Consider the following 56,236-nt stretch of genomic DNA (forward strand, 5'->3'; position numbering starts at 1 on the left):
GGGAAGGCGGGATGAAGAAGAAGCATGTGGCTGTTCTCCTGGGGGGATTTTCCTCGGAGCGGCCCGTGTCTCTGTCGTCGGGGAAGGCATGTGCGGATGCGCTCGAGAATGAAGGCTATCAGGTCACCCGCGTCGATGTTTCGCGCGATGTCGGGTCTGTGCTTGCCGAGCTCAAGCCCGATGTCGCCTTCAACGCGCTGCATGGCCCGTTCGGCGAGGATGGCACCATCCAGGGAATTCTCGAATATCTCGGAATTCCCTACACCCATTCGGGCGTGCTCGCTTCGGCGCTGGCCATGAACAAGGAGCAGGCCAAGAAGGTCGCCAAGGCGTCCGGCATTCCCGTCGCGGAATCGAAGGTGGTCAACCGCTTCTCCGTCCAGAACAAGCATCCGATGAAGCCCCCTTACGTGGTGAAGCCGGTCAATGAAGGCTCGAGCTTCGGCGTCGTCATCGTGCACGAGGGGCAGTCGCATCCGCCGCAAGTCATCGGCTCGTCCGAATGGAAGTATGGCGAGATCGTCATGGTCGAGCGCTACATCCACGGGCGCGAGTTGACCTGCGCGGTGATGGGTGACGTGGCGCTTGGGGTCTGTGAAATCATCCCGACCGGTCATTCCTTCTACGACTACGATTCAAAGTACGTCCCGGGTGGATCAAAACACGAAACCCCTGCAAAAATTTCACCGAATATTTACCAAAAAATACAGACACTGGCCCTCAAGGCTCATCTTGCTATCGGTTGCCGGGGCGTTTCCCGGTCGGACTTCCGTTACGACGACCGTCACTCCGAAAACGGCGAGGTTGTCTGGCTCGAGATCAACACCCAGCCGGGCATGACGCCGACGTCTCTGGTGCCTGAAATCGCCGCGCAAGCGGGGCATTCGTTCGGCGAATTGTTGAGTTGGATGGTGGAGGACGCTTCGTGTCTGCGTTGAGGTGGGGCCAGGGCAAGGGCCGCGGGACTGGGCCCGCGCTGTTCGGCGTGCCGCTATCGTTCGACCATTTCGTGTTGCCGCGCCAGCTTCGGCGGCCGGTGCGTTTGCTTGCCCGTCTCTGCGATGGCGAGTATGAGGCGCCGCGCTTCTCGGCTGCGATCCTCTCGGCTGCCTTGTTGGCTTCCGCCGGAGCCTACGGGGCCTATCTCGGCGGCTACGCCGACAGCATCGTGCAGGGCGTGACGGCCCGAACCGGTTTTGCCGTCGACCAGATCAAGGTCGTCGGCAATCGCCAGACTTCCGAGATCGATATACTGGACCGCCTCGGCCTCGATGGCTGGACGTCGCTGATCGGCTTTGATGCCGAGGCTGCGCGCGAGCGCATCGCGACGTTGCCCTGGGTCGAGGTTGCGGCCGTGCGCAAGATCTATCCTCACACGCTGGAGGTCCGTGTCGAGGAGCGTGAGCCCTTCGCGCTCTGGCAGCAGGGCAATTCGCTTTCGGTCATCGAGCGGTCGGGCGAGGTGATCGCGCCGTTCTCGGGCGGCAAGCAGGCTTTGCTGCCGCTGATCATCGGCACGGGCGCGCCGGCCAAGGCGCCGGATTTCCTGGAGAGGATCAAGCGCTATCCCGAGCTGGCGGCGCGGGTCAAAGGCTATATTCGTGTCGGCGAGCGGCGCTGGGATCTCAAGCTGGAGAACGGCATCACCGTGAAGCTGCCGGAAGACGGCGAGGATCAGGCGATCGCCGAGCTCGTCAAGCTTGATCATGACAACGGGCTGTTGACGCGCGACATCGCTGCCGTCGACATGCGGTTGTCCGATCGCCTGGTCGTCGAGCTCTCGCCGGAAGCTGCGGCGCAGCGCGAAGCCGCGCTCAGCGACAAGCCGAAGTCCCTGACGAAACGCAAGCCGGAGACGAAGATATGAGCTGGCTTGGCGGCGGCGGTGATGCCTCTTCGCGCCGGTCGGGCACGCTGACGGTGCTCGATGTCGGCTCGAGCAAGGTATGCTGCGTGGTGGCGAAGCTGAAGCCGCGCGAGGACGGCAAGCTGTTGCGCGGACGCTCGCATCGCATCCAGGTGATCGGCATCGGCCATCAGAAGTCGCAGGGAGTTAAGTCGGGCGTCGTGGTCGATCTCGACCGCGCCGAGCATGCCATCCGTCTCGCTGTCGACGCCGCCGAGCGCATGGCGGGGCTCACCGTCGATTCCCTTATCGTCAACATGACGGCCGGCCGGCTGAAGAGCGAGGCCTTTTCGGCAACCATCAATCTCGGCGGCCATCAGGTCGAGGAAGCCGACATCAAGCGCGTGCTCGCTGCCGGCGCGAAGCAGGCGCTGCGGGCCGAGCGAGAGGTGGTTCATTCGCTTCCCGTCGGCTTCTCGCTCGATGCCGAGCGCGGCGTGCGGGATCCCCGCGGTATGGTCGGGGAGACGCTGGGCGTCGATATGCATGTGCTGACCGGCGATGCTGCGCCGATGCGCAATCTCGAGCTTTGCATCAACCGCTCGCATCTGTCGGTCGAGCGCATGGTGGCGACGCCGTATGCCAGCGGTCTCGCGGCTTTGGTCGACGACGAGCTCGAAATGGGCGCGGCCTGCATCGATATGGGCGGCGGCACGACCACGATCTCGGTGTTCTCGGAAGGCAAGTTCGTGCATGGCGACGCCATCGCTATCGGCGGCAATCATGTGACGCTCGACATGGCCAAGGGTCTGTCAACTTCGCTCGACGCCGCCGAGCGGCTGAAGGTAATGCATGGCTCTGCGCTGCCGGGCAGCGCGGACGACCGCGACCTGGTTTCCATCCAGCCGATCGGCGAGGAGGGCGAGCTGCCGCTACAGATCCCACGCTCGGTGATGACGCGGATCATCCGGGCGCGCATCGACGAGACGCTGGAGCTTTTGCGCGACCGGCTGAACAAATCGGGCTACGGCAACGCCGTCGGCAAGCGGGTCGTCCTCACCGGCGGCGCCAGCCAACTGGCGGGCCTGCCGGAGGCGGCGCGCCGCATTCTTGGACGCAATGTGCGCATCGGCCGGCCGCTCGGCGTGGCAGGCCTGCCGGAAGCGGCCAAGGGGCCGGCGTTTTCGACCCCGGTCGGGCTTCTGATCTATCCTCAAATGGCGAGCTTCGAGAGCCATTCGGCGAAAGGACTTTCCGGTTTCAGGATGACCGGAACGGGCGGAAAACTGCATCGCATGAGTCAGTGGTTGAGAGACAGTTTTTAATTTGACGGGGACAGCCCCAAAGGCGGCCGCAGCGGCGAGGCGGCGGGAAAGGCAAAGGACGGAGACTATGACCATCAATCTCAAGAAGCCGGACATCACCGAGCTTAAGCCACGCATCACCGTGTTCGGTGTCGGCGGCGGCGGCGGCAACGCGGTCAACAACATGATCACAGCCGGCTTGCGCGGCGTCGAGTTCGTGGTGGCCAACACCGACGCGCAGGCGCTGACGATGTCGAAGGCTGAGCGGCTGATCCAGCTTGGCGCGCATGTCACGGAAGGCCTCGGCGCCGGCTCGCAGCCGGAAGTCGGCCGCGCGGCGGCGGAAGAATGCATCGACGAGATCATCGATCATCTGTCCAACACGCATATGTGCTTCGTCACCGCCGGCATGGGCGGCGGCACCGGCACGGGCGCTGCACCTGTCGTTGCCCGCGCGGCGCGCGAGAAGGGCATCCTCACCGTCGGCGTCGTCACCAAGCCGTTCCATTTCGAGGGCCAGCGCCGCATGAAGACGGCCGACATGGGCATCGAGGAACTGCAGAAATGCGTCGATACGCTCATCGTCATCCCCAACCAGAACCTGTTCCGGCTGGCCAACGACAAGACCACCTTCGCCGATGCCTTCGCCATGGCCGACCAGGTGCTCTACTCCGGCGTTGCCTGCATCACCGACCTGATGGTCAAGGAAGGCCTGATCAATCTCGACTTCGCCGACGTCCGCTCGGTGATGCGCGAGATGGGCAAGGCGATGATGGGCACCGGCGAGGCTTCGGGCGAGGGCCGAGCCATGGCCGCCGCCGAGGCCGCGATCGCCAACCCGCTGCTCGACGAGACCTCGATGAAGGGCGCCAAGGGCCTGCTGATCTCGATCACCGGCGGCCGCGACCTCACCCTGTTCGAGGTCGACGAAGCCGCGACCCGGATCCGCGAGGAGGTCGACCAGGACGCCAACATCATCCTCGGCGCCACCTTCGACGAGGACCTGGAAGGCGTGATCCGCGTCTCGGTGGTCGCTACCGGCATCGACAAGTCGGCGGCCGAAATCGCCGCGGCGCCAATCTCCATCCGCGCGCCGCAGAAGCCGGTCGCCCGTCCCGCGGCACCTGTTCAGGAAAGCCGTCCCGCACCGGTTCAGCAGCAGGCCTACGAGCCGCGCGCCGTCGATCCGGTCGCCGAGGCGATCCAGCTTGCAGAGGCGAACGCCGCCGCGATGGCACAGCCGCGCCCCGCGCGGGTCGACGACTTCCGCCCGCAGAGCAAGATCTTCCAGGCTCCGCCGGCCCAGCCTCAGCCGCACCCGATCGCCCAGCAGCCGATCATGCAGCCCGCGCCGCAGCGCGAGATGCCGCAGCCTGTGGCTGCAGCGCCGCAGCGCATGCCGCGCGTCGAGGACTTTCCACCGGTCGTGAGGGCCGAGGTGGAGGCCAAGAGCCGCCCTGCGGATCATGAGAACAGCGGACCGATGGGGCTGATCAAGCGGCTGACCAACGGCCTGACCCGCCGCGAGGAAGAGCCGGCCCGGCTGCAGCCGGCGCAGCCGCGCGAGCCGAAACTGCGCCAGGCGGCGCCGGAAATGCGCCGCCTCGCCAGCCAGGACCCGCAGCTCTATGCGCCGCGCCGCGGCCAGCTCGACGACCAGGGGCGCCTCACGCCGCAGAGCCGCACGGTGCAGGAAGACGACCAGCTGGAGATCCCGGCGTTCCTGCGCCGCCAGGCGAACTAATCGTTAAAAGCGCGCCGCCTATGCGGCGCGCTTTAAGCAACGTTTGATGCATGTCCTACCGCTGCGCACTTCGGGCAGAACATGCACTAACGATATATAACAGCTGTTAACAGGCGGGCGAGAGATCGTCTGCCTGTTGCCTTCAAAAGTTATGGAGAAACAACGCATTACGAGTGTTTCTTCGTTCAGGGCAGCGGTTACATGGGGTAAGAAACCGTGATTTGGAGTCTCCCGGACGGGCCACTATCTTCGCGTCGGACTAAAGTCGGTTTGCCGGGATTCGGGGAGTTGGCCCTGCCTGCCGATATTGTCAGAGCCGCTGCCTTGCTCATTCGCCGCTTTTGCGCGCAGGCCAGATGATCCGTCGGGCCGATAATGCCTAAGGCTGACAAGCGGACACAGGCGGTTTGGGCTTATGGGGTTTGTCTTGCACGACTATCAGACGACAGTTAAGGCGCGCGTGACGCTGACCGGCACCGGCGTCCACAGCGGCAAGCCCGTCACCGTTCATTTCCTGCCCGCCGACGCCGATACCGGCATCGTGTTCCACCTCGCGAATGGCGGCGAGTTCCGCGAGTTCCGCGCCCTGGTCTCCGAGGTCGGTGCCACCGACCTCTGCACCATGCTCGGCGATCCGGTCGGCGAGCATATCGGAACCGTCGAACATCTCATGGCGACGGTGTTCGGACTTGGCATCGACAATCTCATCATCGAGATCGACGGTCCGGAAGTCCCCATTCTCGACGGCAGCGCGGTGGCCTTTGTCGAAGCCTTCGACCAGGCGGGGATCGACACGCTTTCGGTCAAGCGCCGCTATATCCGCGTGGTCAAGCCGATCCGCGTCGAAGCCGGTGCATCCTGGGCCGAGTTCCGCCCCTATGACGGCACGCGATTCGAGGTCGAGATCGACTTCGAGAGCCCGGCCATCGGCCGCCAGCTCTTCGCCTCCGACATCAACCCCGACATCTTCCGCCGCGACATCGCGCGGGCCCGCACCTTCGGCTTCATGAAGGATGTCGAGCGGCTGTGGGCCGCCGGCTACGCGCTCGGGTCGTCGCTGGAGAACTCGCTGGTCATCGGCGACGACAACCGCGTCATCAATGTCGGCGGACTGCGCTATCCGAACGAATTCGCCCGCCACAAGACGCTCGACGCCATGGGCGACCTGGCGCTTGCCGGCGCGCGCTTCATCGGCTGCTTCCGCTCCTATCGTGGCGGCCATCGGATGAACGCGGCGGCGCTGCGCCGCCTGCTTTCGGACCGTACGGCCTTCGAGATCGTCGAGACGCGGCGCCGCGAGCGCGGCCGGGTCGCCGAAATGATCGCCGTCAGCGGACCGGTCTACGCGCCCTGGGTCATCTGATTTTTAACGATTTTCTGGCTTTGTAGCGAAGCCGGTGTTGCGCAAATGCATCACAAACCCGTGAAATCGAGCGGCTTTGGGCACGGTCCCAAACCGCCACAAAAATGTGCGATTGGCCGGACATAGCGTTGCCGGGCAAGGGGATAATGGTTTATGGCTGCGGCCGGGACCGAAACGACGCCGAAAGGGCGGAATCCAAACATGTTTTTTTCGCGAGTTGGTCAATCGAAGGCGCCGTATCGGGCTGTTTTCCTGGCGTTTTCGTTGGTCGCCCCGTCGCTCATGCTGTCGGCCTGCATGTCGTCCGAGAAGGACGTCAATCTGGCGACCTATGTCGACCACACCGAACCCGCAGACGTTCTCTACAACCAGGGCCTCGCCAATCTGAATGCCGGCCGCCTCGATGAGGCGAGCAAGAAGTTCGACGCCGTCGACCGCCAGCATCCCTACTCGGAATTCGCCCGCAAATCGATGGTGATGGGCGCCTTCGCCGATTATCGCGCCGGCAACTATGACGAGGCGATCGGTTCCGCCAAACGTTACCTAACGCTCTATCCGTCAACCGACGATGCCGCCTATGCGCAGTACATCATCGGCTTGAGCTACTACCGGCAGATCAAGGACGTCACCCAGGACCAGAAGGAAGCGCGCCAGACGGTGCAGACCATGCAGGACCTGGTGACCCGCTGGCCGAATTCCGAATATGTCGACGACGCCAAGGACAAGATCCGCTTCGCCACCGACCAGCTCGCCGGCAAGGAGATGCAGATCGGCCGCTACTATCTGGAACGCCGCGAATATATCGCCGCCGTCAAGCGCTTCCGCACCGTGGTCGAGAACTACTCCAACACGCGCCACGTCGAGGAGGCGCTCGCGCGACTGACCGAAGCCTACTACGCGATGGGCCTGACTTCGGAAGCGCAGACAGCCGCAGCGGTGCTCGGCCACAACTATCCGGACAGCCAGTGGTACAAGGATTCCTACAAGCTCCTGCAGAGCAACGGGCTTGAACCGCGCGAGAATGCCGGGTCGTGGATCTCCAAGGCCGGGAAGCTGATCACCGGCGCCTGACACTTCTGATGCTGTCCAGACTGTCGATCCGCGATATCGTCCTGATCGAGAAGCTGGACATCGACTTCTTGCCGGGGCTTTCGGTGCTGACCGGCGAGACCGGCGCCGGCAAATCCATCCTGCTCGATGCGCTGTCGCTGGCGCTTGGCGCGCGCGGCGACGCTTCGCTCGTCCGCCATGGCGCGGCGCAGGGCCAGGTCATCGCCGTGTTCGACGTGCCGCGCAACCACCCGGCGCGCGCGCTGCTTGCCGACAACGACATCGAGGATGATGGCGACATCATCCTGCGCCGCGTGCAGACCGCCGACGGACGTACCCGCGTCTTCGTCAATGATCAGCCGTCCAGCGTGACCCTGATGCGCGACGTCGGCCGCGCGCTGGTCGAGATACACGGCCAGCATGACGAGCGGGCGCTCGTCGATCCCGGCGCCCACCGCGAATTGCTGGATAGTTTCGGCGGCCATCTCGGCGCCGTGCGCGGGACGGGCGAAGCCTGGCGCTATTGGCGGAACTGCGAACAGGAGCTTTCGCGGCACCGCGCCAAGGTCGAGGCGGCGGCGCGCGAGGCCGATTATCTCAGGGCCTCGGTCGCCGAGTTGGCGAAGCTCGATCCGCAGCCGGGCGAAGAGACCGAGCTTGCCGAATTGCGCGCCCAGATGATGCGCGCCGAAAAGATCGCGTCCGAGATTCACGATGCGCAGGATGTGCTGTCGGGGCCGTCTTCGCCCCTGCCGCAGCTCGCCAGCCTGCTCAGGCGGCTGCAGCGCAAATCGGGTGAGGTGCCGGGCCTGCTCGACGATGTGGTCAAGTCGCTGGACGAGGCAATGATCTCGCTCGACGCGGCGCAGTCCGGCGTCCAGACAGCACTACGCGCCACCGAATACGATCCGCAGCGACTGGAAAAGGCCGAAGAGCGGCTGTTCTCGCTGCGCGCGGCCTCACGCAAGCACAATGTCGCGGTCGACGATCTGGCGCAGCTGCGCGACACGATGGCGGCCGACCTTGCCGATCTCGATGCGGGCGAGGAACGACTGCACGGGCTTGAAAAACAAGCCGCCGCCGCGCGCGAAGCTTACGACATAGCCGCGGCGCAGCTCTCTTCGTTGCGCCATGCGGCGGCGGCGGGCCTCACCAAGGCGGTGATGGCCGAACTGCCGGCCCTCAAGCTTGAGCGGGCCGAGTTCATCGTCGAGATGGTGAGCGATGCCGAAAGCCGCATGGAAGAAGGCATCGACCAGGTCGAGTTCTGGGTGCGCACCAATCCGGGCACACGGCCCGGGCCGATGATGAAGGTTGCGTCGGGCGGCGAGCTGTCGCGCTTCCTTCTGGCGCTGAAGGTGGCGCTTGCCGACCGCGGCTCGGCGCCGACCCTGGTCTTCGACGAGATCGACACCGGCGTCGGCGGCGCCGTGGCCGACGCCATCGGCCAGCGGCTGGCGAGGCTGTCGAAGCGGGTGCAGGTGCTTTCGGTCACGCATGCGCCGCAAGTGGCGGCGCGCGCCGCGACGCATTTTCTAATCTCGAAGTCCGGCGGCAAGGACCGTGTCGCCACCGGCATTGCCGAAATGGATCGCGCGGCGCGCCAGGAAGAGATCGCGCGCATGCTGGCCGGCGCCACCATCACCGATGAAGCGCGCGCCGCCGCTGAGCGGTTGCTGCGCGAGAACACGGCGGCAGCCTAGGCTTCTTGATTCCCCGGGAACGCCGAGTCAGCAGGTGGCTGCATCCTGCTGTTCGGCAATGATTTTTGCGCAAGCCGACTCCTCCATACCGAATCCTGATTTATAGTGGCCCGCCACAATTCGAGGACCGCGCTTCATGTCTGAAAAACCAGTCGATTCGCTGAGCGAAAGCGAGGCCGCGGAGGAGCTGAAGCGGCTGGCGGCGGAGATCGCCGAGCACGACCGGCGCTACCATATGGAGGATGCGCCCACGATTTCGGACGCCGAATACGACGCACTGGCGCGGCGCAACCTTGCCATCGAGGGGCGCTTTCCCGATCTCGTTCGCGAGGATTCGCCGTCGCGTCGGGTCGGCGCGCCGCCGGCGGAAGGCTTCACCAAGGTGCGGCATGCCGTGCCGATGCTGAGCCTCGCCAAGGCCTATACCGACCAGGACGTGGCCGATTTCATCGAGCGTGGCCGGCGCTTCTTCGACCGCGACAAGGACCTCGATATCGCCTTCACGGCGGAGCCGAAGATCGACGGGCTATCGGCATCACTGCGCTACGAAAACGGCATCTTCGTGCAAGGCGCGACGCGCGGCGACGGCGCGGTCGGCGAGGACATCACCGCCAATCTCAAGACCATCGCCGACATCCCGAAGAAGTTGCAGGGCTCGGGCTGGCCGGAGGTCATCGAAATCCGCGGCGAGGTCTACATGACCTACGCGGAGTTCGAGGCTTTGAAGCAGCGCTCGGCAGCTATCGGCGGCCAGGACTATGTCAATCCGCGCAACACGGCGGCCGGGTCGCTGCGCCAGAAGGATCCAGCCGTCACCGCCAGCCGCAATCTGAAATTCTTCGCCTATGCCTGGGGCTACACGACGGCAGATCCCGCTCCAACCCAGTACGGTTCCGTGCAGAAATTCAAGGAATGGGGATTCCAGGTCAGTCCGCTGATGGTGCGGGCGAAGTCGATCGACGACCTCATCGCGCACTATCATCGGATCGAGGAGCAGCGTTCTTCGCTGGGCTACGACATCGACGGCGTTGTCTACAAGGTCGACCAGCTCGAGCTGCAGCGCCGCTGGGGTTTTGTGACCGGCGAGCCGCGCTGGGCAGTTGCCCACAAATTCCCGGCCGAACAGGCGATGACGACGGTTGAGAAGATCGACATCCAGGTGGGCCGCACCGGCACGTTGGCGCCGGTGGCGCGGCTGGCGCCGGTGACGGTCGGCGGCGTGGTGGTGGAAAACGTCACGCTGCACAATGAAGATTACATCAAGGGTTTTGACAGCAATGGGCAGCCGATCCGCGACGGCATTGACGTTCGCATCGGCGACACGGTGGTGATCCAGCGGGCAGGGGACGTCATCCCGCAGATCGTCAGGGTCGTCATCGACAAGCGGCCGGCCGATGCGGTGCCGTATGAGTTCCCGCACACCTGCCCGGTCTGCGGCTCGCCGGCGACGCGCGAGATCAACGAGAAGACCGGCAAGGAGGATTCGCGGCGCCGCTGCACCGGCGAGCTGATCTGCGCAGCGCAGGCCGTAGAGGGGCTGCGCCACTTCGTGTCGCGCGGCGCGCTCGACATCGAGGGTCTCGGCGCCGAGAACATCGACCTGTTCTTCAATGCCGGGTTGGTCAAGACCGCCGCCGACATCTTCACGCTGAAGGACCGCCGGCCGGCCGTCACCAAGGCGCTGGCGGAGCGGCGTGAGGAGCAGGCGAGACTGCGCGAGGCCGCATCGGGCAAGACGCGCAAGAATGTGCGCAGCGTCGAAGATCGCAACTACGAAGGCCTCGACAAGCTGTTCGCAGCCATCGACGCGCGCCGCGAGCCGGAGCTCGACCGCTTCATCTTCGCGCTCGGCATCCGCCATATCGGCGAGACCACGGCGGCGGTGCTTGCCCGCCAGTTCTCGACCATCGAGGAACTGATCCGCGTTGGCAAAGAGACGGCGAAGGCGCAGGATCCGCATGACGTGTTCCCGTCGATCAACGGCATCGGCGATACCGTGATCAACGCCTTGCGCGACTTCTTCGGCAATGAGCGCAATGACGACGTGCTCGATGCGCTGCTCGCGCAAGTCCATCCGAAGCCCTATGTGGTCGAGATCTCGGCCGGCAGCGAGGTATCCGGCAAGACGGTGGTGTTCACCGGCACGCTGGAAAAGATGACGCGCTCCGAGGCCAAGGCGATGGCGGAGCGCCTCGGGGCGAAGGTCGCCGGCTCGGTGTCGGCCAAGACCGATCTGGTGGTGGCGGGTCCGGGCGCCGGCTCCAAGCTCAAGGTTGCAAGCGATCTCGGCATCGAGGTGATCGACGAGGACACCTGGCTGCAGCGCATCGGCAGGGGCGGCTGATGGCCGGAGCGTTCAAGGGTTTTGGCGAGAAGGCCATTCCCTTCCTCAAGGCTCTCGACTTCCACCAGAGCCGCGAATGGTTCCAGGAAAACCGCAGTCTCTACGAGAGTGAGTTGCACGAGCCGTTTTGCGATCTCGTTGAGACGCTCAGCGAGCGTTTCGCCGCGGCGAGGCTTGGCCTGCGCGGCGACCGCAAGAAGTCGCTGTTCCGCATCAATCGCGACGTGCGCTTTTCCAAGGACAAGCGCCCCTACAACCGGCATTTGTCGGCAATCCTGTCGCCCGACGGCACCAAGATGGAGCAGGGCGTGTTCTATGTGCATATCGGCCTCGAGCGCTGCTTTGCCGGCGTCGCCTGGTGGCAGCCCGGACCGGAGTTGCTGCAGGCGATGCGCAAGGCGATCGTGACGAAGCCGGCCGCCTTCCGCGCCATGATTTCAGCACTGAAAAAGGCTGGACTGGAGCTGGATAGGGAAGATTGCCTGAAGCGGGCGCCGCGCGGTTTCGAGGACGTCAGCGAAGCCGATCTCGCGCAAGCCGTCCGCAACCGCCATTTCGTGGTGCGGCATGATATTGATCCCGAAACCATCTACATGGCGGCGCTGGTTGACGATCTCGTCGGCTTCACCTTGCGCGCCAAGCCGCTGCTCGATTGGGGCAGGGCGATCCAGGGCAAGGCTACCTGAGCCGCTCAAAGCCCGGCAATCAGTTCCGCTGATCGTCGGCTCAAGCGAATTGGTGTGACAAGCGGGGCGACGCTCCCTAAATCAAGCCGCTCAAGGGAGCAGTTGGATGACGGCGGAAGCAATCTCCGAAAGCCGTGCGAGGAGCGATTTCTGGGACGGCGTGCGGTTGTCGATGCCGGTCGTGGTCGCCTCAGCGCCGTTCGCGATCCTGTTCGGCGCGATTGCCGTGGACAACGGGTTTTCGGTCCTGGAAGCATTCCTCATGAGCGCGCTGATCTTCGGCGGCGCCAGCCAGATGGTCGGCATCGAATTGTTCGGCCAGCATGTCGCGCCCTGGCTGATCGTGCTCTCGATCTTCGCGGTGAATTTCCGTCACGTGCTCTATTCCGCCGGCATCGGCCGGCGCATGGCGCATTGGCCGCTGCTGCAGCAGGCGCTAGGCTATTTCATCCTGACCGATCCGCAATATGCCGTGGCCGAGGCGCGCGCGGCCTCCGGCCGATCGGTCGGGTTCGTCTGGTATCTCGGGCTCGGCCTGCCGGTCTATGTGTTCTGGGTGGCCGAAAGCGCGCTCGGCGCGGTCTTCGGCAAGATGATCCCGGATACCCATGCGCTGGGCATCGATTTCCTGCTGCCGATCTATTTCCTCGGCCTGGTTCTCGGCTTCCGCAAACGGCCGCTGTGGCTGCCGGTGGTCGTCGCCAGCGCGGCCGCCTCGATCGTCGCCTACAAGACGGTCGGCTCGCCGTGGCATGTCTCGATCGGCGCCATTGCCGGCGTCCTTCTGGCGGTCATTCTGCCGCCGCATCATAGCGGCGTGGGGAAGCGCACATGAGCACGACCTTCTGGATCATCCTCGCCGGCGCCGTCGCCACCTATCTCACCCGTGTTGGCGGCCATCTCGTCATCTCGCGCTTCGAGACCGTCCACCCGCGCGTCGAGGCCGGCCTCAACGCCGTGCCGGCCGCTGTGCTGACGACACTTGTAGCGCCTGCCGCGCTCGGCGCCGGACCGGCCGAATGGGCAGCGCTGATCGTCACCGCGCTGGTGTCGCTGCGCGGCGGCCTGATGGCGATGTTTCTGGGCGGCGCGGCGGTGCTGATCGTCGCCAGGCAGTTCGTCGGCTAGAAGTCAGATCTTGGCGTCGTGCGGCAGCGGCGCCGTGGCTTTCTCCAGCCAGGCCAGCGTCTCGCCGTCCACCATCGGACCGATCTCGGCCAGAACCCGCGCGTGATACTGGTCGAGCCAGTGCAACTCGTCGCGGGTCAGCAAGTCGCTGCGGATGAGGCGCTTGTCGATCGGCGCCAGCGTCAGCGTCTCGAAGCCGTGCATGGCGATGTCGCCGCCCTCGATCTGCTCGGCAGGCGTGACCAGGATCAGGTTCTCGATGCGAATGCCGTAGGAGCCTTCCTTGTAATAGCCCGGCTCGTTGGACAGCATCATGCCGGCAAGCAGTTTCTCGGTGCCGGTGCGGGCAATGCGCTGCGGGCCCTCATGCACGGCCAGGTATGAGCCGACGCCATGGCCGGTGCCGTGGGCGAAGTCGCAGCCGTGCTTCCACAGCGCCACGCGGGCAACGGCATCGATTTCCGAACCGCGCGTGCCAGCCGGAAAGCGCAGCGTCGAGATGCCGATCATGCCCTTCAGCACCAGCGTGAAGCGCTCGCGCATCTCCTCAGTCGGCAGGCCGATCGGCACGGTGCGGGTGATGTCGGTGGTGCCGTCCTGGTATTGTCCGCCGGAATCGAGCAGGAACAGCTCGCCGCTTTGGAGCTTGCGGCTAGTGGCGGGGGAGACGCGGTAGTGCATGATGGCGCCGTTCGGGCCGGCGCCGGAAATCGTGTCGAAGGAGACGTCGCGCAGCGGCATCTGCGTTTCCTCGCCGGTCTGCCGCCGCACCTCCTCGAGTTTGGTCACGACGTCGATCTCGTCGAGCGTATCCGGCTTCTGCCGGTCGAGCCAGCAGAGCAGCTTGGCGACTGCGGCGCCGTCGCGACGATGCGCGGCGCGGCTGCCGGCGACCTCGGCCTGGTTCTTGGTGGCGCGCGGAATGCGGGCGGGGTCTGGCGCAGGGACAACGGTGCCGCCATTGCCCTCGACCAGCATCTTGAGCTTTTCCGCCGCCAGCACGGGATCGAGCGCGATTTTTGCGCCGTCCTTGGCAAGCTCAGCGACGGCTGCCTCGAACGCGCCGGGATCGTACGGATCGGCGAGCTGGGTGAGATAGGCCGCGACCTGGCGCGAAAATTTGCGCTGGTCCATGAAGAGTTGATGCTTGCCGTCGGCGGCAAGAATGGCGAAGCCGAGCGCCAGCGGCGTATGCGCCACGTCGCCGCCGCGGATGTTGAAGGCCCAGGCGATGGAAGAAGGGTCGGTGAGCACGGCGTGCGTCGCGCCCTCCTTTTCGATCGCGCCCGCCAGCCGCGCCAGCTTGTCCTTGGCGAGTTCGCCGGCGAAGGCGATCGGATGGAGTTCCACGGGTGCGCGCGGCGGCTCGGGCTGATCTTCCCAGATGATGTCGATCGGATTCTTGTCGAGCGGCACCAGTGTCGCGCCGGACTGCTCGGCCGAGGCTTTCAATGCCTTGATCTCGCCGATCGTGTGCAGCCAAGGGTCGAAGCCGAGCCTAGCCCCTTTGCCGAGTTTGTCCTTGATCCAGGAGGCCGGCGGATTGTCGACGAGGCTCTCGACGGTGAAGATCGAAAGATCGACCTCATTGCGCACCTGCAGCGTGTAGCGGCCGTCAACGAAGATGAAGGCGCGGTCGCGCAGTATGATGGCGACGCCCGCTGAGCCGGAAAAGCCGGTCAGCCATTTCAGCCGGGCCGAGCGGTCGGCGACATATTCGCCCTGATGCTCGTCGGCGCGCGGCACCATGAAGCCGTCCAGCTTGTTCTCGGCCAGCCATTGGCGCAGCGTCGCCACGCGCGGCTTGCCGACAGCCGGATCGCCGGCGGAATCAAAGGTCTGGAACATTTTGCCGCATCTCCTGGAATGGCTCGTGCGACCGTAGCTCAAGGTCTTCGAAACCGGAATCGATTTCGACAGGGCCAGTTTTGAACAGTCCGGTTTTCAGCGCTTGAGGTGGATGGTCACCCAGCCCTCGCGGTGCAAGGTGCGGACGTGGCGGAAGCTCTGGCCGACATAGGCCGAGATCACCGCATCGCGCTGACGGTCGAGAATGCCGGAGAGCACCAGCGAGCCGCCGAACCTGATGTGCCTGGCCATCTCGGGCGCCAACCGCATCAGCGGGCGCGCCAGGATATTGGCGACGATGAGGTCGAAGGGCGCGCGCCTGGCGAAGATCGGATGGTGGAAGCCGGGCGCCGTCACCGTCTCGACAAGCGCCTTCACGTGATTGAGTCGCGCATTGGTCGCAGCGACGCGAACGGCGACCGGATCGATGTCGGTCGCCAGCACCGGAATGTGCGCGAGCTTGGCCAGCGCTATCGCCAGCACGGCACTGCCGGTGCCGAGGTCGAGCGCGTTGCCGGGGCGTTCGCGCAGCACCACCTGTTCCAGCAGTTCGAGGCAGCCGGCCGTGGTGCCGTGATGGCCGGTGCCGAAGGCAAGACCCGCCTCGATCTCAATGGCGAGGTCACCGCTGCGGCGCTTGTCGCGATCATGTGCGCCGTGGACAAAGAAACGCCCGGCGCGGACCGGCTTCAGTCCTTCGAGCGAGCGTGCAACCCAGTCGATGTCGGGGAGCGCCTCGCGCTCGACCTGCTTCGGCAGGGCGAGGTCCGCGAGTATGCGGTTGATCCGGACTGCGACGGCATCGACATTGCCATCGGCATAGAGCGACACTTCGTGGATGTCATTGGCCTCGTCGACCTCCAGCACGGCAAGCGGCAGGCCTTCGTCCTCGAAGGCTGCATCAAGCGCCGCGAAGATGCGGTCAGCCTCGGCCTTGCCCGCGGTGAAATGGAACCTGGTCTGCCCCATCAGGGCGACTCATGTTTGAGCGTGATCATTTCCGAGAACCGGTTCCACTTGTTGCTACGCAAACCTTCGGTTCGGGATCACGCCTGGCCGCCTGCTGCGAGCCGCTTCAGCTTCGCAATAGCCGTGTCGGCGCTTTCGCCATAGGCGATGGTGCCGGCGAACTCGCCCTTGGCGTTGAGGAGCAGCACGGAGGCCGTGTGGTCCATCGTGTAATCGCCGTCGCCGGTGTCGACCTTCTTCCAATAGATGCCGAAGGCCTTGGCCATTGCATGCACCTTGTCCGGATCGCCGGTGATGCCGGTGATGCGGTCGGAGAAGTTGCCGACGTAGGAATTGATGATCTGCGGCGTGTCCCGCTCCGGGTCGACCGTGACGAAGTAGGCGTTGAGGTTCTTGCCGCTGTCGCCCATCGTCTTCAGCCAGCCGGCCATTTCGAACAGCGTTGTCGGGCAGACTTCCGGACAATGAGTGAAGCCGAAGAAGACGACGCTTGGGTGGCCCCGGAACGCGGCCTCGGTGATCGGCGCGCTCTTCTGGTCGATCAGTGTGAACGGTGCGCCGTAGGGCTGGCCGCCATAATGGCCGCGATACCAGTCGAAAGTGAGCCAGCCGATGCCCGCCGCCATCAGGACGAGGATGCCGACCAGAATTGAGCGCATCATCAGAAACTATCCGTTGCGATCGTCGCGGCCCGGCGGATCCGGCGCGAGCCTGTTCGGCGACAGTCTTAGCGGTTTGGCGGCGCGCGCGCAAAGAGGTCGCGTTGCCGCAACCACGAGACCTGCCGCCTCCGTCGCGACGATCATCGAATGGCTTGCAAATGCCATTGTCCTGTCCCACCTGACATCGGCTAAACGCAAAACCCGAGGAGGCTTCCTTGCGAAAACTGATCGGCTTGATTGCCGCCTGCATTGCCCTCGGCGCCGGCGCAGCGATGGCGGACGAGGTCGGCAAGGTCGGCGTCGACTGGGTCGGCAACGACATCATGATCGATGCGATCAAGGATCCAAAGGTCGACGGCGTCACCTGCCATGTCGCCTATTTCGACCGCAGCATCATCGATCGGCTGCACAAGGGCAACTGGTTCGAGGATCCGTCGGACTCGTCGATCTCCTGCCGCCAGACCGGGCCGATCACCATCGGCGACATCGACATGAGCGAGCGCGGCGAAGAGGTGTTCAAGCAGGGCCTCAGCCTGATCTGGAAGAAACAGGTGGTGAACCGCATCTACGACAAGAAGAACGAGACGCTGATCTATCTCTCGCATTCGCGCCAGGTCCAGAACGGCTCGGCGAAGATGTCGGTCACGACCGTGCCGCTCTATGGCCAGAACGTCGTGTGGACCAAGGGCAAGCCGCAATTAGGCTCCGATCCGCCCGGATGATTGGTCCCGCTTGCCGGGGCAATCGCTCGGGCGTAAAGCCGCGCCATGGACCGTCCTGAACATCTCGTTGCAAAGGATCCCGAGCCGCGCATCCATCCGACCGCGGAGCTGAAGGGGTGCAAGCTTGGCCGCTATGCATCGATCGGCGAGCGGGTGATCCTGCGCGACGTGACGGTCGGCGATTTTTCCTATTTCGAGCGTCATTCGGAAGCGATCTACACGACGATCGGCAAGTTCTGCTCCATTGCCGCCAACAGCCGCATCAACGCGCTCGAGCATCCGATCGAGCGGCTGACCCAGCACAAGGTAAGCTACCGGCCCAACGAATATTTCCGCTGGCTTGGTGTCGACGCGGCATTTCGAGAGCGGCGGCAGGCAAAGCCGGTCAGCATCGGGAACGATGTCTGGATCGGCCATGGCGCCGTCATCATGCCAGGCATCATGATCGGCAATGGCGCCGTCATCGGTGCCAACGCGGTGGTGACGCAGGACGTGCCGCCTTACGCTGTCGTCGCCGGCGTTCCGGCCAAACCCTTGCGCCAGCGCTTTAGCGCCGACGTGGCGGCGCGCATTGAAGACCTCGCCTGGTGGGACTGGACGCCGGAAAAACTCGCCAGGGCGATCCCGGACATGCAGTCGTTGCCGATCGAGGCCTTCCTCGATCGTTGGGAAAACGCCGCGACCTGAACCCGTGAAGCGCCCCTCCGCCATGCGGGGGGAGCAGCTGAAGGGGCCGGAGGTAAGCCGCCGTGAAGCGGAACGAGCAGGCTTTTCGACCTGCACCGGCACCATGGCAACAACGCATAAGGTGTTTTTTCGTCGGCATGCGCCTCTCGCGTGTATGCGATTGCAGGCGGAAAATCGGGCCGGCGGGAACCGGAGAGGCCGGCCCTTGTTTCTCTCGAAATGCCGCGCTCTTGCGTTTTGTGAGGAATGGATGATCGAAAAGCTTTTCACCAAGGTTGCCAATTGGGTGGCTCACCTGGCCGGTATGCCTTTGACTTTTGCCGTCTGCGTTCTGATCGTAGTGATCTGGGCCGCGACTGGCCCGGTCTTCGGCTTCTCGGATACCTGGCAACTGGTGATCAACACCGGGACAACCATCATCACCTTCCTGATGGTGTTCCTGATCCAGAACACGCAGAACCGCGATGGCGCCGCAATCCAGACCAAGCTCGACGAGTTGATTCGCGTCAGCGAGGCCCACAACCATTTCATCGGCATCGAGCACCTGACGGAATCGGAGGTCGAGGAGATCCGCGCCAAATGCGAAGCGGCGGCAAAACGGCACGACCGCAAAATCGCCGAAACAGCGGCCAAGCAGGCTATGACGATAAAAAACGGTTCCGGGCGCGACCGCAAGATCGCTGAGGCGGCCGCCAACAAGACCGTGCCACGGAAGGCAAGCTCTAAGAGGAAGGCGCCGCCTGAACGGCCCGTCAGCGGTTCATAAAGGCGGCGAAAGCGTCCTTGTGATCCGGATGCCAGCGCGACAAAGCGGGGCGGTTTTCGATGATGTCGCCGATCGCCCAGGCCATGCGCTTTTCATCCATGGGCCGAGCGACCTCGTTGTCCGGGCAAAGGATGTAGAAGTCGTCCTGCTTGAGCGATGCCAGCATGAAATCGATCACCTGCTCGCCCGTCCAGGCGCCGGCCGGCTTTTCCGTCGCGCCCTCGGTCAGGCCGGTATAGGTGAAGCCGGGGATCAGCAAATGCGCGGAAAGCTTCGCTCCAGGCTCGTTGCGCAACGCATGGGCCAGGCCCTCGGTGAAGGTCTTCACGCCCGCCTTGGAGACGTTGTAGGCGAGATTGCCGGGCGGCGTGGTGATGCCTTGCTTGGATCCGGTGTTGATGATCAGGCCGGGCTCGCCCGCAGCCAGCATGCGCGGCGCAAAGGCCCCGACACCATGCACGACGCCCCAGAAATTGATGTCCAGCAGCCGTTTCCAGGCTTCACGATTTTCCCACGGCTTGCCGGGATTGTTGCCGACGCCGGCATTGTTCATCATTACCGAAATCGCACCGAATGCACCGTAGGCGAGGTCCGCGAGCCGGTCGACTTCCTCGGCCTTGGAGACGTCGGTGGGGATAGGGAGAACGGCATCGTCCCCGGCAATGACGGCGACCGCCTGCCGGGCCTGGTCGAGGCGCACGCCGCCTATGTCGGCAAGCACGGTCTTCATGCCCATGGCCGCGAAGCGCTTCGCGGCGGCCAGGCCTATGCCGCTGGCGCCGCCGGTGATGACGGCGACATTGCCGGAGGCGAAAGCGGGCAGGGCGGTCTGGATTTCGGCGTCGCTGGTCATGGTTGATGTCCTTATTCCGGGTCGAGCCGAACTTAACGCCGATCAGGGGCGAGGCAAGCCTTGATCGCTGCAATCATCGACGGCGGTACCGCCAATGGGTTGACCGCAGCAGCTTGCCCCGCGCATGCTGCCGGAAAAGGAGTTCGGCATTGACCGATTGGATCGGAATCCTGAAGGAGCAGACCGCCACCGGCGAACAGATGGGCCGGGATGTGCCGAAGATGCTCGCCAACCCCGATATCAGCGAGGCGCAGGTCAAGACCCTGTTTTCGGCACTGGAGCAACAGGCGGACTTCGCGGAAAAGCTGCGCCTGGCGCTGGAGAAGTTCGGCCATGACTTTCCCGTCATCAAGGCCGCAGAGCGGCTGGAAGAGCGCTATGCCGACCTTGCCGCCTCGGCGGCAGAAAAACTGAAAGCGATGCGGCAGTAAGAACCCGCTATCTTTCCACGAGACGCTCGAACCGCCTGTCCGGAGTGAACCAGATAATTGCCACCAGGACGTAGATCGCCACGCTGATCCACTGGCTGAACGAGGTCAGCAGAACGGCGGCAATGTAGAACGCCAGCGAAATGTTACCCTTGCGGTCATGGCCCACGGCTCTGGCGAAGGTAGTGTCGGCACCGTGCAGGTGGCGAAGCTTGAAGACCAGGATGGTATAGGCAACGGCGCAAAGCGCGAGGTCGATGCCGTAGACGGCGACCGGCACCGGGGCGAAGTGGTTCTCGCCCATGAAGGCGGTCGTCACCGGCATCAGCGACAGCCAGATGAGGTTGGCCCACAGCACCCGGCCGTCGACACGCTGCACGGTATGGAACATGTTGTGCAGATTGTTCCAGTAAATGCCGACATTGATGAAGGACAAGACGTAGCAGAAGAAGATCGGCCAAAGCGGCGCCAGCGCGGCAAGGTCCTCGCCATGCGGCACTTTAAGCTCCAGCACCATGATCGTGATGATGATAGCGACAACGCCATCGGTGAAGGCTTCGACCCGGCCCTTGCCCATGGTTCTTCCCTCCTCGTTTAACGAACGTTACGGGAGGATTTCGCGCGAGACCATACTGCCATAACTGTCAGGAGAGCGTTCGGCATTCGGAACAGCCGCAATTGCGCGGACGTTGGGCTTGCAACCAAGCGGAGGTCGCGATGGCCGGCTACACTCAAACCATGAAGCGCGACAACGAACTTGGCGGCGGTGTCGCAAGAGCCGCGGTGCCGCTATGATAGCTGCACTGTTTGCCGGCAGCACGGCTCTGACGCCACTCTATGTCATCTATAAACAAGCCTTCGGGTTCTCGCAGATCACCCTGACATTGGTCTATGCCGTCTATGTGGTCGGCAATTTGGCCGCACTTCTGTTTTTCGGCCGATTGTCGGATGTCATCGGTCGCCGTCCGGCAGCCATGGCGGCGATGGGCGTGGCCGTGGTCAGCGCGCTGTTTTTCCTCTTGGCTGAAAACCTGATGTGGCTCGACATCGCCCGTATCCTCAGCGGGCTCGGCATCGGGATCGGCGCGGGAACCGGCACCGCTTGGCTCGCTGAGCTGATCGAAGGGGAGGACAAGTCACGCGCGGCTGTCATCGCTACCAGCACCAATTTCGTCGGTCTCGGGGTCGGCGCACTGATGTCGGGATTGCTCGCCCAATACGCGCCTTGGCCGCTCAGGCTGACATTTGCCGTTTATCTGGTCCTGCTTGCGCTGATCACGCTGCTGATCTGGCGCACTCAGGAAACAGTCTCCAGGCCCGGACGACTCTCCGACGTCTCAATGCAGCCGCGGCTTTCGGTCCCCGACAAAATCCGCGCGCAATTCGTGGCGCCGGCGGTGACCGGCTTCGGCGCTATGGCGCTGGTCGGTTTCTACGCCGCGCTCGCGCCAAGCATTCTGGCACAGCAGCTCCATGCGACCAACCACGCCGAGGCCGGCGGGCTGTTCTTCGAACTGTCGATCGTGGCAGCGGCGGCGATCCTGGCGACAGCGCGCCTGTCCAGTCGCTTCACGATGCTCGCCGCGCTAGTTCTGATGGTCCCGACCGTGGCGCTGATCGTCGCGGCGCAGGCCTTCGCCTCCATGACGATGATGATCGTTGCCACAGGCTTTTGCGGCGTGGCGGCGGCACTCGGCTATCGCGGTGGCCTGCAGGTGGTGAACCAGATCGCGCCGGGCGACCGACGCGCCGAAGTGGTCTCGGCCTTCTTCATCTGCTGCTTCTGCGGCAATGCGCTGCCGGTCATCGGCATCGGCGTGCTGTCGGGTTGGACGAGCGCGACGGTGGCAAGCCTGGCCTTCGCCGGCATGATCACCATCTTCTCGCTGGTGGCGCTCGGGTTCGGCGCCAGATACGCGCGATAGTTTACCCTTTCGGTGTCTCGACGAGATTGGCGCGCCGGCGCGGCACGCCGAACCCGGTGTCCAGCGGCTCGCCTGCGGCCGGAGGGTCCTCGGAGATGGGGCCGCTTGTCAGGTCGCCGGTCCCCGGCGAGCGGGCTTGTTGTCGTCCATGGCGGGCACCGAAGATGCATCAGGCCCGCGATGGTATCGCAGCCTGATGCTTCTGCATCCGTTGGGGCTGGGCCAGATGCCTTCGCAACTAGTTTGCGGCGAGACTGTTCCCCGACAGGCCGGGCAGGGTAACCTGATAGACCAGGAAGGTGGTGTCGACATCGGCGCCATCCTCGGCCTTGTACGGGGCGCCGACCTGGAAGCCGTCCTGGGTCAGAAAGTCGTTGTCGTTCGCGACGAACAGGAAATAGTCGTCGGGCAGCTTCGGGTCCAGCACGCTCACCAGCGACATCGCCTCCCACTTCTCCGAGAGGTTGTTCCTGTCGTTCGGCGCGCCGTTGTGCAGGCCGAAACGGCCGAGTTCGCCCTTGTCGTTGATGTCGATGAACGAGGTGAGCTTGGCCGGCGTCACCGACGGATCGAGCACGCCTTTCGGCGCAACCGGCTTGTCGGCGGCGTCGAACGGGCCGTTGGCGATATCGGTAGCGGCGGAAAGGTCTACGATCTCGATCTTGCGGTAGACCGACTCGGCGTCCTTCAGCCCCTGGCCGTTGCCGCTGTCGCGTGCCAGCATCAGAAAGCTCTTGTCGGACAGCGCCACGATCTCGCTCTGCGCGGCCACCTTGGTCTTGCCCTTGGCGTCCTTGAACACCGGCAGCGGCACGACATATTCGTGCGCCAGCTTGAGGTGGGCAAGGTCGGAGCCGTCATAGACCAGCGCGCGGGCATTCCGGCGGGTCGAGCCGGAATCGCCGCCATCCTGGCGCGGCGCCGACTGCAGCACGACGATCAGGAACTTGCCGTCCGGCGTCATCGACATGCCTTCGAGGCCCTGATTATTCTGGCGGCCGGTCTCGGGATCCTTGGGATCCGGCTCGGCGGCACCCGGGCCAGGATTGTCGGAAGCGAAGTTCGGCTTGCCATGGCGCATCGGCACCAGGGCCGCCGGCGGCTGCGTCGCCGAGATCAGGCGGCCGTCGGCCGAAAAGCGATAGATGTTGGGGCCATATTCGTCGGAAATGAACATGGTGCCGTCGGGCAGGCGCACGATCGCCTCGTCGTCGAGCGAAAGCTTGCCGTTGTCGGCCTGCGGCAGGACCGGCATGTCGCCGGCAGCGGGGCGCACGCCGTTGAGCGGGTCGAGGCCGGTGGCGTCGGCGCCCTTGTCGTCGGTCAGAAGCATGGTGTCGGCGAGCGTTGCCTTGACGCCCGACTGTTCCTGGCCGGCGGCGGGCGCCGCGCCCGGGGCGGTCGGGGTCAGCTCGATTGCAATTGTGTTCAAGCGGGGCCGGTAGTCGGTGGTGCCGGCGACGTTGTAGCCGCGGTCCGGCAGCAGCCAGAGCGAGCCTTTGTAGCCGGCGCCGTCACGCGCCCAGCTCTTGGCGTCGATCGCCATGCCGGAGCCCGAACCAAAGGTCTCGCCGAACTTGTCCTTCTGGCTGGCGGGGATGCGGCCAACGCCGACCAGCCCTTTGTTGACATAGCCAACACCCTCGGCGAGCGCAGGGCTCAGCACGGTGAGCAGGGCGAGTGCCACGCCAAGCGCGACGGTTCGGTTGAGGTGCTTCATGATGTCCCCCATGTGACGAGCAGAGCCGGAATGGCGTGACATCGGGTCTAGGACGCGAACATGATACTTGCGTGACAGGAGGGGGGTACTTGCCTTCTCCCCTTGTGGGAGAAGGTGGATCGGCGCGCAGCGCCGAGACGGATGAGGGTGTTCCAGCGGAGCGAGACGTTGGCTTTCCCTGGAGCTCCCCTCATCCGTCGCCTTCGGCGACACCTTCTCCCGCAAGGGGAGAAGGAGAGGGCGCTCAATCGCTCTCTCGCGCGACGAGCTCCAGCGGCCAGACTTCGCGGATCGTGCGTGGCCCCTCCGGACCGGCATGGGCCGGGAGTGACGCCAGCAGCATCTCGGCCAGCCGCCGGCCCATCGGCTCCAGCGCCGGACGGAAGGCGGTCAGCGTCGGCGAGAAGTAGCGGCAGAGCGGCGTGTCGACGATGACGATCACCGCGATGTCGTGGCCGGGCCTGATGCCCATCTCGGCCAGTGCCTTGCAGCCGCCGAGCGCCATCGCGTCATTGTTGAAGATGATGGCTGTCGGCCGGTCCTTGGAGAGCATGACACGCGGCGTCACCTGGTAGCCGCCGGTCTCGTTGATGAAGCCGTCGGCGATCAGGCCGGGGTCGACTTCGATGCCGTGCCGCTTCAGAGCCTTGCGGTAGCCGTCGAGGAACAGGTAGCCGAAGTTGAGATCAAGCGAAGGGCGGATGGCAGCTATGCGGCGGTGGCCGCGCGCGACCAGCCGGTCGACGGCTTCATCACCCGCCCTCTCGAAATCGATATCGAGCGAAGGATAGGTGTCGCCGCCGGATTGACTTCGGCCAAGCGTGGCGAAGGGAAAGCCGGCCTTGCTCAGATAGTCGATCCGATCGTCTTCCCGCCGTGTATTGGCCAACACGACCGCGTCGGCCCGGCGCGTCTCAACCACGCGGCGCAGCCTCTCCTGCTGATATTGGCCGGGCTCGCCCATGACGACCATCAGATCCAGGTCATGCTCGGCGAGCCGCGCCTGCAGGCCGGTCAGGAATGGAATGAAGAACGGCTCGCCATATTGCTGGTCGCCGGGATGCGGTTGCAGCATGAAGGCGATCGAGCGGGTGGCGCCCTGGCGCAGGCTGCGGCCCGACTGGTTGGGCGAATAGTTCAGCTTCCTGGCCGCCTCGAGCACGCGCTGGCGCGTCTCCGCATTGACGTCGGCGCGGCCGTTCAGCGCGCGCGACACGGTGCCGATCGAAATGTTCAGGTGACGCGCGAGATCGTGGATGCTGGACGCCAAGGCAGGTTCTCCCCCTGACTTCGCTAGCACCGGCCGGCGTTCAGCCAAGCAGCGGATGTCGATTTTCGCGAGCAGGTGATTGACATTCTACGCCATCGGGTGTGTTCTCGTAAACGTTTACGGAAAAACGTTTACGGTGATGCCGGAAATGCCGTGACACTCGGCCTGGAGGGGCCGAGCGGAGGAGGAGCGCTGGATGATGAAGATCGTCCTGGTCGGATGCGGAGCCATGAGCAGGCACTGGCTCGATGCCGCGAGGCAGATCGACGGGCTTGCCATTGCCGGCCTTGTCGATCTCGATGCCGACCGGGCTCAGGCGAGGGCGCGCGAGTATGACCTCACCAATGCCGTCATCGGCACCAGCCTCGATGCCGTTCTCGACCAGACCCGGCCCGATGCCGTGTTCGATGTCGTGGTTCCTGCCGCCCGGCGCGAGGTCGCGCTTTCGGCCTTTGCCCATAACTGCCATCTGCTCACCGAAAAGCCGCTCGCCGACAGCCCAGAAAATGCGCGCGCCATCATCGAAGCGGCGCGCCGCGCGGGGCGCGTCCATGCCGTAGTTCAGAACCGGCGCTACGTCGCCAATGTCAGGCGGATCAGGCGGTTCCTGGCCTCCGGCGCCATCGGCGCGCCGACCAGCATCCACGCCGACTTCTTCGTTGCGCCGCATTTCGGCGGCTTTCGCGAGGAGATGCGCCACGTGCTCTTGCTCGACATGGCGATCCACACGTTCGACGCCGCCCGCTACATGGTCGCCGGCGAACCGGCCGGCGTCTATTGCCAGGAGTGGGAGCCTGCCAATTCCTGGTACCGTCAGGGCTCGTCGGCCAGCGCGGTGTTCGATTTCGGCGGCGGCAAGGTCTTCACCTATGCCGGCTCCTGGTGCGCGGACGGTTTCCGCACGAGTTGGGAAGGCAGCTGGCGCATCGTCGCCGAGCGCGGCAGCCTGTTGTGGGACGGGCATGACGGGTTGAAGGCCGAGGTGGTTGCGTCCGGCCGCGACGGTATCGTCGACAAGACCCAGTCGATCGAGGTGCCGGCGCTCGACGCGGCCGACAGAGTCGACGGCCATCTCGGCATCATCCAGGATTTCATGCGCGCGATCGAGACCGGCACCGAACCGGAGACGCGCGGCACCGACAACATCAAAAGCCTAGCCATGGTCTTTGGCGCCATCGAAAGCGCAGAGACCGGACGCCGCGTCGCAATCGCAAAGGAAACGCCGTGATGCCGAACCCGCTTCTCGACATCAGGATCGGCACCATGGTGCGAGCCAATCTCGACGACCCGGCCGCCTATGTGAAACAGATCCTGCCGCTCGGCTTCGAGAGCATCCAGCCCTTTTTCTGGCAGACGCTGGGCGGCAAGGACCTAAAGCGCCTGGCGGGCGAAATCCGCGAAGCGATCGGCGATGCGGATGTCGCCGTCTCATCGATCGGCGTGTTCGGCAATCCGCTGGAGAACGGCGAGGTCGACCGCGGCGTGCTCGCGGCGTGGGAGACCGTCATCGACAACGCACATCTGTTCGGCACCACGATGGTCTGCGGCTTCACCGGCCGGCTGCGCGGCAAACCGCTGACCGACAGCCTGCCCCGTTTCCGCGAGGTCTGGGGGCCGCTGGCCAGGCGCGCCGCCGACAAGGGCGTGCGCATCGCTTTCGAGAACTGTGCGATGGACGGCAACTGGGCGAGCGGCGACTGGAACATCGCCCACAACCCGGACGCCTGGGAGCTGATGTTCAACGAATTGCCCGACGACAATCTCGGGCTCGAATGGGAGCCCTGCCACCAGCTCGTCTATCTGATCGACCCGATTCCGCAGATTCGCAAATGGGCGCCGCGTATCTTCCACGTCCACGGCAAGGACGCCACCGTGCGCTGGGACGTGATCCGCGAGCACGGCGTGTTCGGACGCCTGCCATTCGTGCAGATGCGCAGCCCCGGCTTCGGCGACAGCGACTGGACCCGGGTGATCAGCGAATTGCGGCTGGCCGGCTACAAGGGCGCCATCGACATCGAAGGCTGGCACGACCCGGTCTATCGCGGCGACCTCGAGATGACCGGTCAGGTGCGGGCGCTGGGCTATCTGAAGCAGTGCAGGGGAGGAGCCAGCTACCTGCCCAATCCGGTGTGAGGACCGGCCGGCGGGAGGAGCCGGCCACCAAGACTACGGCCGAAGCAATCGTCGAAACCCTCCGTTGCGAGGGACCAAAAGGGAGGAACGTGCATGAGCATCACGACCAGAAGGACTGTTCTGCGCTCGACCGTCGTGGCGGCCGCCGCGGCGCTCTGCGCCTCGATCTCCACCTTGCCGGCAAAGGCGCTTGACGCCCAATGGTGCAAGGACGTCCATATCCGCTTCTTCGTCGGCGGCGCCGAGGGCGACGCCTTCGGCACCATCGTCTACAATGGCGCCAAGCAGGCGGCGGCCGATCTTGGGCCGAAGGTCGACTACATCTTCTCCCAGTGGGATGTCGAGAAGATGGTGCAGCAATTGCGCGAGGCGGTCGCGGTCAAGCCGCAAGGCATCGCCATGATGGGCCATCCGGGCGATGCCGCGATCATGCCGCTGGCCGAGCAGGCGCATAAGGACGGCATCAAGATGATGTACCAGAACGTGCCGGTGCCGAAGGTGGTGGAAGCATTCGGCGGCGGCTATGTCGGCGCGCAGCAGGAGCAGCAGGGCCGCGCGCTCGGCGCCGAGGCGTTCAAGCTCGGCAAGCTCAAGGCCGGCGACAAGGCGATCATGATCGGCCCGTTCGAGAACGAGAATCGCGGTGCGCGCGAGCGCGGCACGGTCGCGGCGCTGAAGGAGGCGGGTGTCGAGGTGATCCAGCTGTCCTCGCCGCCGAGCGGCGAGTGGGCGTCCGATCCGAACCTCGCCATTCCGGTGATCACCGCGGCTCTGCTCAACCACCCCGACGTCAAGGCGGTCGGCTATCCCGGCGGACAGATGCTCGGCAACGTCGCCACCTATATGCAGGCGGCGGGACGCAAGCCTGGCGACATCTTCAACTTCGGCTTCGACACCAGCCCGCAGATCGTCGAAGGCTTCAAGGGCGGCTGGGTGCAGCTCACGGCCGACCAGCAGCCGTTCCTGCAGGGCTATCTGCCGATCCTCAGCCTCTGCCAGCAGGTGGTGCTCGGACTGGCGCCGATGAATGTCGACACCGGCGCCGGTTTCGTGACGCCTGAAAATTATCAGGTCGTCTCGGAGCTCGCCAAGCAGGCGCTGCGCTAACCTCCCAGGCTGCCGGCCGGGAATACGCCCGGCCGGCCGGATCGCCGGCAAGCGGCCGGCAGACAGACAGTTCAAGCGAGGATCGCATGGGCGAACGCATCATCGAACTGCGCGACATCACGAAATCCTATGGCCAGGTCTATGCGCTGGGCGGCGTCAACCTCAGCGTCGACCGCGGCGAGGTGGTCGGGCTCATCGGCGACAACGGCGCCGGCAAATCGACGCTGATCAAGATCCTATCCGGCGTGGTCAAGCCGACCAGCGGCGACATCCTCGTGCGCGGCAAGCCGGTGACCGGATGGAGTGCCGCCCGCTCGCGCGATGCCGGCATCGAGACGGTGTTCCAGGACCGGGCTTTGGCCGTGCAGCAAACGATCGTGCGCAACATCTTCATGGGCCGCGAGGTGACCGGCTTCATGGGCTGGCTCAAGGTCGGCAAGGAGATCGAGGAGGCAAGCCGGCTGATGCGTGAGATCGGCTTCACCTCGAAAGTGTTCACGCCGCATTCCATCGTCGGCCAGCTTTCGGGCGGCGAGCGTCAGGGTGTGGCGATCGCGCGCGCCATCTACAAGCAGGCGGAGCTGATTATCCTCGACGAGCCGACGACGGCGCTGTCGCTGACTGAGACCGCCAAGGTCTTCCATTTCGTGCGCCAGGTGCGGGCGAGTGGCCGCTCGATCCTGTTCATCGGCCACAACATTCATCATGTCTTCGACATCGCCGACCGCTTCGTGGTGCTCGACCGCGGCAAGGTGGCGTTGACGGCTGACCGCAGCGAGGTCAAGTCAGCCGACGACCTCATCAACTTTATGGAAGAGATCGCGCATCCGGGTGGCCTGCCAGGGCTACACGAGGCGGGCGGAGCGGAGCAGAGAGCGTGATGAGCAAGGCCATGGAACCCGATCTGCAAACACCTCTGGGAAGGGCAAGCGGCCCGACAGAATCAGGCAAGCAGTGGAGTCATCCTTCCGATCACTGGCTGCGCGGCTTCGTCCTCGACAATCGCGCGGCGCTAGGCACGCTCGCCGTGTTCATCGTCATGATGGCGATCTTCATGATCGCCAACCCGACCGTCTTCACCACCTGGTATCTTTACAGCTCGGTGCTGACGACGCTTCCCGTCGCGCTGTTCGTTGTCGTGCCGCTGGTCTTCGTAGTCACCTGCGGCGAGATCGACCTATCGTTCCCGGCGACGATGGGTTTCGCCTCATGGGCCTTCGCGATCGTCGTGCAGGCCGGCTACGATCCGTTCCTCGGCATCGCCGCGGCGCTTCTCACCGGCACGCTGCTTGGCTTCCTGGTCGGATCGCTGGTGGTCTATGGCGGCCTGTCGTCGCTGATTGCCACGCTCGGCATGAACTTTCTGCTGCGCGGGCTGATCCAGATCATCAACGAGGGCAAGTCGACGGCGCTGACCAGTCTGGCCGACAGCTCAGCTTACGCGATCTTCTCCAGCCAGCTCTGGGGCATCCCGGTGCAGATCTTCTGGGCGATCGCCTTCGTCGTGTTTTCGGCGCTGCTCTACAACCGCCACCGCTTCGGCGCCCAGGTGAAGGTGGTCGGTGATAACCCGGACAGCGCCAAGCAGATGGGCATCGACGTCCAGCGCGTCCGGGTCAAGGTGTTCGTCTTCACCGGCATCGGGGCGGCGATCGCCGGAACCTTCTCGGTGATGATCAACTTCACCTGGTGGCCGACGGCGGGCGACGGCTATCTGCTGCCGGTGCTGGCATCGGTGTTCGTCGGCGGCACCCCGACCTGGGGCGGTATCGGTACCGTGGTCGGCGGCGCGATCGGCGCGGTCACCGTGTCGTTCATCCAGACCGGCGTCGTGGCGGCTGGTTTGAGCGGCTTCTACGTCCAGTTCTTCAACGGGCTGATCATCATCCTGTCGCTGCTCGGCCACAAATGGAACCAGGCGCGGTATCGCTGAGAGGCTGCGGTTTTCGGACGGTAATCCGTTGGCGGCCGCCGCTCAAACGCTGGTGACAAACCCGTCCAGCACACGTTTCTGGCCGGCCTTGTCAAAGTCGATGGTCAGCTTGTTGCCGTCGATGGCGGCGATATTGCCGTTGCCGAATTTCTGGTGGAAGACGCGGTCGCCGAGCTTGAATGGCGAAGGTGTGTCGGCGACCGATTTGGCGACCAGCTCGCCTTCGATGGTGCGGCCTTTCACCGAGGTGCGGCCGGCGCCATAGCCGCTGTCAGTCTCGCCATAGCCGATGCGTTCGACCTGGTGGCCGGAGCGTGTGCCCCAGTTGCGGTCGGTCGCTTCGGTGCGGTTCGCCTGCGCGCGCTGCCAGCCGGGCGTCGCATAGGTGTTGGAGAAGCTGCCGGATTTTTCCGCACCGATATTGTCGAAGCGCGAAGCGCCGTAGGGATTCTGCCGGCCGCCGCCGCGGCCCGAGGCGAAGGAGCCGCCGCCATAGGGATTGCCGTAGCCGCCATAGGAATTGCCGCCGTCGGCGACATCGACATGGGCTTCCGGCAATTCATTGACGAAACGCGACGGAATGGTCGATTGCCACAGGCCGTGAATCTGGCGGTTTGAGACGAACCAGACGTGCAGGTTCTTTTTCGCGCGCGTCAGGCCAACATAGGCGAGGCGGCGTTCTTCCTCGAGGCCGGAGCGGCCGCCTTCGTCCAGCGCGCGCTGATGCGGGAACAGACCTTCCTCCCAGCCGGGCAAGAATACGGTCTCGAATTCAAGCCCTTTCGCCGAATGCAGCGTCATGATCGAGACCGCATCGAGCGATTCGCCCTGCTCGGCCTCCATGACCAGCGCGACATGCTCGAGGAAGGAACGCAGGGATTCATACTCCTCCATGGAGCGGATCAGTTCCTTGAGGTTCTCCAGCCGCCCGGGCGCTTCCGCCGAACGGTCGTTTTTCCACATGTCGGTGTAGCCGCTCTCCTCGAGGATGGTCTCGGCGAGCTCGGTGTGCGGCGTGGTCTCCAGCGCCTTCTGCCAGCGCTCGAAATTGGCCGCGACCTCGCGGAGCGCGGCGCGCGGCTTCGGCTTCAGCTCGTCGCTTTCGGCCAGCGTCGCCGCGGCCTCAAGCATCGGGATTTGCATGGCGCGCGCGGTGTCGTGGATCTGGCGGATGGTGGCTTCGCCGAGCCCGCGCTTCGGCACGTTGACAATGCGCTCGAAGGCAAGGTCGTCGCCGCTGTTGGCGACGACGCGGAAGAAGGCCAGCGCGTCGCGGATTTCCAACCGTTCGTAGAAACGCGGGCCGCCGATGACGCGGTAGCTCAAGCCGAGCGTGATGAAGCGGTCTTCGAAGGCGCGCATCTGGAAGGACGCGCGCACCAGGATCGCCATATCGTTGAGGTTGTGCTTTTGCCGCTGGTAGGCCTCGATCGCCTCGCCGATGGCGCGCGCCTCTTCCTCCGAATCCCAGGCGGCATGGACATGCACCTTGTCGTCCTCGGGATCGTTGCGGTCGGTGAACAGCGTCTTGCCGAAGCGGCCTTCGTTGAAGGCGATGAGATGCGACGCGGCGCCGAGGATATGCGCGGTCGAGCGGTAGTTGCGCTCGAGCCTTATGATGGTGGCGCCGGGAAAATCCTTGTCGAAGCGCAGGATGTTGTCGACTTCGGCGCCGCGCCAGCCATAGATCGACTGGTCGTCGTCGCCGACGCAGCAAATGTTGACAGTGGATCGACGCCGGTTTCCCTCCCCCTTGAGGGGAGGGTGGCCGGGTGAAGCCCGGTCGGGAGGGGTCCTCGCGGCAGTGCTCGACGCTCCGGCGCCTGATGACTGGGCGGCGCCTTCCGCGGCGACCCCCTCCGTCCGCTTCGCGGACACCTCCCCCTCAAGGGGGGAGGATTGCGGCCTCTGCGCCAACAAGCGCAGCCACATGTATTGCGCGGTATTGGTGTCCTGGTACTCGTCGACCAGGATGTATTTGAACTTGCGGTGATAGTCCTTCAGCACGTCCGGATAGGCGCGGAAGATGCGGATCGGGTGATAGAGGAGATCGCCGAAGTCGCAGGAATTCAGCGTCTGCAGCCGTTCCTGATAGGCCTTGTAGAGCTGGCGCCCCTTGCCGTTGCCGAAGCTGCGCGCGTCGCCTTCCGGAATCTCGTCGGTGCCAAGGCCCTTGTTCTTCCAGTTGTCGATCATCTGCGCGAAGGTCTTGGCCGGCCAGCGCTTGTCGTCCAGATTTTCGGCCTGGATCAGCTGCTTGATCAGCCGCACCACGTCATCGGTATCGAGGATGGTGAAATCGGATTTCAATCCGGCAAGCTCGGCATGCCGGCGCAGCAGCTTGACGCCGATCGAGTGGAAGGTGCCGAGCCAGGGCATGCCCTCGACATTCTGCTCGCCGATCAGCAAGCCGATGCGCTGCTTCATCTCGCGCGCGGCCTTGTTGGTGAAGGTGACGGCGAGAATCTGCGAGGGGAAGGCCCTGCCGGTGGCAAGGATGTGGGCGATTCGCGTGGTGAGCACCCGCGTCTTGCCGGTGCCGGCGCCGGCCAGCACCAGAACCGGGCCTTCGGTCGTTTCAACAGCGAGCCGCTGTTCGGGATTGAGGCCGTTCAGATAATCGGGCGCACGGTTCTGCGCGTTGCGTGCGGCCATGGCGCGCGCGGCAAGGCCGGATGGGGCGGCGGGCCGCGCATTCGGTTCGTCAAAAAAGGGCATGTCTTCCGAAAAGCCGGACATCGCCCCCGAATGTAGTGATTCGGCAGCGAAAGGCCAGAAGTGTCTCCGTTTTGTTCTAGTTGTCCCTATTCGGGGCCGGCTTGACAGGCGCAACTTGCGAGAGAAAGCTGCCAACAGGGCAGGGACGGCAAGCCGTTGCCTCAGAGGCGCCGCACCGCGCAACAGTCGAAGGAGTATCGTCTTGGCTGTCACCATCACCTCCCTCGTCCTTTTGCTTATCGGCCTGGTCCTCGGCGGCGGCGGCATCTGGCTGGTGACGTTGGGTGGCAGCTGGTACTACCTGATTGCCGGACTGGCCTTCCTGATCACCGCCTGGCTCGTTTTCCGCCGCAGATCGACAGGGCTCTGGCTCTATGCGGCGATCGTGCTCGCCTCGCTGTGCTGGGCGGTGTGGGAAACCGGCTTTGATTGGTGGCAGCTCGGCCCGCGCGGCGGCATCATCGTTCTCATCGCGCTCTGGCTGCTGACGCCATGGGCCAGGCGGGGATTCACCGGTCCGGACGGACGCGCTCCGCTCATCCTGGCGGTGCTCGCATCGCTTGCAGTGGCCGGCTATTCGATGACCGCCGATCCGAAGGACATCGGCGGCACGCTCAACACCGATAAGGTGACGCCGACGGCCAATCTCGGCGGCGACATACCGGCGGGCGAATGGCATTTCTACGGCCGCACGCCGTTCGGCCAGCGTTACTCGCCGCTCGCTCAGATCACGCCGGACAATGTCGCCAAGCTGCAGCCGGCCTGGACCTACCGCACCGGCGACATGAAGGGTCCGGACGACATCGGCGAGACGACCTATCAGGTAACGCCACTCAAGGTCGGTGATGCGCTCTACATCTGCACGCCCCACAATTTCGCCATCGCCATCGATGCCGCGACCGGCAAGGAGAAATGGCGCTACGACCCGAAGATCAAGCTCGATCCCAACCGCCAGCACCAGACCTGCCGCGGAGTTTCCTATTACGCCGATGCGAAGATCGCGGCGGGCCAGCCCTGCGCGGCACGCATCTACCTGCCGACTTCGGACGCCCGGCTTATCGCCCTCGACGCCGCGAACGGGCAAGTTTGTCCGTCCTTCGCCGAAGGCGGCACGCTGAACCTGATGGCCAACATGCCCTTTCCGAAGTCGGGCTACTACTATTCGACCTCGGCACCGCTCATCCTCGCCGGCAAGATCATCGTTGGGGGCGCGGTCAACGACAATTATTCGACCGAGGAGCCGTCGGGCGTCATCCGCGCCTATGACGCGGGCACCGGCGCGCTGTTGTGGAATTGGGATTCCGGCAAACCGGATCAGACGACGCCGCTGCCGGCGGGGCAGAAATACACCAATAATTCGCCCAACATGTGGTCAACGGCGAGCGCCGACGAGAAGCTTGGCCTGCTCTACCTGCCGCTCGGCAACCAGACGCCCGACCAGCTCGGCATGGGCCGCAGCGCCAATGTCGAAAAATTCTCCTCCTCGATCACCGCGCTCGACCTCAACACCGGACAGTTGCGCTGGGTGCGCCAGACCGTGCATCACGACCTGTGGGACATGGACGTGCCGGCGCAGCCGACGCTGGTCGACATCACGACGGGGAGCGGCGTGGTGCCGGCACTGGTAGGGCCGACCAAGCAGGGCGATCTCTATGTGCTCGATCGGCGCACTGGCGAACCGATCATTCCGGTGAAGGAAGTGCCGGCACCGGGCGGAGCGATCGAAGGCGACCATACCTCGCCGACGCAGCCGTCGTCCGACCTGTCGTTCAACCCGAAGCCGCTGACCGGCGCCGACATGTGGGGCATCACCATGTTCGATCAGCTGGCGTGCCGGATCGAACTGAAGACACTGCGTTACGAGGGACGCTACACGCCGCCCTCGCTGCAGGGCACGCTGGTCTATCCCGGCAATTTCGGCGTGTTCAACTGGGGCGGGGTCGCGGTCGACCCGGTGCGGCAGGTGATGTTCGGCATGCCGACTTATCTCGCTTTCACGTCGAAACTCATTCCGCGCGCGGACGTGCCGCCGCCCGGCGACACCAAGGGCAGCGAGCAGGGGCTCAACCGCAATGAGGGCGCGCCTTACGCGGTGGTGATGGGGCCATTCCTGTCGCCGCTCGGCATTCCCTGTCAGGCGCCGCCCTGGGGCTATGTCGCCGGCGTCGACTTGAGGACCGGGCAGATCGCCTACAAGCATCGCAACGGCACCGTCTACGACATGACGCCGCTGCCCCTGCCGCTCAAGGTCGGCGTTCCAGGCATCGGCGGGCCGATGATCACGGCCGGTGGCGTTGCCTTCCTCGGGGCCGCGGTCGACGACTATCTGCGCGCATATGACCTTACGACGGGCAAGCAGCTCTGGCGCGCGAGGCTGCCGGCCGGCGGCCAGTCGACACCGATGACCTACACCGTCGCCGACGGCCGCCAGTTCGTGGTCATCGTCGCCGGCGGCCACGGCTCGGTCGGTACCAAGCCGGGCGATTATGTGATGGCTTACACGCTGCCCAAGTAGACGAGGACATCCAATCGCGCCGGCCTTTTTCGCCGAGCACGTGGCCAAGCGCCTGCAGCGACGACAGCAAGCGCCGCCTCAGCCAGCCGCTACGCCGGAGGCCATCACGTTCCCGGCATTCCCCTTTTTGCCGTTCGGACCGGGCGGGGCCGCTCCGCAGTTTTCCGTCCCACCGTGACAGCACCATCAACTTTTTCGGAATGACTAAAATGTGATGGATGCGGAAGCCACCGGCAATCGTCATGGTCGAAGTTCGGGTCGAGTGCCGTTGTCGCCGGCGGATGACTGGACCGTGCGCGTTCTAACCCTATCTTGCGCGTCAAACAGTCGTCGAGGAGAGCCATGACCGAACCTGTCGCCAAGCCTGTCGTCACACAGCCCATCATCACTCAGGCGATGATCGATGCCTATGACGAATATACGCATCTGACGCTCGACCGGCGGCGCTTCATGGAGCAATTGACTCGGCTCGCTGGATCGGGCGCCGCGGCCGCCGCGATCGCGCCGATGCTGGCTGCGAATTCGGCCAAGGCGGCGATCGTCGCCGAGAACGATCCGAGGGTGAAGGGCGAGGACATTACCTATCCCGGCAGCAGCGGCGAGATGAAGGGCTATCTGGTCAAGCCGGCGAATCAGTCCGGCAAACTCGGCACGGTGATCGTCGTCCATGAGAACCGGGGGCTCAATGCGCATATCCGTGACGTCGCCCGGCGCGTGGCGCTGGAAGGCTTCGTCGCGCTGGCGCCGGACTTCCTGTCGCCGCTCGGCGGCACGCCAGCCGACGAGGACAAGGCGCGCGACATGTTCAGCAAGCTCGATGCTGCCCAAGTCGCGGCCGACGGCGTAGCGACGGTCGCCTATCTCAAGACTTACCAAGACAGCAACGGCAAGGTCGGCGCGGTCGGCTTCTGCTGGGGTGGCGGCACGGTGAACACGCTCGCGGTCAATGCGCCGGACCTCAGTGCCGGCGTCGCCTATTACGGCATGCAGCCTAAGGCCGAGGATGTGCCGAAGATCAAGGCGGCGCTGCTGCTGCATTATGCCGGGCTGGACGAGCGCATCAATGCCGGCATCGACGCCTACAAGAAGGCGCTCGACGCCGCACATGTCGAATACACCGTTTATGTCTATGACGGCGTCAACCACGCCTTCAACAACGACACCTCGGCCGCGCGCTACGACAAGAAGGCGGCCGATCTGGCCTGGGGGAGGACGGTCGCCTTCCTTAAGGAGAAACTGGCCTGAGGTGTGTTGATATTCAGGTTAGCCCGGCCTGCGAATGGCGGCTTCCTGCGCTTCCGGTGCTCACGTACTTCAAAGTACGCTCCGCTCTGGTTCTCGGAATCCACCATTCTCGGCTCGGCCTGACCTGAATCTCAACACACCTCGACGGGCGGCGGATCACTCCGGCGCTGGCTTGTGCATGGCGACGCCCGCCACAACCAGCGCGATGCCGAGGCAATCGGTAAGGCTCGGAACCTGCCTGAGCACGACCACGCCGATCAGGGTCGCGATGAGCGGCAAGAGCGATAGCATGAGCGCGAAGCTCGCGCGCGGCAGCCGCGCCATGGCGAGCTGATCGCAAATGTAGGGGATGACGGAGGAGCAGAGGCCGACGCCGATACCGGCGATCAGCAGTTGCGGCGCCGAGAAGGCTGGCAGCGCCTCGCTGAGGCCGACCGGCAGCACGACGAGGAAGGCGATCGCCATGGCGGTGCCGAGGCCGGCGACGCCGAGGCCTGTCCGGGCGATGCGGTGGCCCAAAACGATATAGCCGATGAACAGCGCGCCGTTGAGAAAAGCCCAGAACAGGCCGACGGGATCGCTCGACCATTTGACATCGATGAGCAGCAACGTGCCGGCGACAGCGATGGCGAGCGCCGCGAAATTGCGCGGGGTTCTGAGGCCGACCATCGCGACGCCTATGGTGCCGACAAATTCGATCGCGGCGACCAGCGAGATCGGCAGGCGGTCTAGAGCCAGATAGAAGGCGCAGTTCATCACCGCCAGGCAGGCGCCGAAGGCCAACAGCAGCAGGCGGGCCGAGCGGTCGGCGCGCGTGAAAACCGTCCATGGCCTGGTAAGCGGCGCGAAGACGAGCGCGGCCGTGGCGATGCGCAGCCAGGCCATGCCGAGCACGCCGACCTGAGCGAACAGCAGCGCGGCGAAGGCCGGCCCAAGATAGTGGAAGATCGCGCTGACGCAGAACCAGACATGCGGCGGCACCGCATCGGCCAGTCCGGCGAGGGCAGGGCGTGCAGCGTCGGTGTCGCTGCCGGCCCGGTTTGTCGGACGAACTTGCGCTTCAGAATTCATAGGGTCATTATCGCAGGCGAACTTCGCGACTTATATGGATGATGCGCAGGCCCCGATCGCCGTTCACCTTCTGAAGAAAAGAGAATTATTTGAAACGCCTTCGAAATGAAAATGGCGAGCTGGATGCGGCGGACCTGAAGATCCTGCGACTCCTGGAAAAGGATGCGCGCACCAGCACGGCGGAGCTGGCGCGCGCCGTCGGGCTCTCGGCGCCGAGCGTGGCCGAACGCATTCGCAAGCTGCAGGAGAATGGCGTGATCAAAGCCTATACGGTGAAGATCAATCCGGCGGCGCTCGGCATGAAGCTGTCGGCATGGCTACGAATCCGGCCGGTCCCGGGGCAGCTTGCCGTGGTGGCCGGCATCATCCGCGACCTGCCGGAAATCGCCCAATGCGACCGGGTGACCGGCGAGGATTGCTTCATCGCGCTCGCGCATGTCGGCTCGGTGGCCGAGTTGGAGCGGGTGATCGACAAAATTATTCCATATGCGATGACCAACACCGCCATCATACAGTCGTCGCCGGTCGAGGCGCGCTCGCCGCTTGGCAGTTTAAGGGAGCGCTGAAGGCTCAGTGTGACCGCGTCTCATACGCGCCTGCTTGAGAATCGCGCGCCAGCGGATCATGTCGAAGGGGATGGGCTCGTTGTTGTTGGCGATGTGGAAGATCTCGTTGTTGACGTTCTTCAACGATCGCCAGAAATCATAGTCGGTGATGCGCGGATCGGCCGCCAACCGCTCCACTTCGACCTTGATGTCGGTTTTCATGCACTGTCCTCGCACCGCATTCCGCCTGCCGCCCGCGCGTAAACCCGGTGCGGCGGTTTTCGAACGCGCCACTGAGTCGTTCAACAGACTCAATCGGCTTGTTCACGTTAAAACCTTGGTAAGGTTAACGCGGGTGTCCGGGTTTTCAAGCGCTCTTGCGTTTGATGCCGATCGAACGGCCGGCACGCTCCGGCATCGGCAACGCGGCGTGGGCAGCGCGCATGGCTTCAACCTGTGCCATCACATCGGCCGGGAAGGGAGCGACCCTCGGCCCGGCCATGTCGACATGCAGCGCAAGCTGCTCGGACGTCGCGGCCAGCCAGCCATCGACGTGGCGAATCTCCTGATAGGCCCTCAGCCGCTTCTCGTCGTGGTCGATGAGCTGGAACGAGACCTTCACCTTGTGGTCGAGGTGAAGCTCCTGCACGTAGCAGACATGGACTTCCGCCGTGTAGATGGTGAGGCGGCGGTCCCTGGCATAGTTCGGTCCCATGCCCATCAGCTCGAACGCTTCGTCCGAGCAGCGGTCGAACAGCACGTTGTAATAGGCCATGTTGAGATGGCCGTTATAGTCGATCCAGTCCTTCTCGATCGCCATCGGGCTGGAAATGATCGGCGCGGGCATCGTCATTTGGTTTTCCTTGATCGTCGCTGGACAGGGCCTGGCTGGTGAGGTTCTCTTCGCTCTGGCGCAATTCCGGAGCTTCGCTCTTTTCCTGGAATTGCTTTAGGCATCATCCATAGCTGCATTACAAGAGTGGCCGCTGGTCCATTCGCGGAGGAATTCATGGCTTTGAGCGACCTCAACCCCGTCGAGCGCAACGAGGAAGGCATCGCCGCCGCGCTCGGCATCCTCAAGCAGCGGTTCGGCGAGCGTTTTCAGACCGGCGAGGCGATCCGCGACCAGCATGCGCACACCACCACCTACATCCCGACCCAGCCGCCGGATGGCGTCGTCTTCGCCGAAAGCACGCCGGAGGTGCAGGAGATCGTGCGCACCTGCGCCGCGCATCGTGTGCCGGTCATTGCCTTCGGCGTCGGCTCCTCGCTCGAGGGCCACACCAATGCGCCGGGCGGCGGCATATCCATCGACACCTCTCGCATGAACCGCATCCTCTCGGTCAATCCGCAGGATCTCGACTGCACGGTCGAGCCCGGAGTGACACGCGAGGATCTCAACCGCCATTTGCGCGACACCGGCCTGTTCTTCCCGATCGACCCCGGCGCCAATGCCTCGCTGGGCGGCATGGCGGCAACACGGGCGTCGGGCACCAATGCCGTGCGCTACGGCACGATGCGCGACAACGTGCTGTCGCTGACGGCGGTGATGGCCGACGGCGAGGCAGTGACGACCGGCAAGCGGGCAAAGAAAAGCTCGGCCGGCTACGACTTGACGCGGCTCTTGGTCGGCTCGGAAGGCACGCTCGGCATCATCACATCACTGACGCTCAGGCTGCAGGGCATTCCGCAGGCGATCTCCGGCGGCGTCTGCCCGTTCCCGACCTTGGAGGCCGCATGCAACGCAGTGATAGCGACCATTCAGATGGGCATCCCGGTGGCGCGCATCGAACTGGTCAACGCGCTGCAGATGCGGGCGATGAAGAATTATTCGAAGCTCGACTACCCCGAGAGCCCGTGCCTTTTCGTCGAATTTCACGGCAGCGACGCCGGTGTCGCCGAACAGGCCGAGACTTTCGGCATGATCGCCGAGGAGAATGGCGGCGGACCATTCCTGTGGACCAGCGTCGCCGAGGAGCGGACGAAGCTCTGGAAGGCGCGGCACGACGCCTACTGGTCGTCGCTGACGCTGCGCCCCGGCGCCAAGGGGCTTTCGACCGATGTCTGCGTGCCGATCTCCCGGCTTGCCGAATGCGTCACCGAGACCGAAGCCGACATTGCCGAAATGGGCCTGATCGCGCCGATCGTCGGCCACGCCGGCGACGGCAATTTCCATGTGCTGGTGCTGATGGATGTCGACAGCCCGCAGGAGATCGCACTCGCTGAAAAATTCGTCGCGCGGCTCAACATGCGGGCGATCGCCATGGAAGGCACCTGCACCGGCGAACACGGCATCGGCCAAGGCAAGGTAAGCTTCCTGCGCCATGAACTCGGCCATGGCGTTGACGTCATGCGCACCATCAAGCAGGCGCTCGACCCGCTGAACATCATGAACCCCGGCAAGATCTTGCCGAGAGCCTAGAAGCCGAGGGTTGCAGCCGAATTGCCTCTTTATCGCCGCGCGGATGCGGGTAGAGTGCGGCTGACTTTAATCCTAGGCTTTGGGGCCGATGCTCGCTCGCCTGTTCGTGATCTTCGGTGGCTTGTTCGTGCTGGTGCTGTGCGCGGCGCTGGTGGTGCCGTATTTCATCGACTGGACCGGCTACCGCGCCGATTTCGAGCGCGAGGCGAGCACCATCCTCGGCCGCAAGGTGACCGTGAAAGGCGACGCGACCGCGCGGCTCTTGCCATTCCCTTCGGTGACCTTCTCCAATGTCGAGGTCGCAGGCGGCCCTGGGGGACAGCCGGCGATGACGATGGAGACCTTCTCCATGGACGCGGAGCTGGCGCCGTTCCTGCGCGGCGAACTGCTGATCTTCGACATGCGGCTGGTGCATCCGAAGGCGACCATCGATGTTGCCGGCGACGGCACGGTCGACTGGGCGATTCGGCCGTCGACGCCCTTCGATCCCGGACAGATCGCGATCGAGAAGCTGACGGTGACCGAAGGGCAGATCGAATTGCGCCATGCCGCCGGCGGGCGCAGCCATTTTATCTCCGAGATCAACTCGACCGTTTCGGCAAAGTCGCTCGCCGGTCCATGGCGGATGGACGGCTCGCTGCGCTTCGACGGCCTGCGCGCGGAAGTCTCGGCCTCAACCGGCAGAGCGGAAGCCGACGGCCAGATGCGGGTCAGACTCAAAGCCGACCCGGATGCCTATCCGCTCATCATCGAGACAGACGGCAACGCCGGCATCGTCAAAGGCGCGGCGGTCTATTCCGGTCAGTTCAAGGTTTCGGCCTCTGACAAGAATGGGGCCGACAGGAGCTCGGCCGAATTGCGCGGCACTGACGGCGAGCCCGTGAAGGTCAGCGCCGGCAAGCCCGATCCCGGCTTCCGGCTGAACGGCAAATTCGCGCTCGACCATCAGAAGCTCGGTGTCGATGAATTCCGCTTCGAGACCGGACCGCTCGACAACCCCTATACCGCCGACGGCAAGGCCTCGGTCGATCTCGGCCTGAAACCGCATTTTTCGATCGAAGCGAACGGCGCGCAGGTGCAGTTCGACGAGGCGGTGGGCGCATCCGCAGGTGCCGGATTGACGCTCGACCAGCGTATCGCGGCGTTCGAGCAGACGCTTCAGCACATGCCGAAGCCGACGATACCGGGCACGGTCGAGGTCAGGCTGCCGGCCGTGGTGGCGGGCGATACCACGGTTCGCGACGTGCGGCTCTCGGCGGAGCCGGCCGAAGGCGGGTGGTCGGTGAAGTCGCTCGCCGCGACACTGCCCGGGCGGGCGACGCTTGAAGCCGACGGCATGCTGAACGTCGAGGACCATTTCGGCTTCACCGGATCCCTGCTGCTTGCCGTCGGACAGCCGTCCGGTTTCGCCGCCTGGCTGTCGAAGGATGTCGACGACGCGATCCGCCGTCTGCCGGCGGCGGGCTTCAAGGCCAAGGTCGATCTCAGCGAGAACCGGCAGTCGTTCAGCGACCTCGAGCTGATCCTCGGCAAGGCGAAATTTTCCGGCCGCATCGATTCCAGCCAGCCCGATGGCGCCAGGCCCTCGGTGCTGATGCAGCTGGAGGGCGGCGAGCTCGACGTCGATGGGCTGGCGGCCTTCGCCTCGATCTTCGTCAGCGACAAGGGCGCCAACCGCTTCTCCGACCGCGACCTCGATTTCCAGATCAAGGCGGGCCCGGTCAGCGCCGCCGGGCTGACCGCCGACAGAGTGGATACGGCGTTGAGGCTGCGCAAGGGCCTGCTCGAGATCGACCGGCTCTCGGTCGGAGGGCTCGCCGGCGCTTCGATCAGCGCCACCGGGCGCATCAAGGATTTTCCGGAAAGCCCGACCGGCAACCTCGACGCATCCGTGGTGGCCGTCGATCTCAAACCGCTCATAGATGTCGCAGCCCAGCATTATCCGGACAATCAGGTTCTGAAAGGCCTGGCTGCCCGTGTTGCTGCCTATCCGGAGCTGTTCCAGGACGCCCGGATCGACCTGGTGACAAGTGCCGCCGACAATGGCGACAGCACCACCGGACTCGCGCTCTCCGCGCAAGGCAAGGCCGGCGGTTCCGCCTTCTCGGCTTCGCTTTCGGGCAGGGGGACGCGGGATCGGCTTCCCGATGCGCCGGTATCGATCACCTTCAATGCCAGGAACGAGAACGCCGCCACGCTGCTTGCACTCTACGGCCTGCCGGCGCTGCCGCTCGGCATGCTTGGACAGGCCACCACCGATATCACGGCCAAAGGCTCGCTGGGCGGCGGTCTGGCAACCAGCTTCAACCTGACGGCCGACGATTTCAGGGCGAGCTTTGACGGGACCATCGCCGAGACAGGGCAAGGCGCCACCGCCAAGGGCAAGGTCAATCTCGACGCCGCCGATATCGAGCCATGGCTGATGACGACAGGTGTTGGGCTGCCCGGCATGGGCACCGGCACGTCGGCTTCGCTCGCCAGCGATGCCGACTTCGGCAATGGGCTTCTGGTGCTGAGCGGGCTCAGCGGCGCCATCAACAAGGCGACTGTGTCCGGCGACGTCAACGCCGACATGAAAGACGGACTGCCGCATCTTGCCGGCGCGCTGGCGCTTGATGAGCTCGACCTCGATCCGTTGGCGGTGTCGCTGTTCGGCGACCAGTCCTTCCTCGCCGGGAAGGACGGTGGCTGGCCGACGACGCCGTTCAGCCGGAAATCGACCCTGCCGTTCAGCGCCGATCTCGACCTCAACACGGCGGCCCTTGCCGCCGGACCGTTCGCGACCGCGCATGACGCGACGCTGTCGCTGAAGCTCGACCGGGAAGGCATCCGTGTCTCGGACCTCAAAGCCAAGCTCTATGAGGGCACGCTGACCGGCCTGTTCGAGCTCAAGAACACGGAGGGCACCGGTCTGTTATCGGGTCAGTTGAAGCTGGCGGGCAGTGACCTTGCCGCAGTGCTGCCTGGCGCCGGAATCAGCGGCAGCGGCGACATTTCGGCCGCGCTGTCGACCAGCGGCAAGTCTGTCGATGCGATGATCGCCGCCCTGTCAGGGTCCGGCACGGCCGCGCTGAAGGGACTGACCATCGCCGGCATCAATCCCGATGCTTTTGCCCCCGTCATCGCCAAGGCCGATGCAATCGGACGCGACATCGATGCCGCCAAGACCGCCGGCTTCGCGCCTGAGATCGCCGGACAGGGAAGTTTCGCGGCCGGCAACACCGATATCCCCTTCACCGTTGCCAATGGCACGCTGCGGGCGCCGCCGATCAGCCTCGACAATCCGGCGGCGACGCTGTCGGCGGACGTTACCGCCGACCTCGATGCGAGCACGCTGGCCGCCAAGGGAGCGATCACCTATCGACCGGGCGACGAGGCGCTTGTCGGCTCCGAACCGGCTGTGAACTTCAGCCTTGCAGGCCAGATCGGGGCGACGTCGCTCCAGTTCGACAGCGCGCCGCTGGCGCAGTTCCTGACCCAGCGCGCGCTGGAGAAGGAGCAGCAGCGCGTCGAGGCGATGCAGGCGGCGCTGCTCGAGAAGCAGAGGCTGCGGCGCGAGGTGCGCTACTACGCTGCGCTGCAGACGGAGCGCGACCGGGCGGCCGAGGAACTGCGCCGGCAAGAGGAAGAGGCGCGGCAGAAAGCCGAGGCTGAAGCCAGGGCGAAAGCCGAAGCGGAGGCGCAAGCGAAGGCAGAAGCCGAGGCGCAAGCCAAAGCGGAAGAAGAGGCAAGGGCAAAAGCGGAAGCCGACGCCAAGGCTCAGGCCGAGGCCGAGGCGCGCGCCGAGGCCGAGGCTGATGCGCAAGCAGAGGCGGAAGCCGATGCCAAGGCAAAGGCCGAGCAACAGGCCGCAGCCGCGAAAGCCCAGGCCGAGGCGGATCGCAAGCGTGCCGAGCAGGCGAGGCTGGAAGCTGAACGCAGGGCGGTTGAGCAGGCGCCAAAAGTCGACCGGTCGCTTCCCGGCGTCAACGACGGTTCCGTTCCAGAGCCGCCGAAGCCCAAGTCCAATCCGTTCACGATCGACAACCTCCTGAAGTCGCTGGACGGCGGTTGAAACCCATTATTCCAGGAAAACTGCATAGCGGTTCCGCCCGGAATCGCGGGCGAACAAAACACCCAAGACGTCGCGAAGGACAGCGCTGGATGTAGCGCTCAAACCGGCTCCTGCCGCGAAAGCAGGCGCTTGAGCATAGGTTCGATGCGGGCAAGCTCGTCGAGATGGGCGGCCGACAATTCGGCGAGACGGTCGTCGGCGAGCGGGGTGAGTTGCAGCAGGACGCGGCGGTGGTCGGCCTTGTCTTGATCCCGCGCGACCAAGCCGGCCTCGCTCAGCCGATTCACCAGTTCGACGGCGCTGTGGTGGCGGATGCGCAACCGCTCCGCCAGATCGCCCACTGCCACCGGCCCGCCGCCGGGATAGCCCTTGATCGCCAGCAGCGCCTGGTGCTGGCGCGGGGTCAAGCCCGCCTCATTCGCCTGCAACTGGCTGAATTCGAGGAAGCGGCGGATCAGGTAGCGGAACTCCGAAAGCCGCTGATAGTCGGCCTGGCTGATGGCGGGACGTGGTTTCTTCGGATGCGTCATGCCACGACTTATCGCCCTTTCCGGCCAAAGCTCAACTCTTATGAAAGCCTGGCGCATCCAGGACCAAATGACGCGGAGCAACCACCAAAAACGGCCTTGAAGAATTATATCGTGTTACGATATGTAGCCGGCCGACAACCGGACGGTACCGCGCCGCCAGAAAGCTCAGGCTCCCCAATGAAATCCGCTCATGCCGGAAACGGCCATCTCCGCGACTTCACCACCGATCCGCGGGTGCTCATCATCGCCGCCATCGCAGTCGTTGTGGCGACCGCCGGGCTGTTTGCCGGCATCGCGCTGTTGAAGCTGATAAGGCTCGCCACCAACATCGCCTATTTCGGCCAGTTCACACTGGCCGAGCTCAGGCTCGAGGACACGCCGCTCGGCTATGCCGCCGTGCTGGTTCCAGTGATCGGCGCGCTGGTCATCGGGCTGATGGCGCGCTTCGGCAGCGAAAAGATCCGCGGCCACGGCATTCCGGAAGCCATCGAAGCAATCCTGCTCGGCCGCTCGCGGCTCGACGCCAAAGTGGCGGTATTGAAGCCATTGTCGTCGGCGATCTCGATCGGCTCCGGCGGACCGTTCGGCGCCGAGGGGCCGATCATCATGACCGGCGGGGCGATCGGCTCGCTGATCGCGCAGATGCTGCCGGTCAGCGACAATGAACGCAAGACGTTGCTGGTTGCGGGCGCGGCGGCCGGCATGACGACCGTGTTCGGCACGCCGATCGCGGCAATCATGCTCGCCGTCGAGCTGCTGCTGTTCGAATGGACGCCGCGCAGCTTCATCCCGGTCGCCGTCGCCGCCATCGTCGCCGAGGTCGAACGCACCTTGCTGCACCTGCCCGGACCGATCTTCCCGTTCTCGGGCAGCATGGAAGCGTCGATCGCCGGATTGGGTGGCTGGGTGCTGGTCGGGATTGCCGCCGGCCTGCTCTCCGGCTTGCTGACGCAAATGGTCTATGCGTGCGAGGACGCCTTCCAGAAGCTGCCGATACACTGGATGTGGTGGCCGATGATCGGCGGCCTGGTGGTCGGTATCGGCGGACTGATCGAGCCGCAGGCGCTCGGTGTCGGCTACGACAACATCGCCAACATGTTGGATGGCCATGTGCTGGCGGCGGCCGCACTGACGCTTTTGGTGGTCAAGGCCATTGTCTGGTCGGTGGCGCTGGGTTCGGGAACGTCGGGCGGCGTGCTGGCGCCGCTCTTGATCATGGGCGGCGCGATGGGCGCGGTGCTTGCCGGTATCCTGCCCGAGGCGACGCCCGGCTTCTGGCCGCTGCTGGCGATGGCCGCGACCATGGGCGGCACCATGCGCGCGCCGCTGACCGCGACCTTCTTCGCGGTCGAACTCACCGGCAACACCCACATGCTGGTGCCGCTGATCGCAGCCTGCGCCACCGCCCATGCCGTCACCGTGCTGTTGATGAAGCGATCGATCCTGACCGAAAAGGTGGCGCGGCGCGGACACCACCTCGTTCGCGAATACCGCGTCGATCCCTTCGCGCTGACCAGGGTGCGCGAGGTGATGACGACCAAGGTCGAGAGCGTGCCGGCGACGATGACGCTGCACGGCGCGGCGGCATTCCTGACCGCGCCGGACACGCGCCATCCGAGCTTTCCTGTGATCGACGAGAAAGGCCATGTGCTCGGCCTCATCGATCCGCCGGCGATCCTGCGTTGGCGCCGCGCCGGCAAGCACCGCAAGACGACGCTCGGCGAACTTTTGGCCGGCAGCAAGGTCACGCTCGCCTATCCCGACGAATATCTGGAAGGACTGTCAGACAAGCTGCTCCTGGCCAACGTCTCGCATCTGCCGGTCGTCTCGCGCGAGGATGCACGGCTGGTCGGCTATATCGGCTGGAGGGACCTGATGCGGGTGCGGTCGAAAAAACAGGCCGAGGAACGCGACCGTTCGGCCCTGCTCAGCTTCGGCGCCAAGCGCAAGGCGCAGGAAAGCCTCGGCGATCCGGTCTGAGGCCGGTCAAGACGCCTTGCCGCCGCGCTTTGCCCAGGCGAGCACGTAGAGTCTGAGCGCGGAGGAGAGGTTGGCGTCACGGGTCCGCGTTTCGTCGATCTCGGCAACGAGGGCCGCGAGCGACAGCGAACGTTGCGTCGCGATCGTCACCAAGTCGTCGTAGAAGGGCTGCTCCAGGGAAAAACTGGTGCGGTGGCCGCGGATCGTCACCGAGCGTTTTTCGACAGCGGCCATCCGGGCGCTCAGCGCCGGTCCGGATCGCCGGGCTTTTCGCGGCGATGGCCGTCCATGAATTTTTCCGTCATGTCGGACGTCAGCCGGTCACGCTCGCGCTCGGCTTTGGAACGGCCGTGCAATGCCCGGTTTTCCCCGGCCAGGCGTTCCTTCTCGATGCGCGCTTTCTGCTTGCGGGCCTGGCGGAGATTGACGACCTCGCCCATTTCCCCGGCTCACTTCTTGCGAAAGGCGTCGAGCGAAACCACTTCGGCACCCTTGCCGCCGGTATCGGCGGCAGCCGGCTTCTTCTCGGCCTCGGTGGCCTTTTTCTTCGATTCCGGTTTCTTTTCGGTCACGACCGCGATCGGCAGCTCCGGGGCCGGCGCGGCGTCGTCGTCTTCCGCTGCGTTGTCCGCCTTGACGTCGAATTCGAGTTCGAAATTCACTGATGGGTCATAGAAACCGCGCACGGCGGAGAAGGGGATTTCGAGCTTTTCGGGCACGTCGGAAAAGGAGAGTCCCACCTCGAAACCGGTGTCGGTCACCTTCAGGTCCCAGTACTGGAACTGGATGACGATGGTCATCTGCTCCGGATAACGCTCGCGCAGCCGCGAGGAGATGCGCACGCCCGGCGCGCCGGTCAGGAAGGTGATGAAGAAATGATGGTTGCCCGGAAGGCCCGTGCGCGCGACTTCGGCCAGGACCTTGCGCATGACGCCGCGCAATGCCTCCTGAGCCAGAATGTCGTAGCGGATGTGGTCGTCGGCCATGTGACGGTCGGGTTCCATTGAATCGTCCGCATAGCTGTAATCAAGCTTGGGCGCGGCGTAAACCGCATATAGGCGCCGAAAGCTAAGGCCAAGAGGGCTGGCGGCGATTTGATCGCTCAGGCGTGGGCGAGGGCGGCCTGCCGGGCGGCTGCCGCTTTCTTCCTGCCGAAGGCGGCCAGAAAGGTGTGCACGCCATTGGTCGCTGACCGCAACACCTCTTCCTCCGTCGGTATGCCGCCGAGCATGAAGGTTGTCTGCAACTCGGCGTTGACGAGTGCGAGGAACTGCCGCGCCGCCACGTCCGGATCGTCGATCGAGAGGTGCCCGGCATAGGCCAGCCGCGCGAAGCGGGCGGCAAGCGCCGACCAGGTGCGGCCCGGTCCCTGTTCGCGCCACTCGGCAAAAAGGTCGGGATAGCGCTCGCCCTCGGCCTGGATCAGCTTGCGCAGGAAGCGGCCGTCGCGGTTGCAGATACAGTTGCGGTTCATGCGCACCGCGAAGGCGACAAGATCGGCTTCGAGATCGGCGGGCTGGTCGGGAAAGGTGGCAATGGTGGCGAAGATGCCGGCATTGCAGCGCTCTGTCAGGTCGCGCACAATGGCCATGAACAGCTTTTCCTTATCGCCATGGTGATTGTAGACGGTCTGGCGCGAAACGCCGGCCTCGGCCGCGATCAGGTCGATATTGGCGCCGGCATAGCCTTCGCGGCAGAAGACCGAAGCGGCAGCATCAACCACCGATATGCGCTTGGCCTCATGGCTGCGTGGCGGGAAAGTGTCAGGAGAAACGCCGACCTTCATAAAAAACTATATAGCGATGATTGACGAATTGGACAAGCCTGTCTAAATTTGTAGACACAATAAAGCGAAGTCCGCTCCCGGGAACAACAGAATCGCGCTTTGAAGCGACGATGATTTCACATCCCGGATGTCGGGGTTCCACGGGATGGAACGTCCTCGGGTAGACGCCGGACCACGGCGGCAACCAGATCCGAAAGAAACCTTATCATGAGTCCCAAATTCCTCCGCATCGCGGTCGTGCTAGGCTTGTTGTCCGCAATCGGCCCGTTCGCCATCGATATGTACCTTCCCGCACTGCCTTCGATCGGTGCGGATTTGAAGGCTGGCACCGCCGCCGTGCAGATGAGCCTTTTGATCTTCTTCCTGTCGATGGGTTTCGGCCAGATCGTCGTCGGACCGATCTCGGACATGGTCGGGCGCAAGCTGCCGCTTTATGTCGGACTCGCGCTGTTCATGGTTGGCGGCGTCGGCTCGGCTATGGCGCCCAATATCGAGTGGTTGATCGCCTTCCGCTTCCTGCAGGGGCTCGGCGCCAGCGCCGGCATGGCAGTGCCGCGCGCCATCGTGCGTGACCTGCACACCGGCAACGAGGCCGCCAAGCTGATGTCGTTGCTGATGCTGGTGTTCTCGGTGTCGCCTATCCTCGCGCCGCTCACGGGCAGCCAGATCATCGAGAGCTTCGGCTGGCGTGCCGTGTTCTGGACGGTAACGGGCGCAGCAGCTTTAGCCACCATCCTGCTCGCGACCTCGCTGAAAGAGACGCGTTCGGCGGAGGAGCGCGCCAACTCGTCCTTCGGCACGGCACTTGCCGGTTACCGCTACCTGATGAGCGACCGCAACTTCCTTGGCCTGACGGCGATCGCCGGCTTCGGCATTGCGAGCTTCTTCGTCTATCTGTCGAGTTCGTCCTTCATCCTGATCGACCACTACGGCCTGTCGCCGTCGGTCTACAGCGTGTTCTTCTCGATCAACGCGGTCGCCTTCATCGGCATGTCGCAGCTGACCGGGATGCTGGCGGATCGCTTCGGCTTGAAGCGGGTCGTGTGGGTCGCGGTGACCGGCTATGCCACGGTGATGGTGGCGCTGTTCGCGATCATGGCATCCGGTGTCGACCGGCTCGACGTGATGGCGGCGCTGCTCTTTGTCGGCTACGGCTTCCTTGGCCTGGTCATTCCGACCACCTCCGTGCTGGCGATGGAAGAGCATGGCGAGATCGCCGGCACGGCATCGGCGCTGATGGGCACGCTGCATTTCGCCATTGGCGCGCTGGCCATGGGCGTGGCGGGCCTCTTCTTCGACGGCACGCCGCTGCCGATGGTGGCCGGCATCACGCTCTGCGCGGTGATTTCCTTCATGCTGGCCAAGCTGACGCTCGGCCGTGCGCGCGAACCGGTCGAAGCGCCTGCCGAGTAAGACGCGGATAGAAAATCGGAAGAGGCCGGGATTGCCCGGCCTTTTCAGCTCAGGCAGGACCGCAAGCATGCGCGCCAAGCATGCTTGGCCGTTCAATTGACTTGGAAAGAAGGCGAGGGGGAAGGTGGAGGTTTCTGTTGCCAGGTACCTCCGAACCCCGCCTAGAAGTGCGAACCTCTAGGGCTTGATTTGAAGCGTTCGCACTGCATTAAGCAGCGAGACGAGCTTCCGCATAGTTGTCGTTGGCAACTATAAGTTTAGCCCGATGACGGTGGTACAATGCCGGGCAAAAGTACGATCTTTACACCTTCGTCGATCCTATTTCGCCCCCAGCAAAAGCCGCTCCCTTTGGAAGAGCGGTTTTTGGTGGAGGCGCCGGGTACCGCCCCCGGGTCCGAACGGCTTATTTCATCGCCTGTTTATCGCCATAGTCGGTCAAGCCGACGAAGCGAATATAGGGAGCGGTTACGGAAAATGAAAGGGCCAAGTCGAGGCTTGTCCCCTGCGCCAAACTCGACAGCCGAGGGTTGACTTGCGCGTCTACTCAATCGAAGCTCCCCCGGCGATGAGGAATATCTGACCTAGCGCACAAGTTGCGCGGCGCGCCACAAGCCTCATCGATCGGATCCGTGGCGCCGACGAGGGGAAGTTTCATGGCCGACTATCTTGCGGATGTGAAGAAATACGATGCCGGCGCCAGCGCCGATGCGGTCGAGAAGATCGTCAAGCATCTTGGCATCGCGCTCAGGAACCGCGATTCCTCCCTGGTCTCCTGCGCGGACCCGAAGGAGCTCGAGCGGGTCCGGGACAACTGGGTGACCAAGAAGCTTGGGATTGCCGACGCCAAGAAGGCCGACGCCTCGATCGAGAAGGCGTGCAAGGCGATGGCCGCCGACAACACCAAGAGCCGCGTGACCTTCTATTATCTGGTGGCGAAGGACCTGGGCAAACTGGGTTCTCTGTGAGGCAAGGCCATCGGCAGCCGGCATGGCAACGTGCCGGCGCCGTGGATTTTTCGGCGCCGGATCGACATCCCTAGGCTTTGGGTATTCGACCGACACCCAGTCGGCTATGATCGCTTGTCATCCGAATCGAGGCCGAGCCGATGCGCCAATATCTCGACCTGTTGAAGCATGTGCTGGAGAACGGCTCCGATCGCGGCGACCGCACCGGTACCGGCACCCGCTCGGTGTTCGGCTACCAGATGCGCTTCGACCTTTCGCGCGGCTTCCCGGTCACCACCACCAAGAAGCTGCATCTGAAGTCGATCATCCACGAGTTGCTGTGGTTCCTGGCCGGCGACACCAACATCAAATATCTCAACGACAACGGCGTCACCATCTGGGACGAATGGGCTGACGAGAATGGCGATCTCGGCCCTGTCTACGGCAAGCAGTGGCGCTCATGGCCGGATGGGCACGGCGGCGAGATCGACCAGATCGCCGCCCTTCTCAAGGAGATACGCAAGAATCCCAATTCGCGCCGGCTGATCGTCTCAGCCTGGAATCCGGCCCAAGTGGAGGCGATGGCGCTGCCGCCCTGCCATTGCCTGTTCCAGTTCTACGTTTCGGAAGGCCGGCTCTCCTGCCAGCTCTATCAGCGCTCGGCCGACGTTTTCCTGGGCGTGCCGTTCAACATCGCATCCTACGCCCTGCTGACCATGATGATGGCGCAGGTCACCGGCCTGAAGCCTGGCGATTTCGTCCACACGCTCGGCGATGCGCATCTTTACTCGAACCATTTCGAGCAGGCGCGCGAGCAGATGCGGCGCACGCCGAAGCCGCTGCCGACGATGTGGATCAACCCGGATGTGAAGGATCTTTTTGCCTTCCGCTTCGAGGATTTCCGCCTCGAGAACTATTTTGCGGACGCCAATATCAAGGCGCCGATCGCGGTTTAAGGCCCGGTTTGAGCGCTGCCAGCGCTCAAGTCGCCAGCCAGTCCCGGCCATGACGTCGGAGGCCTTGATCACCTATAGGTCTGCTTGCCCAGTCGCAGATTGGCCACCGCTTCGTTGGTGATCGAAGCCGTGTCGGGGCGCCGCCGCCGATAGCTATCCTGACATGCGAGGTGGTCGCTCCCTCGACGATGACCTTGCCCTTCAGGATATTGCCGGCGCTGATCTACATCCGCCTATGCCTCGCTGTATCGAACGGACTTCACCGTGGGCTGGTGGGATCCTGACGCACAACGGCGCCGAGCCTAAAAATCCTTTTCTTGTTATGTTCATCCGGATATATCGATTCAGGGCTCGAGCCGAACGGATTTTCAGAAGAGGGCGAGGTTCCATGACGGGCAAGGGTTTTGGATTGAAGGCGATCGCCATTGGCGGACTGACGGCAGCGTTGACGGCGGCCTTGCCGGGGGCTCACGCCGACGGCAAGGTGATCGTGTTCGCCGCGGCCAGCCTCAAGGACGCGCTCGATGCGGTCAACAAAGCCTGCGAGCCCGAGGTCGGCGAAGCGGCGATCATTTCCTACGCAGCAAGCTCGGCGCTGGCCAAGCAGATCGAGGGCGGCGCGCCGGCCGATGTCTTCGTCTCGGCCGACCTCGACTGGATGAAGTATCTCTCCGACAAGAAGCTGACTAGGCCCGACACCGAGGTGAAGCTGCTTGGCAACCAGATCGTGCTCGTGGCGCCGCAAGACTCCAAGGTCGACGCGAAGGTCGAGAAGGGCTTCGACCTCGCCGGGCTCATCGGCGACGGTCGGCTCGCCATGGGCGATTTCAAGGCGGTGCCCGCCGGCAAATACGGCAAGGCGGCGCTGGAATCGCTGGGCGTCTGGTCCTCGGTCGAAAGCAAGGTCGCGCAGGCCGAGAATGTCCGCGCCGCGCTCAAGCTGGTGTCGACGGGCGAGGCCGCGCTCGGCATCGTCTACGCCACCGACGCCCATGCCGAAAAGGGCGTCAAGGTCGTCGGCACCTTCCCCGAGGATTCGCACCCGCCGATCATCTACCCGATTGCCCAGACCGCGGATTCGAAGGACAAGGATACGACTGCCTTCCTGAAATGCGTCGAGTCGGCCAAGGCCGCCGCGCTCTTCAAGGAACAGGGTTTTACGGTGCTCGCGCCGAGCAACTGAGAAAGACCTAACACCGCATATGAACTGGCTGCTGGACCTCACTCCCGACGAATGGAATGCGGTCCGGCTGTCGATCAAGGTGGCGACGGTGGCGATGATCGCCAGTCTGCCGCCCGGCATCCTGATCGCGCTGGTCCTGGCCCGGGGGCGGTTCTGGGGCAAGACCTTGCTCAACGGGCTGGTGCATTTGCCGCTGATCCTGCCGCCGGTGGTGACCGGTTATCTGCTGCTGCTCACCTTCGGCCGGCGCGGGCCGGCCGGCGCCTTCCTCGCCGAGCATTTCGGCATCGTCTTTTCCTTCCGCTGGACGGGGGCAGCACTTGCCTGCGCGGTGATGGGTTTTCCACTGATGGTGCGGGCGATCCGGTTGTCGATCGAGGCGGTCGACCGCAAGATGGAGGCGGCCGCCGGCACGCTCGGCGCCAACCCGATCTGGGTGTTTGCCACAATCACGCTGCCGCTGATCCTGCCCGGCCTGATCGCCGGCGCGATCCTGTCCTTCGCCAAGGCGATGGGCGAGTTCGGCGCGACCATTACTTTCGTCTCCAACATCCCCAACGAGACGCAGACGCTGCCCTCGGCGATCTACACCTTCACGCAGGTGCCGGGCGGCGATCCCGGAGCGCTGCGCCTGACGCTGATTTCGATCGTCATCTCGATGGTGGCGCTGGTGGCCTCCGAGGTTCTGGCGCGCCGGATCGGCCAGCGGATGGACATCGAATGACGCTCTCGGTGGACGTCAGTCATCGTCTCGGCGATTTCGCCATCGAGGCGAGTTTCGAAAGCGCCGGCCGGCTGACGGCGCTGTTCGGGCCTTCGGGCTCGGGCAAGTCGACGCTGATCAATGTGATCGCCGGGCTGATCCGGCCGCGGAAAGGGCGGATCGCGGTGGACGGGCGCGTGCTGGTCGACACCGCCGCCGGCATCTTCGTGCCGATGCACAGGCGACGGATCGGCATGGTGTTCCAGGATGCGCGGCTCTTCCCGCATTTGAGCGTCGCCGGCAATCTGCGCTATGGCCGCTGGTTCACGCCGGTTGCCGAGCGCTACGCCAGTATGGATGCGGTGGTCGAACTCCTTGGCATCGGTCCCATGCTCGACCGGCGGCCGGCGAAATTGTCGGGTGGCGAAAAGCAGCGCGTGGCGATCGGCCGCGCGCTTCTTGCCAGCCCGAAACTGCTTTTGATGGACGAGCCGCTTGCCTCGCTCGACGAGGCGCGAAAGGCCGAAATCCTGCCCTATATCGAGCGGCTGCGCGATGAGACGAAGATCCCGATCGCCTATGTCAGCCATTCCGTCGCCGAGGTGGCGCGGCTGGCGACCGACGTGGCGGTGCTGTCCCAAGGCAAGATCGCGGCTTTCGGCCCGACCGAGGCGATCATGCAGCGGCTCGACCTCTTGCCGGCGGAGGAGCGCGGCGAGGGCGGCGCGGTGCTCGACACCAGGGTTTTGCGTCACGACGAGGCTTTCGGCATGACTGTGCTCGGCTCGCCGGCCGGCGAGATCCGCGTGCCGCGCGTTTCACGCCCGGCGGGAGCTCTGGTGCGGCTCCGCATCCGCGCCCGCGATGTCATGATCGCGACCGAACAGCCGTCGGGTCTTAGCGCGCTCAACATATTGCCGGGCAAAATCGCCGCGGTCAGGCCGGGCGTCGGGCCTACGGTGGAGATCGCCATCGACTGCAACGGAGCAACGGTGCTGGCGCGCGTCACCGAACAGTCGAAGCAGAGCCTTCGGCTCGCGCTCGGCCGCGAGGTCTTCGCGGTGATCAAGACGGTGAGCTTTGACAGCGCGACGACAGGTGCTGGGCTGCCGGTGGAGGCCGATGGTTGACGAAAGGGCAATATCGCTATGTTGGTTTGGAATAGCGATGTGCGGCGGAGAGGGTAATCTCGACATGATCGCAGAGGACAAAGGATGCCATCGCTGAGCCTGCGGATAAATCTCGACCCTGACGGACGAATTGGTCCGGGCAAGATCGAATTGTTGGAGCAGATCGCCGCTTTCGGCTCGATTTCGGCCGCGGCGCGCGGCATGGAGATGTCCTACAAGCATGCCTGGGACCTGGTCGAGGACATGAACCGGGTGTTCGGCAAGCCGCTGGTGGCGGCGCAGACCGGCGGCCGAAAAGGCGGCGGCGCGCAATTGACCGCCGTGGGTCTCGCCGTCGTCAGCCGTTTCAGAGCGATCGAGCGCGCGGCGGCTTCAGCGGCGGCCGTCCATATGCAGGCTTTGCAGGCCGAGATCGACGCCGGTTGATTGGGCCTGTAAGGGGCCTATTCCCCCGGCTCCCCGGGCTTGCGGAGCAAATAGGTGTCCATGATCCAGCCCTTTTTGCGCCGGGCTTCCTCTCGGACCTTCTCGATTTCGGCGCCGACATCGCCGAGGCGGCCGGAAAGGATGATCTCGTCCGGCGTGCCGAGATAGGCACCCCACTGGATGAAAACATCCTGGTCGGCCAGCGTGTTGAAGGCGCACTTGCCGTCCAGCATGACAACTGTGCTCCCGGCATTCGCGGGCAGGCCTTCCTCAGTCAGCCGGCGGCCGGTGGTGACCAGGATCGAATCGCCGATGCGGTTGAGCGCGGTCGCGTGGGCGGCGGCAAGCGCCTGGATCGCGGTGATGCCCGGAATGACCTCGAGCTCGAAACCGACATTGCCCCTCAGGCGCACGCGCTCCAGAA

General features: G+C 64.4%; 51 protein-coding genes, 1 other RNA gene and 1 pseudogene (1 of these 53 running past the window's edge). 34 read left to right on the forward strand and 19 right to left on the reverse strand.

The features are described from left to right. Positions 1-11 precede the first annotated feature (11 nt). From A9K71_RS04150 to A9K71_RS04200, 11 genes are all read left to right on the forward strand, one after another. The gene (locus A9K71_RS04150) at positions 12-938 is read left to right on the forward strand and encodes a D-alanine--D-alanine ligase (protein WP_066990754.1); all 927 of its coding nucleotides are present in this window, start codon (positions 12-14) and stop codon (positions 936-938) included. Further along, a complete protein-coding gene (locus A9K71_RS04155; protein ID WP_066990756.1) occupies positions 926-1,867 on the forward strand; it encodes a cell division protein FtsQ/DivIB in 942 nt (313 codons plus the stop codon). The genes A9K71_RS04150 and A9K71_RS04155 overlap by 13 nt, the downstream gene beginning before the upstream one ends. Further along, positions 1,864-3,171 (forward strand): cell division protein FtsA, encoded by a 1,308-nt coding sequence (gene ftsA / locus A9K71_RS04160; protein ID WP_066990759.1) that lies wholly within the window; start codon positions 1,864-1,866, stop codon positions 3,169-3,171. The genes A9K71_RS04155 and ftsA overlap by 4 nt, the downstream gene beginning before the upstream one ends. Before the next feature lie 67 nt (positions 3,172-3,238). After that, positions 3,239-4,894, forward strand: coding sequence for a cell division protein FtsZ (gene ftsZ / locus A9K71_RS04165; RefSeq protein ID WP_066990762.1), 1,656 nt, complete (start codon positions 3,239-3,241; stop codon positions 4,892-4,894). A 415-nt stretch (positions 4,895-5,309) separates the two neighbouring features. After that, a complete protein-coding gene (gene lpxC / locus A9K71_RS04170) occupies positions 5,310-6,257 on the forward strand; it encodes a UDP-3-O-acyl-N-acetylglucosamine deacetylase (RefSeq protein WP_066990765.1) in 948 nt (315 codons plus the stop codon). Between the two features lie 201 nt (positions 6,258-6,458). Continuing rightward, complete coding sequence (locus tag A9K71_RS04175) at positions 6,459-7,328, forward strand: outer membrane protein assembly factor BamD (RefSeq protein ID WP_066990991.1); 870 nt, start codon at positions 6,459-6,461, stop codon at positions 7,326-7,328. A gap of 8 nt (positions 7,329-7,336) precedes the next feature. Then, on the forward strand, positions 7,337-9,010 hold the full coding sequence (gene recN, locus A9K71_RS04180) for a DNA repair protein RecN (RefSeq protein ID WP_066990768.1): 1,674 nt from the start codon (positions 7,337-7,339) through the stop codon (positions 9,008-9,010). Positions 9,011-9,146: 136 nt separating this feature from the next. Then, a complete protein-coding gene (gene ligA, locus A9K71_RS04185; protein ID WP_066990771.1) occupies positions 9,147-11,354 on the forward strand; it encodes an NAD-dependent DNA ligase LigA in 2,208 nt (735 codons plus the stop codon). Then, positions 11,354-12,040 carry a TIGR02453 family protein gene (locus tag A9K71_RS04190; RefSeq protein ID WP_066990775.1) on the forward strand — a complete coding sequence of 229 codons (687 nt, stop codon included), beginning with the start codon at positions 11,354-11,356 and terminating at the stop codon, positions 12,038-12,040. Before ligA ends, A9K71_RS04190 begins: the two co-directional genes overlap by 1 nt. Positions 12,041-12,146: 106 nt before the next feature. Further along, positions 12,147-12,875, forward strand: coding sequence for an AzlC family ABC transporter permease (locus A9K71_RS04195; protein WP_066990778.1), 729 nt, complete (start codon positions 12,147-12,149; stop codon positions 12,873-12,875). After that, positions 12,872-13,168: an AzlD family protein gene (locus A9K71_RS04200; protein WP_066990781.1), complete on the forward strand. Its 297-nt coding sequence runs from the start codon at positions 12,872-12,874 to the stop codon at positions 13,166-13,168. Before A9K71_RS04195 ends, A9K71_RS04200 begins: the two co-directional genes overlap by 4 nt. 3 nt (positions 13,169-13,171) lie before the next feature. Here the strand turns inward: A9K71_RS04200 and A9K71_RS04205 are convergent, their stop codons facing one another. The 3 genes from A9K71_RS04205 to A9K71_RS04215 form a co-directional block, all read right to left on the reverse strand. Continuing rightward, positions 13,172-15,016, reverse strand: coding sequence for an aminopeptidase P family protein (locus A9K71_RS04205; RefSeq protein WP_066990784.1), 1,845 nt, complete (start codon positions 15,014-15,016; stop codon positions 13,172-13,174). A 96-nt stretch (positions 15,017-15,112) separates the two neighbouring features. Then, positions 15,113-15,985, reverse strand: a complete 873-nt coding sequence (locus tag A9K71_RS04210; protein WP_066990787.1) for a 50S ribosomal protein L11 methyltransferase — start codon at positions 15,983-15,985, stop codon at positions 15,113-15,115. 77 nt (positions 15,986-16,062) lie between these two features. After that, positions 16,063-16,647, reverse strand: coding sequence for an SCO family protein (locus A9K71_RS04215; RefSeq protein WP_066990790.1), 585 nt, complete (start codon positions 16,645-16,647; stop codon positions 16,063-16,065). A gap of 272 nt (positions 16,648-16,919) precedes the next feature. On the opposite strand from A9K71_RS04215, the gene A9K71_RS04220 reads away from it, so the two are divergent. The 3 genes from A9K71_RS04220 (at position 16,920) to A9K71_RS04230 (ending at position 18,822) form a co-directional block, all read left to right on the forward strand. After that, the gene (locus A9K71_RS04220) at positions 16,920-17,369 is read left to right on the forward strand and encodes a CreA family protein (protein WP_082980332.1); all 450 of its coding nucleotides are present in this window, start codon (positions 16,920-16,922) and stop codon (positions 17,367-17,369) included. 45 nt (positions 17,370-17,414) lie between these two features. Then, positions 17,415-18,056 (forward strand): DapH/DapD/GlmU-related protein, encoded by a 642-nt coding sequence (locus tag A9K71_RS04225; protein ID WP_066990796.1) that lies wholly within the window; start codon positions 17,415-17,417, stop codon positions 18,054-18,056. A gap of 250 nt (positions 18,057-18,306) precedes the next feature. Further along, positions 18,307-18,822: a low affinity iron permease family protein gene (locus A9K71_RS04230; protein WP_066990799.1), complete on the forward strand. Its 516-nt coding sequence runs from the start codon at positions 18,307-18,309 to the stop codon at positions 18,820-18,822. Here the strand turns inward: A9K71_RS04230 and A9K71_RS04235 are convergent. Continuing rightward, positions 18,809-19,675, reverse strand: coding sequence for an SDR family NAD(P)-dependent oxidoreductase (locus A9K71_RS04235; protein ID WP_066990803.1), 867 nt, complete (start codon positions 19,673-19,675; stop codon positions 18,809-18,811). The genes A9K71_RS04230 and A9K71_RS04235 overlap by 14 nt on opposite strands. Positions 19,676-19,824: 149 nt before the next feature. Here A9K71_RS04235 and A9K71_RS04240 point away from each other — a divergent pair, with 149 nt between their 5' ends. Further along, the gene (locus tag A9K71_RS04240) at positions 19,825-20,106 is read left to right on the forward strand and encodes a hypothetical protein (RefSeq protein WP_066990806.1); all 282 of its coding nucleotides are present in this window, start codon (positions 19,825-19,827) and stop codon (positions 20,104-20,106) included. Between the two features lie 7 nt (positions 20,107-20,113). Here the strand turns inward: A9K71_RS04240 and A9K71_RS04245 are convergent, their stop codons facing one another. Beyond that, entirely contained in the window at positions 20,114-20,680 is a 567-nt protein-coding gene (locus A9K71_RS04245) for a TMEM175 family protein (RefSeq protein WP_066990809.1), read from the reverse strand. Positions 20,681-20,894: 214 nt separating this feature from the next. Here A9K71_RS04245 and A9K71_RS04250 point away from each other — a divergent pair, with 214 nt between their 5' ends. Next, complete coding sequence (locus A9K71_RS04250; protein WP_156752578.1) at positions 20,895-22,028, forward strand: MFS transporter; 1,134 nt, start codon at positions 20,895-20,897, stop codon at positions 22,026-22,028. Positions 22,029-22,266: 238 nt separating this feature from the next. Here A9K71_RS04250 and A9K71_RS04255 read toward each other — a convergent pair whose 3' ends face one another. Together A9K71_RS04255 and A9K71_RS04260 are read right to left on the reverse strand one after the other, a co-directional pair. Further along, entirely contained in the window at positions 22,267-23,748 is a 1,482-nt protein-coding gene (locus A9K71_RS04255) for an esterase-like activity of phytase family protein (protein WP_082980334.1), read from the reverse strand. Positions 23,749-23,992: 244 nt separating this feature from the next. Continuing rightward, positions 23,993-25,018, reverse strand: coding sequence for a LacI family DNA-binding transcriptional regulator (locus A9K71_RS04260; RefSeq protein ID WP_066990814.1), 1,026 nt, complete (start codon positions 25,016-25,018; stop codon positions 23,993-23,995). A gap of 196 nt (positions 25,019-25,214) precedes the next feature. Here A9K71_RS04260 and A9K71_RS04265 point away from each other — a divergent pair, with 196 nt between their 5' ends. The 5 genes from A9K71_RS04265 to A9K71_RS04285 all read left to right on the forward strand — a co-directional run bounded on the left by A9K71_RS04265 (position 25,215) and on the right by A9K71_RS04285 (position 30,191). After that, a complete protein-coding gene (locus A9K71_RS04265; RefSeq protein WP_066990816.1) occupies positions 25,215-26,246 on the forward strand; it encodes a Gfo/Idh/MocA family oxidoreductase in 1,032 nt (343 codons plus the stop codon). Then, the gene (locus A9K71_RS04270; RefSeq protein ID WP_197504177.1) at positions 26,246-27,151 is read left to right on the forward strand and encodes a sugar phosphate isomerase/epimerase; all 906 of its coding nucleotides are present in this window, start codon (positions 26,246-26,248) and stop codon (positions 27,149-27,151) included. The genes A9K71_RS04265 and A9K71_RS04270 overlap by 1 nt, the downstream gene beginning before the upstream one ends. A gap of 93 nt (positions 27,152-27,244) precedes the next feature. Then, on the forward strand, positions 27,245-28,258 hold the full coding sequence (locus A9K71_RS04275) for a substrate-binding domain-containing protein (protein WP_066990822.1): 1,014 nt from the start codon (positions 27,245-27,247) through the stop codon (positions 28,256-28,258). A gap of 86 nt (positions 28,259-28,344) precedes the next feature. Continuing rightward, the gene (locus tag A9K71_RS04280) at positions 28,345-29,139 is read left to right on the forward strand and encodes an ATP-binding cassette domain-containing protein (RefSeq protein ID WP_066990826.1); all 795 of its coding nucleotides are present in this window, start codon (positions 28,345-28,347) and stop codon (positions 29,137-29,139) included. Continuing rightward, a complete protein-coding gene (locus tag A9K71_RS04285; RefSeq protein WP_066990830.1) occupies positions 29,139-30,191 on the forward strand; it encodes an ABC transporter permease in 1,053 nt (350 codons plus the stop codon). Before A9K71_RS04280 ends, A9K71_RS04285 begins: the two co-directional genes overlap by 1 nt. A gap of 42 nt (positions 30,192-30,233) precedes the next feature. Here the strand turns inward: A9K71_RS04285 and A9K71_RS04290 are convergent, their stop codons facing one another. Then, on the reverse strand, positions 30,234-32,930 hold the full coding sequence (locus A9K71_RS04290; RefSeq protein WP_066990833.1) for a UvrD-helicase domain-containing protein: 2,697 nt from the start codon (positions 32,928-32,930) through the stop codon (positions 30,234-30,236). A 181-nt stretch (positions 32,931-33,111) separates the two neighbouring features. On the opposite strand from A9K71_RS04290, the gene A9K71_RS04295 reads away from it, so the two are divergent. Together A9K71_RS04295 and A9K71_RS04300 are read left to right on the forward strand one after the other, a co-directional pair. After that, positions 33,112-35,424, forward strand: coding sequence for a glucose/quinate/shikimate family membrane-bound PQQ-dependent dehydrogenase (locus A9K71_RS04295; RefSeq protein ID WP_066990837.1), 2,313 nt, complete (start codon positions 33,112-33,114; stop codon positions 35,422-35,424). Positions 35,425-35,766: 342 nt separating this feature from the next. After that, positions 35,767-36,669: a dienelactone hydrolase family protein gene (locus A9K71_RS04300; protein ID WP_066990840.1), complete on the forward strand. Its 903-nt coding sequence runs from the start codon at positions 35,767-35,769 to the stop codon at positions 36,667-36,669. 156 nt (positions 36,670-36,825) lie between these two features. Here A9K71_RS04300 and A9K71_RS04305 read toward each other — a convergent pair whose 3' ends face one another. After that, a complete protein-coding gene (locus tag A9K71_RS04305; RefSeq protein WP_066990843.1) occupies positions 36,826-37,740 on the reverse strand; it encodes a DMT family transporter in 915 nt (304 codons plus the stop codon). 89 nt (positions 37,741-37,829) lie between these two features. On the opposite strand from A9K71_RS04305, the gene A9K71_RS04310 reads away from it, so the two are divergent. Beyond that, a complete protein-coding gene (locus tag A9K71_RS04310; RefSeq protein ID WP_066990846.1) occupies positions 37,830-38,306 on the forward strand; it encodes an Lrp/AsnC family transcriptional regulator in 477 nt (158 codons plus the stop codon). Here the strand turns inward: A9K71_RS04310 and A9K71_RS04315 are convergent. Together A9K71_RS04315 and A9K71_RS04320 are read right to left on the reverse strand one after the other, a co-directional pair. After that, the gene (locus tag A9K71_RS04315; protein ID WP_066990849.1) at positions 38,292-38,507 is read right to left on the reverse strand and encodes a hypothetical protein; all 216 of its coding nucleotides are present in this window, start codon (positions 38,505-38,507) and stop codon (positions 38,292-38,294) included. The genes A9K71_RS04310 and A9K71_RS04315 overlap by 15 nt on opposite strands. 145 nt (positions 38,508-38,652) lie before the next feature. Continuing rightward, positions 38,653-39,138, reverse strand: coding sequence for a thioesterase family protein (locus A9K71_RS04320; protein ID WP_066990856.1), 486 nt, complete (start codon positions 39,136-39,138; stop codon positions 38,653-38,655). Positions 39,139-39,294: 156 nt separating this feature from the next. On the opposite strand from A9K71_RS04320, the gene A9K71_RS04325 reads away from it, so the two are divergent. Together A9K71_RS04325 and A9K71_RS04330 are read left to right on the forward strand one after the other, a co-directional pair. Continuing rightward, positions 39,295-40,707, forward strand: a complete 1,413-nt coding sequence (locus tag A9K71_RS04325; RefSeq protein WP_066990994.1) for an FAD-linked oxidase C-terminal domain-containing protein — start codon at positions 39,295-39,297, stop codon at positions 40,705-40,707. A gap of 88 nt (positions 40,708-40,795) precedes the next feature. Continuing rightward, a complete protein-coding gene (locus A9K71_RS04330; protein ID WP_066990859.1) occupies positions 40,796-44,761 on the forward strand; it encodes an AsmA family protein in 3,966 nt (1,321 codons plus the stop codon). Positions 44,762-44,859: 98 nt separating this feature from the next. On the opposite strand, the gene A9K71_RS04335 is transcribed toward A9K71_RS04330, so the two are convergent. Then, positions 44,860-45,291, reverse strand: a complete 432-nt coding sequence (locus A9K71_RS04335; RefSeq protein WP_066990862.1) for a helix-turn-helix domain-containing protein — start codon at positions 45,289-45,291, stop codon at positions 44,860-44,862. A gap of 177 nt (positions 45,292-45,468) precedes the next feature. Between A9K71_RS04335 and A9K71_RS04340 the strand changes: the two genes are divergently transcribed. Next, a complete protein-coding gene (locus A9K71_RS04340; RefSeq protein ID WP_066990865.1) occupies positions 45,469-47,271 on the forward strand; it encodes a chloride channel protein in 1,803 nt (600 codons plus the stop codon). Positions 47,272-47,277: 6 nt separating this feature from the next. On the opposite strand, the gene A9K71_RS04345 is transcribed toward A9K71_RS04340, so the two are convergent. From A9K71_RS04345 to A9K71_RS04360, 4 genes are all read right to left on the reverse strand, one after another. Further along, entirely contained in the window at positions 47,278-47,505 is a 228-nt protein-coding gene (locus A9K71_RS04345; protein ID WP_066990868.1) for a ribbon-helix-helix domain-containing protein, read from the reverse strand. Positions 47,506-47,513: 8 nt separating this feature from the next. Further along, positions 47,514-47,711, reverse strand: coding sequence for a DUF4169 family protein (locus tag A9K71_RS04350; RefSeq protein ID WP_066990872.1), 198 nt, complete (start codon positions 47,709-47,711; stop codon positions 47,514-47,516). A 9-nt stretch (positions 47,712-47,720) separates the two neighbouring features. Continuing rightward, positions 47,721-48,257, reverse strand: coding sequence for an SspB family protein (locus tag A9K71_RS04355; protein WP_066990875.1), 537 nt, complete (start codon positions 48,255-48,257; stop codon positions 47,721-47,723). Positions 48,258-48,373: 116 nt separating this feature from the next. Beyond that, positions 48,374-49,057, reverse strand: coding sequence for a TetR/AcrR family transcriptional regulator (locus tag A9K71_RS04360; protein WP_066990878.1), 684 nt, complete (start codon positions 49,055-49,057; stop codon positions 48,374-48,376). 207 nt (positions 49,058-49,264) lie between these two features. Here A9K71_RS04360 and A9K71_RS04365 point away from each other — a divergent pair, with 207 nt between their 5' ends. Beyond that, positions 49,265-50,470 carry a multidrug effflux MFS transporter gene (locus A9K71_RS04365; RefSeq protein WP_066990881.1) on the forward strand — a complete coding sequence of 402 codons (1,206 nt, stop codon included), beginning with the start codon at positions 49,265-49,267 and terminating at the stop codon, positions 50,468-50,470. Positions 50,471-50,593: 123 nt separating this feature from the next. Here A9K71_RS04365 and ssrA read toward each other — a convergent pair. Further along, positions 50,594-50,954, reverse strand: a transfer-messenger RNA (tmRNA) gene (ssrA, locus tag A9K71_RS04370). Positions 50,955-51,123: 169 nt separating this feature from the next. Here ssrA and A9K71_RS04375 point away from each other — a divergent pair. Next, on the forward strand, positions 51,124-51,435 hold the full coding sequence (locus tag A9K71_RS04375) for a DUF2853 family protein (protein WP_066990883.1): 312 nt from the start codon (positions 51,124-51,126) through the stop codon (positions 51,433-51,435). Between the two features lie 140 nt (positions 51,436-51,575). After that, on the forward strand, positions 51,576-52,370 hold the full coding sequence (locus A9K71_RS04380) for a thymidylate synthase (protein ID WP_066990886.1): 795 nt from the start codon (positions 51,576-51,578) through the stop codon (positions 52,368-52,370). A 42-nt stretch (positions 52,371-52,412) separates the two neighbouring features. On the opposite strand, the pseudogene A9K71_RS32315 reads toward A9K71_RS04380, so the two are convergent. Beyond that, positions 52,413-52,593, reverse strand: a pseudogene (locus A9K71_RS32315) (TOBE domain-containing protein); the annotation flags it as partial. A gap of 165 nt (positions 52,594-52,758) precedes the next feature. Here A9K71_RS32315 and modA point away from each other — a divergent pair. From modA to A9K71_RS04400, 4 genes are all read left to right on the forward strand, one after another. Continuing rightward, positions 52,759-53,553 carry a molybdate ABC transporter substrate-binding protein gene (modA, locus tag A9K71_RS04385; RefSeq protein WP_066990888.1) on the forward strand — a complete coding sequence of 265 codons (795 nt, stop codon included), beginning with the start codon at positions 52,759-52,761 and terminating at the stop codon, positions 53,551-53,553. A gap of 19 nt (positions 53,554-53,572) precedes the next feature. Further along, complete coding sequence (modB, locus tag A9K71_RS04390; protein ID WP_066990891.1) at positions 53,573-54,277, forward strand: molybdate ABC transporter permease subunit; 705 nt, start codon at positions 53,573-53,575, stop codon at positions 54,275-54,277. Next, positions 54,274-55,386: a molybdenum ABC transporter ATP-binding protein gene (modC, locus tag A9K71_RS04395; protein WP_066990894.1), complete on the forward strand. Its 1,113-nt coding sequence runs from the start codon at positions 54,274-54,276 to the stop codon at positions 55,384-55,386. The genes modB and modC overlap by 4 nt, the downstream gene beginning before the upstream one ends. 84 nt (positions 55,387-55,470) lie before the next feature. Beyond that, complete coding sequence (locus A9K71_RS04400) at positions 55,471-55,812, forward strand: winged helix-turn-helix domain-containing protein (RefSeq protein WP_066990897.1); 342 nt, start codon at positions 55,471-55,473, stop codon at positions 55,810-55,812. A 17-nt stretch (positions 55,813-55,829) separates the two neighbouring features. Here the strand turns inward: A9K71_RS04400 and cobF are convergent, their stop codons facing one another. Continuing rightward, positions 55,830-56,236, reverse strand: the 3' portion of a protein-coding gene (gene cobF, locus A9K71_RS04405) for a precorrin-6A synthase (deacetylating) (protein WP_066990899.1). The gene runs 367 nt beyond the window's last position; the window shows 407 of its 774 coding nt (coding positions 368-774); the start codon falls outside the window, past its right edge; its stop codon occupies positions 55,830-55,832.

The sequence above is a fragment of the Mesorhizobium sp. WSM3873 genome (genome assembly GCF_001672445.1).
GTDB lineage: Bacteria > Pseudomonadota > Alphaproteobacteria > Rhizobiales > Rhizobiaceae > Mesorhizobium.

Excerpts from the sequence above, each read along its gene's own strand:
- A9K71_RS04150 (WP_066990754.1), top strand. The coding sequence starts at position 12 with ATGAAGAAGAAGCATGTGGCTGTTCTCCTGGGGGGATTTTCCTCGGAG.
- ftsA (WP_066990759.1), top strand. The coding sequence starts at position 1,864 with ATGAGCTGGCTTGGCGGCGGCGGTGATGCCTCTTCGCGCCGGTCGGGC.
- ftsZ (WP_066990762.1), top strand. The coding sequence starts at position 3,239 with ATGACCATCAATCTCAAGAAGCCGGACATCACCGAGCTTAAGCCACGC.
- lpxC (WP_066990765.1), top strand. The coding sequence starts at position 5,310 with ATGGGGTTTGTCTTGCACGACTATCAGACGACAGTTAAGGCGCGCGTG.
- A9K71_RS04175 (WP_066990991.1), top strand. The coding sequence starts at position 6,459 with ATGTTTTTTTCGCGAGTTGGTCAATCGAAGGCGCCGTATCGGGCTGTT.
- recN (WP_066990768.1), top strand. The coding sequence starts at position 7,337 with ATGCTGTCCAGACTGTCGATCCGCGATATCGTCCTGATCGAGAAGCTG.
- ligA (WP_066990771.1), top strand. The coding sequence starts at position 9,147 with ATGTCTGAAAAACCAGTCGATTCGCTGAGCGAAAGCGAGGCCGCGGAG.
- A9K71_RS04190 (WP_066990775.1), top strand. The coding sequence starts at position 11,354 with ATGGCCGGAGCGTTCAAGGGTTTTGGCGAGAAGGCCATTCCCTTCCTC.
- A9K71_RS04195 (WP_066990778.1), top strand. The coding sequence starts at position 12,147 with ATGACGGCGGAAGCAATCTCCGAAAGCCGTGCGAGGAGCGATTTCTGG.
- A9K71_RS04200 (WP_066990781.1), top strand. The coding sequence starts at position 12,872 with ATGAGCACGACCTTCTGGATCATCCTCGCCGGCGCCGTCGCCACCTAT.
- A9K71_RS04205 (WP_066990784.1), bottom strand. The coding sequence starts at position 15,016 with ATGTTCCAGACCTTTGATTCCGCCGGCGATCCGGCTGTCGGCAAGCCG.
- A9K71_RS04210 (WP_066990787.1), bottom strand. The coding sequence starts at position 15,985 with ATGGGGCAGACCAGGTTCCATTTCACCGCGGGCAAGGCCGAGGCTGAC.
- A9K71_RS04215 (WP_066990790.1), bottom strand. The coding sequence starts at position 16,647 with ATGATGCGCTCAATTCTGGTCGGCATCCTCGTCCTGATGGCGGCGGGC.
- A9K71_RS04220 (WP_082980332.1), top strand. The coding sequence starts at position 16,920 with ATGGCGGACGAGGTCGGCAAGGTCGGCGTCGACTGGGTCGGCAACGAC.
- A9K71_RS04225 (WP_066990796.1), top strand. The coding sequence starts at position 17,415 with ATGGACCGTCCTGAACATCTCGTTGCAAAGGATCCCGAGCCGCGCATC.
- A9K71_RS04230 (WP_066990799.1), top strand. The coding sequence starts at position 18,307 with ATGATCGAAAAGCTTTTCACCAAGGTTGCCAATTGGGTGGCTCACCTG.
- A9K71_RS04235 (WP_066990803.1), bottom strand. The coding sequence starts at position 19,675 with ATGACCAGCGACGCCGAAATCCAGACCGCCCTGCCCGCTTTCGCCTCC.
- A9K71_RS04245 (WP_066990809.1), bottom strand. The coding sequence starts at position 20,680 with ATGGGCAAGGGCCGGGTCGAAGCCTTCACCGATGGCGTTGTCGCTATC.
- A9K71_RS04250 (WP_156752578.1), top strand. The coding sequence starts at position 20,895 with ATGATAGCTGCACTGTTTGCCGGCAGCACGGCTCTGACGCCACTCTAT.
- A9K71_RS04255 (WP_082980334.1), bottom strand. The coding sequence starts at position 23,748 with ATGAAGCACCTCAACCGAACCGTCGCGCTTGGCGTGGCACTCGCCCTG.
- A9K71_RS04265 (WP_066990816.1), top strand. The coding sequence starts at position 25,215 with ATGATGAAGATCGTCCTGGTCGGATGCGGAGCCATGAGCAGGCACTGG.
- A9K71_RS04270 (WP_197504177.1), top strand. The coding sequence starts at position 26,246 with ATGCCGAACCCGCTTCTCGACATCAGGATCGGCACCATGGTGCGAGCC.
- A9K71_RS04275 (WP_066990822.1), top strand. The coding sequence starts at position 27,245 with ATGAGCATCACGACCAGAAGGACTGTTCTGCGCTCGACCGTCGTGGCG.
- A9K71_RS04280 (WP_066990826.1), top strand. The coding sequence starts at position 28,345 with ATGGGCGAACGCATCATCGAACTGCGCGACATCACGAAATCCTATGGC.
- A9K71_RS04285 (WP_066990830.1), top strand. The coding sequence starts at position 29,139 with ATGAGCAAGGCCATGGAACCCGATCTGCAAACACCTCTGGGAAGGGCA.
- A9K71_RS04290 (WP_066990833.1), bottom strand. The coding sequence starts at position 32,930 with ATGTCCGGCTTTTCGGAAGACATGCCCTTTTTTGACGAACCGAATGCG.
- A9K71_RS04300 (WP_066990840.1), top strand. The coding sequence starts at position 35,767 with ATGACCGAACCTGTCGCCAAGCCTGTCGTCACACAGCCCATCATCACT.
- A9K71_RS04305 (WP_066990843.1), bottom strand. The coding sequence starts at position 37,740 with ATGAATTCTGAAGCGCAAGTTCGTCCGACAAACCGGGCCGGCAGCGAC.
- A9K71_RS04315 (WP_066990849.1), bottom strand. The coding sequence starts at position 38,507 with ATGAAAACCGACATCAAGGTCGAAGTGGAGCGGTTGGCGGCCGATCCG.
- A9K71_RS04320 (WP_066990856.1), bottom strand. The coding sequence starts at position 39,138 with ATGACGATGCCCGCGCCGATCATTTCCAGCCCGATGGCGATCGAGAAG.
- A9K71_RS04325 (WP_066990994.1), top strand. The coding sequence starts at position 39,295 with ATGGCTTTGAGCGACCTCAACCCCGTCGAGCGCAACGAGGAAGGCATC.
- A9K71_RS04330 (WP_066990859.1), top strand. The coding sequence starts at position 40,796 with ATGCTCGCTCGCCTGTTCGTGATCTTCGGTGGCTTGTTCGTGCTGGTG.
- A9K71_RS04335 (WP_066990862.1), bottom strand. The coding sequence starts at position 45,291 with ATGACGCATCCGAAGAAACCACGTCCCGCCATCAGCCAGGCCGACTAT.
- A9K71_RS04340 (WP_066990865.1), top strand. The coding sequence starts at position 45,469 with ATGAAATCCGCTCATGCCGGAAACGGCCATCTCCGCGACTTCACCACC.
- A9K71_RS04345 (WP_066990868.1), bottom strand. The coding sequence starts at position 47,505 with ATGGCCGCTGTCGAAAAACGCTCGGTGACGATCCGCGGCCACCGCACC.
- A9K71_RS04350 (WP_066990872.1), bottom strand. The coding sequence starts at position 47,711 with ATGGGCGAGGTCGTCAATCTCCGCCAGGCCCGCAAGCAGAAAGCGCGC.
- A9K71_RS04355 (WP_066990875.1), bottom strand. The coding sequence starts at position 48,257 with ATGGCCGACGACCACATCCGCTACGACATTCTGGCTCAGGAGGCATTG.
- A9K71_RS04360 (WP_066990878.1), bottom strand. The coding sequence starts at position 49,057 with ATGAAGGTCGGCGTTTCTCCTGACACTTTCCCGCCACGCAGCCATGAG.
- A9K71_RS04365 (WP_066990881.1), top strand. The coding sequence starts at position 49,265 with ATGAGTCCCAAATTCCTCCGCATCGCGGTCGTGCTAGGCTTGTTGTCC.
- A9K71_RS04375 (WP_066990883.1), top strand. The coding sequence starts at position 51,124 with ATGGCCGACTATCTTGCGGATGTGAAGAAATACGATGCCGGCGCCAGC.
- A9K71_RS04380 (WP_066990886.1), top strand. The coding sequence starts at position 51,576 with ATGCGCCAATATCTCGACCTGTTGAAGCATGTGCTGGAGAACGGCTCC.
- modA (WP_066990888.1), top strand. The coding sequence starts at position 52,759 with ATGACGGGCAAGGGTTTTGGATTGAAGGCGATCGCCATTGGCGGACTG.
- modB (WP_066990891.1), top strand. The coding sequence starts at position 53,573 with ATGAACTGGCTGCTGGACCTCACTCCCGACGAATGGAATGCGGTCCGG.
- modC (WP_066990894.1), top strand. The coding sequence starts at position 54,274 with ATGACGCTCTCGGTGGACGTCAGTCATCGTCTCGGCGATTTCGCCATC.
- A9K71_RS04400 (WP_066990897.1), top strand. The coding sequence starts at position 55,471 with ATGCCATCGCTGAGCCTGCGGATAAATCTCGACCCTGACGGACGAATT.